Origin of the sequence: Solemya velum gill symbiont, from assembly GCF_002020255.1 — a bacterium.
GTDB lineage: Bacteria > Pseudomonadota > Gammaproteobacteria > Chromatiales > Chromatiaceae.
In genome coordinates this window covers 1-57,671 of sequence record NZ_MPQG01000006.1, presented here as the reverse complement: position 1 = coordinate 57,671, position 57,671 = coordinate 1, and the positions used below count along the sequence as shown (strand labels likewise).

49 protein-coding genes, 1 tRNA gene and 1 riboswitch (1 of these 51 running past the window's edge) are annotated in these 57,671 nt (G+C 51.4%); of the genes, 32 read left to right on the top strand and 18 right to left on the bottom strand.

Annotated elements, in window-relative coordinates:
- Positions 1-354 carry the beginning of a C25 family cysteine peptidase gene (locus BOW06_RS06050; protein WP_179115122.1) on the bottom strand. 2,091 nt of this gene lie to the left of the window's left edge, so only the first 354 of its 2,445 coding nucleotides appear in the window; the start codon lies at positions 352-354; its stop codon lies beyond the left edge, outside the window.
- 248 nt (positions 355-602) lie between these two features.
- On the opposite strand from BOW06_RS06050, the gene BOW06_RS13225 reads away from it, so the two are divergent.
- From BOW06_RS13225 to BOW06_RS06020, 7 genes are all read left to right on the top strand, one after another.
- On the top strand, positions 603-737 hold the full coding sequence (locus BOW06_RS13225; RefSeq protein ID WP_256857559.1) for a hypothetical protein: 135 nt from the start codon (positions 603-605) through the stop codon (positions 735-737).
- A tRNA-Arg gene (locus tag BOW06_RS06045) sits at positions 728-804 on the top strand. The genes BOW06_RS13225 and BOW06_RS06045 overlap by 10 nt, the downstream gene beginning before the upstream one ends.
- A 191-nt stretch (positions 805-995) precedes the next feature.
- Complete coding sequence (locus BOW06_RS06040) at positions 996-1,376, top strand: response regulator (protein WP_078454514.1); 381 nt, start codon at positions 996-998, stop codon at positions 1,374-1,376.
- 105 nt (positions 1,377-1,481) lie between these two features.
- Positions 1,482-2,777, top strand: coding sequence for a hypothetical protein (locus tag BOW06_RS06035; protein ID WP_043115222.1), 1,296 nt, complete (start codon positions 1,482-1,484; stop codon positions 2,775-2,777).
- Positions 2,778-2,840: 63 nt separating this feature from the next.
- Positions 2,841-2,927: riboswitch (S-adenosyl-L-homocysteine riboswitch) on the top strand.
- Between the two features lie 24 nt (positions 2,928-2,951).
- Positions 2,952-4,364, top strand: coding sequence for an adenosylhomocysteinase (ahcY, locus tag BOW06_RS06030; RefSeq protein WP_078452862.1), 1,413 nt, complete (start codon positions 2,952-2,954; stop codon positions 4,362-4,364).
- A gap of 14 nt (positions 4,365-4,378) precedes the next feature.
- Positions 4,379-5,233, top strand: coding sequence for a methylenetetrahydrofolate reductase [NAD(P)H] (gene metF, locus BOW06_RS06025; protein WP_043115219.1), 855 nt, complete (start codon positions 4,379-4,381; stop codon positions 5,231-5,233).
- A gap of 5 nt (positions 5,234-5,238) precedes the next feature.
- The gene (locus BOW06_RS06020; protein WP_043115217.1) at positions 5,239-5,973 is read left to right on the top strand and encodes a 16S rRNA (uracil(1498)-N(3))-methyltransferase; all 735 of its coding nucleotides are present in this window, start codon (positions 5,239-5,241) and stop codon (positions 5,971-5,973) included.
- Here BOW06_RS06020 and BOW06_RS06015 read toward each other — a convergent pair.
- The 5 genes from BOW06_RS06015 to BOW06_RS05995 are packed head-to-tail and all read right to left on the bottom strand — an operon-like array spanning position 5,970 to position 13,939.
- Positions 5,970-6,431 carry a chemotaxis protein CheW gene (locus tag BOW06_RS06015; protein WP_043115216.1) on the bottom strand — a complete coding sequence of 154 codons (462 nt, stop codon included), beginning with the start codon at positions 6,429-6,431 and terminating at the stop codon, positions 5,970-5,972. The genes BOW06_RS06020 and BOW06_RS06015 overlap by 4 nt on opposite strands.
- Positions 6,424-10,926 carry a hybrid sensor histidine kinase/response regulator gene (locus BOW06_RS06010; protein ID WP_179115403.1) on the bottom strand — a complete coding sequence of 1,501 codons (4,503 nt, stop codon included), beginning with the start codon at positions 10,924-10,926 and terminating at the stop codon, positions 6,424-6,426. The genes BOW06_RS06015 and BOW06_RS06010 overlap by 8 nt, the downstream gene beginning before the upstream one ends.
- 47 nt (positions 10,927-10,973) lie before the next feature.
- Positions 10,974-13,016 carry a methyl-accepting chemotaxis protein gene (locus tag BOW06_RS06005; RefSeq protein WP_078454512.1) on the bottom strand — a complete coding sequence of 681 codons (2,043 nt, stop codon included), beginning with the start codon at positions 13,014-13,016 and terminating at the stop codon, positions 10,974-10,976.
- Positions 13,017-13,048: 32 nt separating this feature from the next.
- Complete coding sequence (locus tag BOW06_RS06000) at positions 13,049-13,570, bottom strand: chemotaxis protein CheW (RefSeq protein ID WP_143556181.1); 522 nt, start codon at positions 13,568-13,570, stop codon at positions 13,049-13,051.
- 12 nt (positions 13,571-13,582) lie between these two features.
- Positions 13,583-13,939, bottom strand: coding sequence for a response regulator (locus tag BOW06_RS05995; RefSeq protein WP_043116498.1), 357 nt, complete (start codon positions 13,937-13,939; stop codon positions 13,583-13,585).
- Positions 13,940-14,196: 257 nt separating this feature from the next.
- Here BOW06_RS05995 and gshB point away from each other — a divergent pair, with 257 nt between their 5' ends.
- The 8 genes from gshB to BOW06_RS05955 are packed head-to-tail and all read left to right on the top strand — an operon-like array spanning position 14,197 to position 20,727.
- Entirely contained in the window at positions 14,197-15,156 is a 960-nt protein-coding gene (gene gshB, locus BOW06_RS05990) for a glutathione synthase (RefSeq protein ID WP_078455125.1), read from the top strand.
- Positions 15,157-15,168: 12 nt separating this feature from the next.
- On the top strand, positions 15,169-16,053 hold the full coding sequence (locus tag BOW06_RS05985; protein ID WP_052131918.1) for an energy transducer TonB family protein: 885 nt from the start codon (positions 15,169-15,171) through the stop codon (positions 16,051-16,053).
- The gene (locus BOW06_RS05980; protein WP_078452868.1) at positions 16,054-16,614 is read left to right on the top strand and encodes a YqgE/AlgH family protein; all 561 of its coding nucleotides are present in this window, start codon (positions 16,054-16,056) and stop codon (positions 16,612-16,614) included. It abuts the gene before it with no gap.
- Positions 16,611-17,024, top strand: a complete 414-nt coding sequence (ruvX, locus tag BOW06_RS05975; RefSeq protein ID WP_043115209.1) for a Holliday junction resolvase RuvX — start codon at positions 16,611-16,613, stop codon at positions 17,022-17,024. The genes BOW06_RS05980 and ruvX overlap by 4 nt, the downstream gene beginning before the upstream one ends.
- Before the next feature lie 20 nt (positions 17,025-17,044).
- The gene (gene pyrR / locus BOW06_RS05970; protein WP_043115207.1) at positions 17,045-17,566 is read left to right on the top strand and encodes a bifunctional pyr operon transcriptional regulator/uracil phosphoribosyltransferase PyrR; all 522 of its coding nucleotides are present in this window, start codon (positions 17,045-17,047) and stop codon (positions 17,564-17,566) included.
- A gap of 13 nt (positions 17,567-17,579) precedes the next feature.
- Complete coding sequence (locus BOW06_RS05965; RefSeq protein ID WP_078454510.1) at positions 17,580-18,560, top strand: aspartate carbamoyltransferase catalytic subunit; 981 nt, start codon at positions 17,580-17,582, stop codon at positions 18,558-18,560.
- A complete protein-coding gene (locus tag BOW06_RS05960) occupies positions 18,557-19,840 on the top strand; it encodes a dihydroorotase (protein ID WP_043115205.1) in 1,284 nt (427 codons plus the stop codon). The genes BOW06_RS05965 and BOW06_RS05960 overlap by 4 nt, the downstream gene beginning before the upstream one ends.
- 11 nt (positions 19,841-19,851) lie before the next feature.
- A complete protein-coding gene (locus BOW06_RS05955) occupies positions 19,852-20,727 on the top strand; it encodes a dihydroorotate dehydrogenase electron transfer subunit (protein WP_043115203.1) in 876 nt (291 codons plus the stop codon).
- Positions 20,728-20,801: 74 nt separating this feature from the next.
- Here BOW06_RS05955 and BOW06_RS05950 read toward each other — a convergent pair whose 3' ends face one another.
- A complete protein-coding gene (locus BOW06_RS05950) occupies positions 20,802-21,959 on the bottom strand; it encodes a PilT/PilU family type 4a pilus ATPase (RefSeq protein ID WP_078454509.1) in 1,158 nt (385 codons plus the stop codon).
- Between the two features lie 15 nt (positions 21,960-21,974).
- Positions 21,975-23,006 (bottom strand): type IV pilus twitching motility protein PilT, encoded by a 1,032-nt coding sequence (locus tag BOW06_RS05945; RefSeq protein ID WP_043116496.1) that lies wholly within the window; start codon positions 23,004-23,006, stop codon positions 21,975-21,977.
- Positions 23,007-23,163: 157 nt separating this feature from the next.
- Here BOW06_RS05945 and BOW06_RS05940 point away from each other — a divergent pair, with 157 nt between their 5' ends.
- The 7 genes from BOW06_RS05940 (at position 23,164) to purB (ending at position 28,800) form a co-directional block, all read left to right on the top strand.
- A complete protein-coding gene (locus tag BOW06_RS05940; RefSeq protein ID WP_043115200.1) occupies positions 23,164-23,847 on the top strand; it encodes a YggS family pyridoxal phosphate-dependent enzyme in 684 nt (227 codons plus the stop codon).
- Between the two features lie 49 nt (positions 23,848-23,896).
- Positions 23,897-24,730, top strand: coding sequence for a pyrroline-5-carboxylate reductase (gene proC / locus BOW06_RS05935; RefSeq protein WP_043115199.1), 834 nt, complete (start codon positions 23,897-23,899; stop codon positions 24,728-24,730).
- The gene (locus BOW06_RS05930; protein WP_043115198.1) at positions 24,730-25,320 is read left to right on the top strand and encodes a YggT family protein; all 591 of its coding nucleotides are present in this window, start codon (positions 24,730-24,732) and stop codon (positions 25,318-25,320) included. Before proC ends, BOW06_RS05930 begins: the two co-directional genes overlap by 1 nt.
- Positions 25,317-25,610: a DUF167 family protein gene (locus BOW06_RS05925; RefSeq protein ID WP_043115196.1), complete on the top strand. Its 294-nt coding sequence runs from the start codon at positions 25,317-25,319 to the stop codon at positions 25,608-25,610. Before BOW06_RS05930 ends, BOW06_RS05925 begins: the two co-directional genes overlap by 4 nt.
- Positions 25,611-25,629: 19 nt before the next feature.
- A complete protein-coding gene (locus BOW06_RS05920) occupies positions 25,630-26,952 on the top strand; it encodes a DEAD/DEAH box helicase (RefSeq protein WP_078452871.1) in 1,323 nt (440 codons plus the stop codon).
- A 62-nt stretch (positions 26,953-27,014) separates the two neighbouring features.
- Positions 27,015-27,383 carry a YkgJ family cysteine cluster protein gene (locus BOW06_RS05915; protein WP_043115192.1) on the top strand — a complete coding sequence of 123 codons (369 nt, stop codon included), beginning with the start codon at positions 27,015-27,017 and terminating at the stop codon, positions 27,381-27,383.
- Positions 27,384-27,435: 52 nt separating this feature from the next.
- Complete coding sequence (gene purB / locus BOW06_RS05910) at positions 27,436-28,800, top strand: adenylosuccinate lyase (RefSeq protein WP_043115191.1); 1,365 nt, start codon at positions 27,436-27,438, stop codon at positions 28,798-28,800.
- A gap of 200 nt (positions 28,801-29,000) precedes the next feature.
- On the opposite strand, the gene BOW06_RS05905 is transcribed toward purB, so the two are convergent.
- Entirely contained in the window at positions 29,001-29,498 is a 498-nt protein-coding gene (locus BOW06_RS05905) for an OmpA family protein (RefSeq protein ID WP_078454508.1), read from the bottom strand.
- Positions 29,499-29,860: 362 nt separating this feature from the next.
- On the opposite strand from BOW06_RS05905, the gene BOW06_RS05900 reads away from it, so the two are divergent.
- On the top strand, positions 29,861-30,886 hold the full coding sequence (locus BOW06_RS05900) for a JmjC domain-containing protein (RefSeq protein WP_306341547.1): 1,026 nt from the start codon (positions 29,861-29,863) through the stop codon (positions 30,884-30,886).
- On the opposite strand, the gene BOW06_RS05895 is transcribed toward BOW06_RS05900, so the two are convergent.
- Together BOW06_RS05895 and sat are read right to left on the bottom strand one after the other, a co-directional pair.
- Positions 30,867-31,523, bottom strand: a complete 657-nt coding sequence (locus BOW06_RS05895) for a thiopurine S-methyltransferase (protein WP_043115189.1) — start codon at positions 31,521-31,523, stop codon at positions 30,867-30,869. The genes BOW06_RS05900 and BOW06_RS05895 overlap by 20 nt on opposite strands.
- Before the next feature lie 452 nt (positions 31,524-31,975).
- Positions 31,976-33,160: a sulfate adenylyltransferase gene (gene sat, locus BOW06_RS05890; protein WP_043115188.1), complete on the bottom strand. Its 1,185-nt coding sequence runs from the start codon at positions 33,158-33,160 to the stop codon at positions 31,976-31,978.
- Between the two features lie 189 nt (positions 33,161-33,349).
- Here sat and BOW06_RS05885 point away from each other — a divergent pair, with 189 nt between their 5' ends.
- The 9 genes from BOW06_RS05885 (at position 33,350) to BOW06_RS05845 (ending at position 47,233) form a co-directional block, all read left to right on the top strand.
- Positions 33,350-35,995 (top strand): PD-(D/E)XK nuclease family protein, encoded by a 2,646-nt coding sequence (locus BOW06_RS05885; protein ID WP_143555767.1) that lies wholly within the window; start codon positions 33,350-33,352, stop codon positions 35,993-35,995.
- Positions 35,992-39,333 (top strand): UvrD-helicase domain-containing protein, encoded by a 3,342-nt coding sequence (locus tag BOW06_RS05880; protein WP_078452874.1) that lies wholly within the window; start codon positions 35,992-35,994, stop codon positions 39,331-39,333. The genes BOW06_RS05885 and BOW06_RS05880 overlap by 4 nt, the downstream gene beginning before the upstream one ends.
- A 109-nt stretch (positions 39,334-39,442) precedes the next feature.
- The gene (locus tag BOW06_RS05875; RefSeq protein ID WP_043115184.1) at positions 39,443-40,963 is read left to right on the top strand and encodes a fumarate hydratase; all 1,521 of its coding nucleotides are present in this window, start codon (positions 39,443-39,445) and stop codon (positions 40,961-40,963) included.
- Between the two features lie 332 nt (positions 40,964-41,295).
- On the top strand, positions 41,296-41,862 hold the full coding sequence (locus BOW06_RS05870) for a GspH/FimT family pseudopilin (RefSeq protein ID WP_043115183.1): 567 nt from the start codon (positions 41,296-41,298) through the stop codon (positions 41,860-41,862).
- A complete protein-coding gene (gene pilV / locus BOW06_RS05865; protein ID WP_078452877.1) occupies positions 41,849-42,421 on the top strand; it encodes a type IV pilus modification protein PilV in 573 nt (190 codons plus the stop codon). The genes BOW06_RS05870 and pilV overlap by 14 nt, the downstream gene beginning before the upstream one ends.
- A gap of 10 nt (positions 42,422-42,431) precedes the next feature.
- Positions 42,432-43,214, top strand: a complete 783-nt coding sequence (locus BOW06_RS05860; RefSeq protein WP_043115182.1) for a PilW family protein — start codon at positions 42,432-42,434, stop codon at positions 43,212-43,214.
- Between the two features lie 15 nt (positions 43,215-43,229).
- Positions 43,230-43,697: a pilus assembly PilX family protein gene (locus BOW06_RS05855; RefSeq protein WP_043115181.1), complete on the top strand. Its 468-nt coding sequence runs from the start codon at positions 43,230-43,232 to the stop codon at positions 43,695-43,697.
- Between the two features lie 10 nt (positions 43,698-43,707).
- Positions 43,708-46,788, top strand: a complete 3,081-nt coding sequence (locus tag BOW06_RS05850; protein WP_179115123.1) for a pilus assembly protein — start codon at positions 43,708-43,710, stop codon at positions 46,786-46,788.
- Positions 46,778-47,233 (top strand): type IV pilin protein, encoded by a 456-nt coding sequence (locus BOW06_RS05845; RefSeq protein ID WP_078454503.1) that lies wholly within the window; start codon positions 46,778-46,780, stop codon positions 47,231-47,233. The genes BOW06_RS05850 and BOW06_RS05845 overlap by 11 nt, the downstream gene beginning before the upstream one ends.
- Before the next feature lie 29 nt (positions 47,234-47,262).
- On the opposite strand, the gene BOW06_RS05840 is transcribed toward BOW06_RS05845, so the two are convergent.
- From BOW06_RS05840 to BOW06_RS05810, 7 genes are all read right to left on the bottom strand, one after another.
- Complete coding sequence (locus BOW06_RS05840) at positions 47,263-49,149, bottom strand: putative bifunctional diguanylate cyclase/phosphodiesterase (protein ID WP_179115124.1); 1,887 nt, start codon at positions 49,147-49,149, stop codon at positions 47,263-47,265.
- Positions 49,149-50,294, bottom strand: a complete 1,146-nt coding sequence (locus tag BOW06_RS05835) for an FIST signal transduction protein (RefSeq protein WP_043115177.1) — start codon at positions 50,292-50,294, stop codon at positions 49,149-49,151. Before BOW06_RS05835 ends, BOW06_RS05840 begins: the two co-directional genes overlap by 1 nt.
- A gap of 385 nt (positions 50,295-50,679) precedes the next feature.
- On the bottom strand, positions 50,680-51,858 hold the full coding sequence (gene prpF / locus BOW06_RS05830; RefSeq protein WP_043115176.1) for a 2-methylaconitate cis-trans isomerase PrpF: 1,179 nt from the start codon (positions 51,856-51,858) through the stop codon (positions 50,680-50,682).
- A 12-nt stretch (positions 51,859-51,870) separates the two neighbouring features.
- Complete coding sequence (acnD, locus tag BOW06_RS05825; RefSeq protein ID WP_043115174.1) at positions 51,871-54,465, bottom strand: Fe/S-dependent 2-methylisocitrate dehydratase AcnD; 2,595 nt, start codon at positions 54,463-54,465, stop codon at positions 51,871-51,873.
- Between the two features lie 123 nt (positions 54,466-54,588).
- Positions 54,589-55,734, bottom strand: coding sequence for a bifunctional 2-methylcitrate synthase/citrate synthase (gene prpC, locus BOW06_RS05820; protein WP_078452882.1), 1,146 nt, complete (start codon positions 55,732-55,734; stop codon positions 54,589-54,591).
- A 42-nt stretch (positions 55,735-55,776) separates the two neighbouring features.
- Positions 55,777-56,670, bottom strand: coding sequence for a methylisocitrate lyase (gene prpB, locus BOW06_RS05815; RefSeq protein WP_078454502.1), 894 nt, complete (start codon positions 56,668-56,670; stop codon positions 55,777-55,779).
- Complete coding sequence (locus BOW06_RS05810; RefSeq protein ID WP_052131908.1) at positions 56,663-57,367, bottom strand: GntR family transcriptional regulator; 705 nt, start codon at positions 57,365-57,367, stop codon at positions 56,663-56,665. Before BOW06_RS05810 ends, prpB begins: the two co-directional genes overlap by 8 nt.
- Between the last annotated feature and the right edge of the window lie 304 nt (positions 57,368-57,671).

The window sequence follows — 57,671 nt, the reverse complement described above, 5'->3', positions numbered from 1 at the left end:
CTTCTTGAGTTCATCACGCGAGGCATAACGCTTGAGTACCTGTTGGGTATCTGTCTCAGGCATCTTGCGCTTGCGTGCGACAAAACCGGCGGCCATAGAACGCCACTCGGACCATTCGTCCCTGTTTTCTTTCGGTCGGGCTTTCTTGTTATCAGACTCACGAGACCATCCGGGCAGACTGATCTGAACAGGAGTCGAAGGAGAGATAACCGGTTTTTCATCAACGGATGGAATTTCTTCTACAGAAGTTTGCTGTCCAGACTGTTCATTCGTGGTAGAAATCACTGCCTGACTGGACTGCTGAGCGGTTGAACTCTGAATACTATCGCCGCAGCCCGTAAGCTGAAGCAACATGATCAATGTAATTGGGGATGCAATAGTTGAAATCCGTCTCATCCTGAATACCTCGTGTAGGTACAAGTCCCTGTGTGGGCCAATATTAGCCTCTGCCGTTCCCTTTTACAAATCATATTTGTGTCTCTTAACTAGAACTTTCAAACGTTATTGTTTGATAATACACATAATTGTTCCCTATTGGAAATATCACAATGGTGTAAAAAAATCAGTTACAATTCATCACGATGCACCTGTAGCTCAGCTGGGTGAGCGACAACCGTCATGCCGGTGGCATGACGCAGTGGCGCGAACGACCGGCCAGGGATGGCCGGGGCGGAGCCAATCCACATGGACGTGTGACAGAACAGACAGTTATCATTACAACCCTTAAGCGCCTGTAGCTCAGCTGGATAGAGTGTCGCCCTCCGAAGGCGAAGGTCACAGGTTCGACTCCTGTCAGGCGCGCCATTCACTTCCGTTCATGACGCAAAAGCACCAGGAGTACCAGCCCCTTCGGGGCGTTCGGTCACTTCCTTGATCTACCGGACCAAGGGTTCACCTCACCTTGTCAGGCGCACCATTCACTGCTGTAGGATTATCAAAAGCATTCCAGTATGATTATCTTTGTACATTAATAATAATCCAGGTGTTATCTAGGCATGACCGCAAAGAACGCAAGAGTACTGATCGTAGAAGACAATCCCACCAGCCAGGATGTTCTGCTGCAGCAGGTGGAATTACTCGGATTAGCTGGCGATTGCGCAAAAGACGGCATCGAGGCACTGGAACTCTGGAAGATGCATTCATACTCCATTATTCTGACAGACATCAACATGCCGCTGATGGACGGTTGTGAACTGGCAAGGAAGATTCGTAAAGCGGAAGAGATAGAAGGCGGTCATATTCCGATTATCGGTGTTACAGATTATGCAATGCCCGATGACATTCAACTCTATCGTGACAGCGGTATGGACGGTCACCTGGCCAAGCCATCAAAACTGGATACCCTTGAAGACATTCTGACACAGTGGATGAAATAACAAAGAGCAAATAATCAGCAGGGAAAGTGACGCAGTAAACTATACTTACTTTTCCCCGAACCCCTGGTTCATGGACAGCAGCATACGGAAATAACCAGCCACTCCATGCAAGAAAACCTCCACCAACGCCTTGGCGGCATCCTGCTGCTGTTAATGATCATCCTGTCCGTGACCAACGGATTTACAGGCAATGGTTACCTGCTTGCCGGTACAACTGGCTGGCTTGCCGGACTTCTTCTATTCAGAAATGTTTCACTTCTGCAGCGCTGGCAATCCCTGGCAATGGTCTCTATCGGCGCAATCGGCATGCTGTGGGGCTGGCTCAAGTCCGGGCAATTTGATTTAAGCCAGGCAATCGCCAGTAACCAGGCTCTTTTGGCAATGCTTGCAGCTGTCGGCTTTCTGCGCCTCATCGCCCTGCCCGACAGTGATAAGACAGAACAAAGCACACCGACTGGAAAAAAAGCGATCTGGCGCACCCTGCTCGGTACACACCTGTTTGGTGCAGTCATCAACCTGTCGACCATCATGATCATTGCAGACCGCCAATCAATGAAACGCCCCCTGTCACTGCTGCAAGCAACCGTACTGTCACGCGGTTTTGCACTGGCAGCACTCTGGTCTCCTTTCTTTGCTGCAATGGGAGTCGCCCTGACCAATGCCGATGGTTCACAACTGTTAACCATGACCCTGGCAGGCATTCCAATAGCGACACTCATGCTCGGTATTGCAGCCTGGCAGTTGAATCAATCGTCACTATCTGAAGAATTCCGCGGCTACCCGATGCATTTCGAGGCACTACTGACACCTGCCATACTCGCTGTCGCCGTTCTTGTCCTGCACAACTACCTGCCTGACATACCGATTATCACGCTGATTGCGCTGCTTTCTGTCACGCTCACACTCATGGTTCTCTCACTACGCGAACCGCATCATGTAATGCACAAAAGCGCCAGCTTCGTTCTCAATGGCCTACACCGCATGTCGGGAGAACTGATCCTGTTCCTTGCCGCAGGCGTGTTGGCCACGGGAGTCACCTCGGTTGTGTTCGCCTACCAACTGGAACCCGGCCTGGATAGTTTCGGAGCAGCGCAAGCCAGCTTGTTCCTGGTTGCCATAACCATCCTTGCCGCTATTGGCGTGCATCCCATTATCGGCATAGCCACCTCAAGTCCTTTGCTGTTACCGATTGTCGATGACCCGAACCTGCTAGGTATGCTCTACCTAATGTGCTGGTCAACCGGTGTCATGGTCTCGCCCCTGTCTGGCATACACTTGGCAATGCAGGGAAGATACGGGGTAGTCGCACACAAAATCGCCCAGGCTAATATCGGCTTTCTTCTACCGATGTTGCTGATTGAAATTGCAGCCCTCTTCATTTTCGAATGGTTCACGGCATGATGTTTTGCGTTGCCGGCGCGACAAGGCTAAAATAGCCGGCTCAAATTGTCCAGACGGACACCGCAACCTGAGGAGCGTTGCGACAGATCACCAACGGTGCATCTGCCAGGCTCAGGTTGACGGCACAAATAGCAACGGCGCTCAGTGTGAATTCTAATTGAGGAGACTCTAGAGATGAACGCTGTTGCGGAATCAGATCAGAACTACATTGTTGCCGACATGTCACTTGCCGCCTGGGGCCGCAAGGAGATTGCTATTGCCGAAACCGAGATGCCCGGTCTCATGGCACTGCGTGAAAAATTCGGTGATGAACAACCCCTGAAAGGCGCTCGCATTGCAGGCAGCCTGCATATGACAATCCAGACCGCCGTGCTTATCGAGACACTGGTTGCACTGGGTGCCGAGGTGCGCTGGGCATCATGTAACATTTTTTCAACCCAGGATCATGCTGCTGCGGCCATCGCAGAAGACGGCATTCCTGTATTTGCCTTCAAGGGCGAAAACCTCGATGAATATTGGGACTATGCTCACCGCATCATGGAATGGCATGACGGCGGCACACCGAACATGATTCTCGATGATGGTGGTGATGCCACCCTGCTGGTCGCCCTCGGCGCCAAGGCAGAAAAGGATATTTCAATTCTCGACAACCCCGGCAGCGAGGAAGAGGTATCTCTCTACAATGCCATCAAGGAGAAGCTGAAAACATCACCGGGTTGGTACAGTCGCATCATGGAGAATATCCAGGGCGTTACTGAAGAGACAACCACCGGCGTACATCGTCTCTACCAGATGCAGAAAAGCGGTGAACTCTACTGCCCTGCCATCAACGTCAACGACTCGGTCACCAAGTCGAAATTCGACAACCTCTATGGCTGCCGTGAGTCACTCGTCGACGGCATCAAGCGCGCAACCGATGTCATGGTTGCCGGCAAGGTTGCCCTCGTATGTGGTTATGGCGATGTCGGCAAGGGTTCGGCACAGTCGCTGCGCGGTCTTGGCGCGACTGTATTGATTACCGAGATTGATCCCATCTGTGCCCTGCAGGCGGCAATGGAAGGCTATCGCGTCGTCACCATGGATGAGGCATGTGACAAGGTTGATATTTTCGTTACCGCAACCGGTAACTACCATGTCATCACCCACGACCACATGGCGAAGATGAAGGACCAGGCCATCGTCTGCAACATCGGTCACTTCGATAACGAAATCGATGTCGCAAGTCTTGAAAAGTATGAGTGGGAAGAGATCAAGCCACAGGTCGATCACATCATCTTCCCGGATGGCAAGCGCATCATCTTGCTTGCACAAGGTCGCCTTGTGAATCTCGGTTGCGCAACAGGCCACCCGAGTTTCGTCATGTCCAACTCCTTCACCAACCAGGTATTGGCACAGATCGAGCTGTGGACAAAAGCTGACGAATACCCAACCGCCGTCTATACGCTGCCGAAACACCTTGATGAAGAAGTTGCACGTCTTCACCTTGAGAAGATCGGCGCCGACATGACGACACTGACAGATTTCCAGGCCGACTATATCGGCGTGGCTGTCGATGGCCCCTACAAGCCGGATCACTACCGTTACTGATCACGGACCGAAAAATGACAGCACAAGATAATACAAAACAGTTCAGTTTCGAACTCTTTCCGCCGAAGACGGAAAAAGGCATCGAGAAAATGCGGCAGACAGTCACGCAGCTGAATCTTCTCAAACCAGCTTACTTCTCCGTCACCTACGGTGCGGGTGGCTCGACCCAGTCAACCACCTTTGCCGCGGTTGACTGGCTTCGCAGTGAAGAGATTGAGACGGCACCGCACATCTCCTGTATCGGCGCTTCAAAAGATGAAATTGATTCGCTGCTGCAACGCTATATCGGCCAGGGTATTACTCGCCTGGTCGCGCTGCGTGGTGACCTGCCGTCCGGTGCAGGTCTTGGTGAGATACATGATTTCAGCCATGCAGATGAACTGGTTGCCTACATTCGTGAAACCACGGGCGATCATTTCCATATCGAGGTAGCCGCCTATCCGGAATTTCATCCGCAGGCGACCGATCCATTCAAGGATATCGAGTATTTTGCAAACAAAGTCAGCGCCGGTGCAAACGCGGCGATAACGCAGTATTTCTACAATGCGGATGCCTATTTCCGTTTTGTCGATGCCTGCGAGGCGCTGAATGTCACGGTTCCCATCGTGCCCGGTATCATGCCCATTACCAACTACAGCTCGCTAGCCCGTTTCTCGGATTCATGTGGTGCCGAGATCCCGCGCTGGATCAGGCGTCGTCTTGAAGCTTTTGGTGATGATACCAACAGCATCCGCTCTTTTGGTGCAGATGTGGTTTCGGATATGTGTGAACGCCTTATTGCCAACGGTGCACCCGGATTGCATTTCTACACCATGAACCAGGCAGGGGCGACACAAATACTCTGCGACAGGCTCGGCATCACAGGCTGATTGCGATGACGGTTCCGCGCATCTTCATCGATTGCGAACTACAGGATGCCGGTCTGCTGGAACTTCCACGGGAAGCTGCTCACCACCTGTCTACTGTCCTCAGGCGCAAGCCCGGGGACAGACTGACTCTATTCAACGGCAATGGATACGAGTACAACGCAAGCATAGAGTCACTTGAAAAGCGCCATGTCAATGTGCGCCTCGATGGGCGGGCGAACAGCTGCCATCATCGTGAATCACCTCTGCATATTCATGTCGGACTTGCCCTGACAAAAGGTCAGAAAATGGACCTTGCCATCCAGAAACTGGTTGAACTGGGCGTTAACCGCATCACACCACTGGTAGGCTCACGCTCTGTCGTTAAACTTGATCAAAAGCGTGAAGCAAGCCGCCTGGCACACTGGCACGGCGTGATCATTTCTGCATGCGAACAATCTGGTCGCTGCATCATTCCGGAAATTAGCGATGTCTGCAGTATCGACGAGTGGCCCGGTCTGTGCATGGAGGATATGCGCCTGATACTTGATCCGAGGGCGTCAGTCAGCATGAGGGAGCTGACAGATTTTCACTCCGTTGCCCTTGCAGTAGGCCCCGAAGGAGGCTTCAGCAACGATGAGGTGATGAGTCTTGTTGGCCAGGGTGTGCAGTCTGTACGCCTGGGAAACCGGATACTGCGTGCTGAAACAGCACCGCTTGCAGCAGTTTCTGTCTTGCAGACGCTGCACGGGGATTTTTGTTAGTCGAGCGCCAGCTGCTGATTGACCGAGTGGCCAATCTTTTCCATATCCGGAATCCAAACCAGGTCTCCCTGGTGGCGTGACGACAGGGCGAACTCACTCTTTTCCTGGGCTGCAGGAAGCCGCCTGCCATCTTCGACAACAAGTACACGAGGAACACTCTCGAGCACAATGCCGATCGCCGGGTGCTGTTGACTGTTATCAAGTGCGTTACAAATAGCAACTTTCGCCTTTGCTCCGGGCTCTCCGAATGGTCTGCCGACAACTGATTCGAGTGCGATAACCGGCACACTGAACTGATGCCAGTCAATCAGGCCGAGAATTTCGATTTCACCCTGTGGTCTTTCAATCGCCTCGGTCTCACTGAAAGATACGATTTCGGCTATCCCTGCCTGCGGCAGGACTGCCGTGGCCCCCTGTAGTGGTAACACGAGAGTTCGTACAGGATCCTTGCTACTCATTCTCCTGCTCCTCGCTGTGCAGCAATTCATCGAGTTTTTCCATCAACTCCTTCTCCTTGTATGGTTTGACAAGAAAAGCATCGACGCCAAGTTCATTTGCCTGCTGCCGATGCTTGCCACCAGAACGGGATGTAATCATGATCACCGGCAGCTCTTCTGTTTCAGGCGAAGCACGCAAATGACGGGTAAATTCAAATCCGTCCATGCGTGGCATTTCGATGTCCACCAACACCAGGTCAGGACGAGTCCGTTTCAACTTTGTCAGCGCATCGAGACCGTCGTTCGCCGTGATGACCTGATACTCCTTGCGCTCAAGCATGGAAGTGACAAATTTGCGCATGGTAACCGAATCGTCTACCGCGAGGATCACTCCCCTGCCCCTCTCACTTTCAGAAACAATCGCATCAGGTGGAACGATGGCGTCAGGGTCAAAGGCATCAAGCAATACACCAGGATCGACAATCAGTGCCACCTCGGCACTGGCGAGAACTGTTCCACCGTTTATCCAGGGAACGGACTCCAGCTGTACTCCGACACTCCTGATGACAATCTGGCGGTTACCGTAAAGATCACCCGCAAACAGAGCTACAGGCGATTCGCCACGCAACAGTACCAGTGGCAGCCATTTTCTCTTTTCGTCGATGACATAGGAAGTTTCAGAAGCCAGAAGATGATCAAAGCGCCTTAAAGGATAAGTCTGCCCATTGTAGTCGATACCAGGCATACGGCCTTTCATGCATGCCTCAACCTCGCTACTGTCAACACGCACAACGGCTTCTATCATCGAATCAGGAATGGCATAGCAGGCATTATCCAGCTTGAGAATCAAGGCATCCATGATTGCGCGATTGCACGGTAAATGGATAACAAAACGTGCGCCACCATCTACTGATTCAGCAATACGCAGGCGGCCACCCAGTGCATCGATACCACTCGCTACCACATCAAGCCCCACACCACGTCCTGAAACCTGGTCTACCTCCTCGCTGGTGGAGAAACCCGGAGTGGTGATGATGCGTGTCATCTCCTCATCAGAGAGGCTGCTTTTCGATTCGACCAAACCGAGCTCATGTCCATGGACGGCAATCTTTTCACGGTCAAAACCACGCCCGTCATCGCTAAAGCCAAGTATGACTTCCATGCCATGGCGGTGGATGTCCAGCGTCAGCTTGCCGTTCTTGCGCTTGCCTGCCTCTTCACGCTGCCGTGGCATTTCAATACCATGGAAAAGCGCATTGCGCACCAGGTGCTCCAGCAACGGCATAATGCGTTCAAGCATATTTCTGTCAATCTGCAGCTGCTGGCCCGATACCGTCAGGCGTGCTTTTTTGTCGAGATCTGAAGAGACCTGCCTGACAAGGCGCTGCAGGCGCGGCACCTGGGTTTCAAATGCCAGTGTGCGACTATCGATCAACTGGTGATAGAGATTTGTCGAGAGATCCGTATGCCTTGACAACAAGTGCCCCGACTCCTGCTGAACAATATCGATACTCTTTTTGATCGACGAGAGATCATGCCTGGTTTCAGCAAGAGCGCGCGACACCTCGTGGATCGATGTAAATCTGTCCAGTTCAAGCGGGTCGAAATTTTCATCTGTTGTCGAGGGAACCGGTTCATTCTGGTTGAGAATGTGTGATTCGGTTTCATTCTCCATGCGACGTAACTGTTCACCCAGGCGCATGACAGTCCGTCCGAGTTCAGTCAAGTCAGACGAGACTCGATTTTTCTGCTCTTGCAGACGGGAGCCAAAAGCCATGAGTTCGGCAAATCCACTCGACATATCATCCAGCAGCTTGAGTGGAACCCTGATGCTTCTTTCTGCACTCTCGTCGACTGCTCGCGAGGTATGTGAGACTGCAGGCGGGTAAGAGGTGACTGCAGCCGGGATTCCGATAAATTCATCATCGAAACCCTCCTCTATTGCTATTCCCTCGACTTCTTCATCTACTTCATCTTCTTCCGGGATCTCTTCCCCGGTCACTTCATCTACTTCGTCTTCTTCCGTGATCTCTTCCCCGACTTCTTCCTCTACTTCGTCTTCTTCCGGGATCTCTTCCCAGGCATCTTCCTCTGCTTCATCTTCTTCCGTGACATCTTCCTCAATCTCTTCCTCGGCTTCACCTTCTTTCGCGACCTCTGCCTCAATCTCTTCTTCAGGCGCTTCAGACTCAACCGTCTCTTCGATACTCTCTTGATCGTCTGCAGCCTCTTCCTGTATCGAAGTTTCCTGTACAACTTGTTTGTCAGCTTCACCCTCATCCGGCGAGGATGAAAGATCGGTGATATCGAGTTCCTGAAGTGATGTGCTGAATTCAGCGGCAGAGGGAACAGCTTCACTCGTTAACGATTCAACTTGTGTCGTGAGTAGATCAACAGCTTCCCGGGCAAGTTTGTAAACCTGCTCCTGGCCAAGTGCTGATTGAGATTCTGCATTGATCAGCATGCTTTCAACTGCATGGCTAAGATGGCCAATCTGCTCCTGTTCGACCAGGCGTGAAGAGCCTTTCATAGTATGCAGATAGCGTCTGAACTGCTGAACCATTTCAGCATTCAGTCTCTCTTCAGGTAAATTCGCGAAGAGTGTCTCAATCTGTTCGAGCAACTCGCTTGCTTCAGCACGAAAAGTCTCCAGCAGTTCCGGATCAGGATCTCCTTTCTGATCCCAGGCCGCCTCACTCCCCTGCTCCTCTACAACAGGCAGCTCTTCCACGATGATAGCTACTGACTCTTTTGACTCTTCCTGTGATATCTCGGATTCTTCCAGCGCCTCTTCCAGCAGTGCATCCACTGATGCATCCGATGCAACAGACTCTTCAGGCAATTGCGAACTCACACGTAGAGACAGAACTTCAAGCTCCGGCTCCAGGCGATACATCGTCTCATCAATGAAGGCACTCACTTTCACAGAAGTATCACATGCATAAGGGAGCAGCTCGATGTAACTTGCTATCCCGCCAAGCACCTCGGCAAATGGTGTCAAAACACTTTCGGGCAAGCGACTGAATCCCGCATCGAGTCTATCGGCAAAACGTTCTAAACGAGTTGATAGCCACTCATCATTGACACTTGAAACCAGGCCAGCTGTTCGGCGAAGTCTACCGATAACCGCGTTGAGAAAATCTGATGCATCTGAACCCGGATGATACGCCTTGAGACTGCGTTCAATCTGCTCTACAAGCTCACCCGCTTCCTCTGCAGCTTGCCTGCGCTGCATCAGCTCATCGCCATGTAAGTCCTTGCCCAGAAGAGTCGCAAACAGACCAGAATTCTCACTCTCTTGTGACAGCTGAAGCAGGTCATCACCTGTTTGCAGTAAAAGCTGCTCACATGCCTGCAGGGGAGCATCAGCAATTCTGCGGGTAACGGAATCATCAAGCGGTTGTTGTACAGCGACCATACTCTCCTGTAATTCGCCAAAACCGAGTAATCCCGTAACATCCGCAACCGCATCAATGCGATGACGTATGGCATGCAGGCTCTCCTTGTCCCGGTTGACTGCACGCCGGTAATAACTGAGCCGCTTCATGGTCGATGCAATCTCTCTCGACATTGCATCACTAATCGCATCAAGTTCCGCTGAAATTGCCTGGGCATTGTCGGACTTATCCTGGTGCAGGGCGACAAGCCCCTCGTCCAGTCCATACTCTTGCTTGAGACTGCCAAGATGCATCAGTGATTCGTCATCGATCTGCGCAACATAGTAGAGCAGGTTCCTCAACAGCCCAATCGGGTAGTTGGCACGAACCTCATCCTCTCCGTGGCGCAGAATAGTGCGAATCAGGCCATCAATTTTTGCAACAACAAGGCGGCTGGCAAGTGCCGTTCCGGACGGCTGACCGGAGAGATGATTAGCAAGCACGCTTGCTGGAAGGAAGAGACGTTGTACGGGAGCGGAAGCCTTGTCAGCAGCCTGCAGGAAGAATTCTGCCAGTTCAGCAAAGCCGTGTGCTGCTTCCCCTCGGTAGCATTCGAGCAGGCAGCGATGGAACTCTCCTCGCTGCTGATTGAGATAATCGATCAGGGAGTCGTCACCGGGTACCGGTTCGCACAGATCAAGCAGCAGGATCTCATCCAGCCGGGGAATAAAAATCACTGTCTCCGAGGGCAGCGAGGCATCACGTGCAGCACGTAATTCATTTATCTGGGGCATCAGGTGGAGAGGGATATCCAGGCCACCACTGACGAGCATGTCAAGGTGCTTCTCCAAGGCCTTGAGCCCGGATGTCAACACGATCAGCGTGCCACGCTGATCAAGAATCTTTTTATCCTGCAAGCGTTGAACGACCTTGTCCAACTCATCAAGCAACATCTCTGCACCATGCAGACGGCTGAACTTTACGACATTACGTAGTTGTCGAACCGCCATTGACGCATCGTTCAACTCAGCAGGCTCACCACTTTCAGAAAAGTTTGAAAACGCCCTCGTGGCTGCTGTCAGTAGCTGATGGAGCCCCTCGATAACCCATACCACCTGCGGCTTACTGCAGGAGTTCATGACATTATCCGGTGAATCACTGTGTGGGGTTCCAGGCAGCATTATGATTAACCGTTCTTGTCAATATCGGGTAGTCGAAAACCGGAGATCGCTTCCTGCAATTCTGTTGTCAGCCTGTCGAACTCCTGCATGGCTGATTTTGCCAACCTGGTATCTTTTTGTGCGGACTCTGAGCTTTTGCTGATTGAATTGACTACCACGCCTAACTCAACAATTGCCTTTGAGCGATCATCTGCGCGACCCAGCAATTGCTGGGTAATCTGAACAGTCTTATCAGAAACAGTGTTGATTTGATCGAGCACTTTTCCGGTATCTTCAGCAAGTCGTGCACCTTCGACTATGCCGCCGGTACTCGTCTCCATTGACTCTACAGCGTCACGCGTATCGGTCTGAATACTGCTAACCAGCGCATCGATCTGATGCGTAGCCTCGGTTGAGCGTTCCGCAAGGCGCTGCACTTCATCGACAATAACAGCAAAACCACGCCCCGCCTTTCCTGCACTTGCGGCCTGCATTGCAGCGTTCATTGCCAGGATATTGGTCTGTTCTGCGATATCCTCGATCAGCTCCGTAATCTCGCCAATCTGCTGCGAGCTTTCACCGAGACGCTTGATGCGCCTTGCCGTATCCTGTATCTGCCCACGCACCCTGTTCATCGATTCGATGGTGTTGCCGGCAACACGACTTCCCTCACCCGCAAGCTTGCCTGACTCGGATGCAACGGTAACTGACTCCTTGGCTGCGGATGACACCTGTTGCATTTCAACTTCAAGTTTTCCTATTCTGTCATTTACATCGGCACCCATCTCAACCTGCTTTTTCATATGCTGCTCAAGAACCAGTGCAGCCTGGCGAGTCAGACGCGTGTTGCCACGCATTGAAGCTGTTGCGCCTTGAATAGCAGAGACCAGGTCACCGAGTTGCTGAATCGTGTAATTGATGGGTGTAGCCAGCATTCCCGTCACTTCAGACGACTCACTGGCCCTTACAGTCAGGTCACCGTCAGTGAGATCAGCCAGTTCATCAAGCAGAGCCATGTTTTCCTGACGGTATTGTTCATATTCGACCTGTCCTTCCGGATCCTTGCAATCTGCATCAGTCACCAGCCTGACCATGATCAGAATAATCAGTAATCCACTGATGACAGCAAGAATCCAGGCAACCCGGGGGCCAACTCTGATACCTGATATAGACATACGCCCGGGAACCTGGCTATAACTGTCTATCAGGCCTTTTAGCCCCGTATCCAGTCGACCAGAAACCCGTTCAACTTCCGATAGTGAGTCAAGAACAGGTCCCAGTAGTGCCATCTGAGAAATGAGGGCAACACTATTGTCATGACCCTGGCTGATGGTATCGGCGAGCTTATCCAGTTCCGCGCGAGCCTCGTCATCCTCGACCTTGTCAATTCCGAGAACCGTATTACCTTCCACCATGCCATCGAGCACCTGGGAGAGTGAAGCAGCATCCTGGCCAATACTTTCGAACGACTTTGGCGTTCTGTCGTTTGAATTGAATAGCCCTCCCAGATGTCGCAACAGACGCTCTGTGACGTGCAACTGGTGAATCGCAAGATAGACCTGGTTTTTGGGCGCCGCGATTTTCTCAAGTCTGAGGACAACACGCAGGATGCCTTCCTGTATCTGCTGGAACTGCTGCATGGTTGTTTCGATAAGAGATGATGTCTCTCTCACTTTTTCTTCACTGTTGAGCAAACCATCGATTTGGCCACGCATCTCGAGCCATGCTATTTCGACTTCATTTAACGTGCTTCTCACCACTGCAGGTGAAGGCGACAGACCTGTGACAGAATTTCCGTTCTTCAATTCCCCGAGAAGCAGCTCATACTCTTCGCGAGTGCTGCTGAGAAGCGGAAATGCATCCATATCTCCACTTGCTGCCGTATCCAGGTGACGCAAAGACTCCTCGACAACACGCTGTTGCTCGAGCGTATTCAAAAGGTAAGCCTCGTTATCTGATGCTGACGAGCCAATATGAACCAGGGTTGCTACCAGCAATGCAAGTGCAATGATTAATAGTACTGCCAGGTTCGGGACAACCATTCCCCGTGATTCTTCCTGATTTTTCATAGTCTGTTTCTTAGGTTTACTGTGATTGATTCTCAGGTGGCCGCCTGCCGGAAATCCTGGTTCGTGACCAGCCACTCCATGTCGAGCAGCTTCCAATCTCGTTCCTCTGCCCGAATTGACTCACCTTCACCGGTCAGTTGCTCCATGCTATCCAGATAGATCAGGCCGTGTGCCATTGGAACTATCAGGCCTGTGCGAAGATCAGCATGATCAATCACGAGTACACGAGCAGCGCTGGAAAGATGAACCGACTGTTGGCACAGGAACTGCTGAAAGTCGACCAGCGGTAATAGCGCCCCACGTACATTTGCCAATCCTGCCATCCACTTTTTCACACCGGGAACCGGAACGAAATTTTCCGGAATCCTGATGATTTCAGGAACTGAAGCGAGAGGTGCAAGGTAATCGGTACCACACAAGCTGAAACCCACAAAGGCTTCCCTGCGGCTCTCCACTTCAACCTGAAACAGCGGATTTTCCTGAGCTGCCAGTTGCATGTTCCTTAGAAGTGCAATAGGTGAGGAAACTGATTGTCCGCTTTTTTTATTCGACACAGGTCAACTCTCTCAGGATGCAGGCAATTGTGTACGAACTTCGCGCAGGAGTTCATCGCCGGAAAAAGGCTTGGTGAGGAAACTTGTCGCTCCTGCGAGGTTTCCTCTCGCCCTGTCAAAAGGGCTATTTGAGCCAGACAGCATGATGATGGGTATATCACAGGTTAATGCATTCTGCTTGAGCAGGAGACAAGCCCGGTAGCCATCAAGACGCGGCATATTGATATCCATGAGTATGATATCTGGCACATGGTCAGACACAGCCCCAAGCGCATCGAAGCCGTCGGCAACACTGATCACATCAAAACCGGCCTGGGTCAAAAGCAGTTCCGCACTGCGACGGATTGTGAGGCTGTCATCTACCAGCATCACTGTGCGATTCTGTTTCCCCTGTTCACTCACAGCAGGTGCTTCCCATTCGGTTCTTTTGAAGGCGCCGACCCACGCTGGGCGGCTGTTCTCAGGCAATTTGCGCCATTATACAGACTTTGCCCGGTGGTAAAACGTTTCCCTCCCTTATTTTGACGAGGTAAATTCTGCACATGCAGGGAGTGTTCACGAACAACAACCGTGTAGCTATCTATGGCACAATAAAAAGATATTAAAGACAATATACAGGTACGGTTTTGACCCAGTTGTCAGTCGGGATCCTGATGGATCCTATTGAGTCTATCAAGAGATACAAGGACAGCAGTTTTGCAATACTGCTCGAGGCGCAGAGGCGTGGCCACAAAATCTGGTACATGGAGGCGAGTGACCTCTCACTCGTCAATGGCCGGGCATGGGCCAGGCAGAGATCACTGAGCGTCACCGACAGCGATAACGAGTGGTTCAGTTTCGGCGAGGGACGGCATGTACCACTTTCGCAATGCGATACCATACTGATGCGCAAGGATCCGCCATTTGATATCGGTTATATCACCCTGACATGGTTTCTCGACCTGGCCGAAAGCGAGGGAACACTGGTCGTAAACCCTCCAGCAGCACTGCGCAACTTCAACGAAAAACTTGCGATCAGCCATTTCCCACAATTCTGTACGCCTGCACTGGTTTCAGGCAATTCTGATGAATTGAAATCCTTCCTCGAAACGCACGGTGAAATTGTCGTCAAACCGATCGATACCATGGGTGGGGAATCGATATTCAAGCTGCAACACGGCGATCTCAATACCAATGTCATACTGGAAACTGTGACCAACCGGGGCAGCCGTGTAATCATGGCACAGGGCTTCATCCCGGAAATCAGTGCTGGCGACAAGCGCATCCTGATCGTTGATGGTAAACCCGCCCCCTATGCTCTCGCCCGTATACCCAGCGAGGATGAATTCCGTGGCAATCTTGCTGCCGGTGGAACAGGCGCTGGTCAGCCACTCAGTGAACGCGACTTGGAAATTGCATCAACAGTCGGAGAGTTTCTGCGAGAACAGGGCATCCTGTTTGCCGGCATCGATGTCATTGGTGATTACCTGACTGAAATCAACATCACCAGCCCCACCTGCATCCGTGAACTTGATGCGCAATTTGACCTCAATATCAGTGCAGACCTGTTTGATGCCATCGAAGAGAGATACGCAGGCGCCAGCTAGCACTACAGAAGCATGCGTAATTTTTCAGAACTGACAATCGACTGGAACCGGATCAGCCTTGGGCATACGCTGCTTGCGGCAACTCTGCTGCATGCGGTCGGAATACTCGTTCTCAATTTCGATTTCAGTCCGGCAGACACCTCCATCGATACAAAACTGGAAATCACCGTGGTCAGGCCGAATCCAGACGCCGAGGAGCCTGAAATTGCAGACTTCCTCGCAACCGCGTCACAACTTGGCAGCGGCAACACCCAGGAACGTGAAAAACCGACCCAGAGCAATGCCATGGAAGCGCCTTTTGAAATACAGACTGACATTATCAACAAGGCGGAATACTCACCTCCACAGGTGGATGAGATGGCAAGGTCGGATGACACACCGATCATGACTGTTTCCAAACCACGCCCGGACCAGGTGAGTCAGCAGCCCGACAAAAACCAGCTCACGGAAAGACAGCAGACACCGGCACAGCTGCTTGCCAATACACAGAAACGCATCGAACGTCTTACCGCAGAACTCGATGAGAAGACACGTGCATATGCCAAGATTCCCAAGCGCGGGTTTATTTCAGCCTCCACCAAGGCACACATCTACGCTGAATACATGGAGCAGTGGCGCAGAAAAATTGAGCGCACCGGCAAGATCTACTACCCGGCCGGTGCTTCCGGCAAGGTGCTGGTTACTATCACCGTCACAGCGGATGGCACACTACGGGACGTGCAACTCCAGGAACCATCCAATTCTTCAGTTATCAATGATGCCGCACTTGAAATTGCCCGCCTGTCAGCCCCATTTCCTCCTTTTAATGAAGAACTCAGAAAAAAGCATGATGAACTGGTTATCAGTCGCACCTGGTATTTCCTTGATGATGGCTCTCTTGAAACGAGGATCAATTGAATGAACAAGCTCACGGATCACTTTCTGATTGCAATGCCGGGACTGATGGATCAGAACTTTTTCCAGTCGGTCACCTATATTGTCGAGCACAGTGAAGACGGTGCCATGGGTATTGTCATCAATCATCCACTCGAAATTACCCTTGAAGAGATGTTCGGGCAGTTAAAGATCGAAGCCTCGCCAGGCACAAAAGCCCTCGGAAATTCCCTCTATCTCGGAGGCCCGGTACAGGAAGACAGGGGCTTCGTCCTGCATGACGGGGATGCTGTTACCTGGGCATCATCACTGCAGATAGAAAAAGCGCTGTGCGTCACCACCTCGAAAGATATCCTCGAGGCTATTGCCCAAGGCAATGGTCCACGCAACAGCCTGGTGGCACTTGGCTATGCCGGCTGGGCAGCCGGTCAGCTGGAGAGGGAAATCTCTGAAAACAGCTGGCTCTCCGGGCGTGCCGACAAGGACATCATTTTCAATCTGCCAGTTGAGAAACGCTGGTCTGCAGCTGCGCAACTGATCGGCGTGGATATTTCCCTGTTAAGCTCGGAAGCCGGTCACGCATGAGCACAGACAAACCGGTATCAACACTTCTCGGTTTTGATTATGGCACCGTCAGGATCGGCGTGGCAGTCGGACAAACCCTGACTGGTACGGCAAATCCTCTTGAAACAGTCAAAACAATCAATAGCAAACCTGACTGGGTGCGAATTGCCGCAATTATTGATGAGTGGAAACCCGGCGCACTTGTTGTTGGTCTGCCGTACAATATGGACGATACTGAATCAGAGGTTGCCGAAAAAGCAAAACGCTTTGCCAGACAACTGAATGGCCGTTTTCATCTGCCGGTGCACATGATTGATGAACGCCTTACCTCTGTCGAGGCACAACGTCACCTTGGTGCAGATGCCGAAACGAGTGGTGAACTGGATGCAGCAGCTGCCAGCCTGATACTCGAAACCTGGCTGAACCAATAAAACAGACAAAGTAGACTATTATGGAATTACAATCATTTCTCTCGCACGAAGGCATCCTCAGCGTCATCGACGGCATGGCACAAAAAACCCGTGCCCTGGCTGAGCAGCGCAACCTTGAAAATTTCGCCATCATCGGAATACGAACAGGTGGTGTCCTTGTCGCAGAGGCACTGCACGAAAAGCTGGGTATAACAGAACCGCTGGGCACCCTGGATATCGCTTTCTACCGTGACGATTTCAGCCAGATCGGTCTCAACCCGGAAGTCAAACCATCACAGATTTCCTTTGATATCGATGGCCGCCATATCCTGCTGGTAGATGACGTTATCCATACAGGCCGCACCATTCGTGCCGCACTCAACGAGATATTTGATTACGGGCGCCCTGCGTCGGTTACGCTCGCCGCACTGGTTGACCGTGACGGCAGAGAACTGCCGGTACAGGCCGATATCATTGGCCTGGAAGTCACCCTCACATCCAACGAACAGATCAAGCTGACCGGCGAGGATGATATGGAACTGGTCATCGGGTCACGACAATGAGATAATCCGCGCCATGAATTCAGCCAATCTGCAACTCGATGACAACGGAAGCCTGAAACACTTCCTTACTATCGACGGCCTGAAACGGGAACACCTCGTCTCAATTCTCGATGTTGCAGAATCATTTCTCAATGTCAGTGACCGCAGTGTAAAAAAGGTGCCGGCTCTGCGCGGCAAGGTTGTTGCCAACCTCTTTTTTGAAAACAGCACACGCACAAGAACAACTTTCGAACTGGCTGCAAAGCGTCTCTCTGCCGACGTACTCAACCTGAATATCAGCGTCTCTGCCACAGCCAAGGGCGAAACCCTGCTGGACACATTGCGCAATCTTGAAGCGATGCATGTCGACATGTTCGTGATTCGACACGCCGACAGTGGTGCTGCGCATTTTATTGCACAACATGCACGCCCCGGAGTCAGCGTAATCAACGCCGGTGACGGCAGACATGCCCACCCGACACAGGCGATGCTCGACGTCTTTACCATTCGCCAGATGAAAGGAGATTTCACACCGCTGAAGGTCGCCATTATCGGTGACATACTTCACTCACGGGTCGCACGCTCACAAATTCTTGCTCTCAACACTCTCGGTGTTTCCGAGGTACGCGTTATCGCACCGAAAACACTGCTACCGCACGATGCACGTGAGTCACTTGGCGTACATGTCTTTCACGATCTCGAGGAAGGCATTACAGATGCCGATGTCGTCATCATGCTGAGACTGCAGAAAGAGCGTATGAACGGCGCCCTGCTCGCTTCTGAACAGGAGTATTTTCAGCGCTTCGGTGTCACCCAGGCACGTATGAAACTGGCCAGTCCCGATGCCATAGTGATGCATCCGGGCCCGCTTAACCGCGGAGTTGAAATCGAGTCGGAAGTTGCAGATGGCCCGCAGTCCGTCATCCTTGAGCAGGTCAGCAATGGTATTGCGATTCGAATGGCCGTCATGGCAATGGCAATGAACCCACGCGCACTGGGTGGAGAAAGCGCATGAAAAGCGAACGCATCAGCATCACAGCGGCACGCCTTCTTGATCCGCAAACCGGTCTTGACCAGACAGGTGATCTACACATCGCCGATGGAAGCATCTACGCGATAGGTGAAGCACCGGATGACTTCACTCCCGACAGACAAATTGACGCTTCAGGGCTAACCCTGGTTCCCGGTTTTATCGATCTCAACGCAAGACTGCGCGAGCCAGGCGATGAGAAGAAAGGCACTATTGTTTCCGAAACCCGGGCTGCTGCACGTGGCGGGGTTACAACCGTGATCTGCCCACCTGATACGTCACCCGTTATCGATACTCCTGCAGTTGCCGAACTCATCCGGCGCCGGGCAAAAATGAGCGCCAACAGTCGCGTCCTCTCGACCGGTGCCATGACAGTCGGACTCGAGGGCAACCGCCTGACAGAGATGGCGGCACTGGTCACCGGTGGCTGTATCGCGATCAGCAATGCACGCTTTCCTCTTGCCAACAGCCTGGTGCTGCGGCGAGCGATGGAGTATGCATCAACCTGGGATATCCCGCTGTTTCTGCAGCCGCTCGATCACGAACTCGCCAATCACGGCATTGCTCACGAGGGCAAGGTGTCAGCTCGACTTGGACTCCCTGGCATCCCGTCAAGTGCTGAATGTATAGCCGTTTCAGGCATGATTGAACTGGCTCGCTTTACGGGTGCACAACTCCACCTGCAGCAAATTTCGACAGCAGCTGCTGTTGATATGATTGCTACAGCACAATCGGAAGGATTGCCAATCACGGCCGATGTCGCAGCTCACCAGCTTCACCTGACTGAACTGGATGTTGACGAATTCAATTCCAACTGCCACCTGCTGCCACCTCTTCGCACTCAGGAAGATCGTGATGCCCTGCGCCGGGGAATTGCCGATGGAACCATCTCGGCAATCTGCTCGGCACATGAACCACACGAACCGGATGCCAAAATGGCGCCCTTCCCCTCGACAGAACCAGGGCTTTCCGGACTGGAAACGCTGTTTCCACTGACGCTGAAACTGGTCGATGAGAATATTATTACCCTGCAACGTGCACTTGAACTGCTGATCGCCGGGCCGGCCAGGATTGCACGCCTGCCGATGGGAAAGCTTGCTGTTGGCCAGGAGGCTGACCTATGTCTCTACGATGCAGAATGCAATTGGCAATTCAAGGCTGATGAAATGCTCAGCGAAGGACAGAATACGCCTTTTGATGACTGGCGCTTCCTCGGTAAAATCAAACATACATTTTTTGAAGGTCGAATGACCTACACCAGTTAACACGATTCCCTATGCAAATGAAAAATCATCGCGATACCATCTTCGTTGAAGATGCACTCATCCTGTCGCACGAAGAGTATGAAGGTGAGCAGTTCGTTATGCGTGTACACGCACCAAAGTGTGCAGCTGAAGCCAAGCCCGGGCAGTTTTCCCACCTGCAGGTCGATCCACTGCAGCCGCTGAGACGCCCCATCTCCATCATGCGTGTCTCGGTTAAAGAGGGGTGGGTAGATTTCCTTTATAAACGCGTCGGCCAGGGCACGTCACTGCTTTCGCAGCGACAGGCAGGTGAAAACATCAGCATCATGGGGCCCATCGGTAACCGTTTTGAAATCGAATCGGGGCGTTCACTCCTGATTGGCGGAGGCGTCGGCATGCCACCGATGATTTTTCTTGCTGATGAACTGCGTCATCTTGATGGCCATAGTTGTTTTGCAGTACTTGGATCCGAGGTTCCATTCCCTTTCACTCCCAAACCCTCACAACATATCGTTGACGGCATGGACGAGGGAGTCATCGCGGCAATGCCGCTATTGGACGACTGGGGCATTGCATCGAGACTCGCCAGCCTGCAAGGTTATGCCGGGTGCCAGCAAGGCTATGTGACCGATGTGGCTCGCAACTATCTCGCACAACGGACAAGAGAGGAACTGGACGATACGACTATCTACAGCTGCGGACCCCATCCAATGCTGCAGGCCGTGGTCGACCTGGCGCGTGAATTCGATGTCAATGTTCAGACATCACTGGAAGAGTTCATGGCGTGTGCAGTAGGCGGCTGCGCCGGGTGTGTTGTACCTGTCGAAAGCGACAGTGGCGTACAAATGAAACGTGTCTGTGTCGACGGCCCGGTGTTTGACGGACGCCTGGTATTCTCTGAATCCTGAAAAAAAAGACCGGAGCAACTCTGCTCCGGTCTTGCTTTATTCAATCTCAATACTGGATGAGATCACTCTCCTGCTTACTTTAAAAAGCCCTCATCTTCCTCATCGTCATCTGATTTTTCAAGCTGGAACTGTTCATCAGCACCCGATTCAAGGGGGTTGCCACTCGCTTCAGCTGAAAGTTTGATCATCAGCCTCACCTCGTTGGATGAGTCAGCAAAACGTAAGGCATCCTCGTAACTGATTGTGCCTTTCTGGTAGAGGTTTACCAGCGATTTGTCGAATGTGACCATGCCCTGCTCTTCCGAGCGCTTCATCAGGTCCTTAACGTCATGGATTTCACCATTACGAATAAGATCCATCATGTAGGGTGTTCTCAACAGCAGTTCAACACAAACGGCCATGCGTTCACCACCGTCGATTCTTGGAATCAGTTGCTGACCGATAATCGCGTGCAAGTTGAAAGAGAGGTCCAGCAACAACTGGTTGCGGCGCTCTTCGGGGAAGAAGTTAATAATACGGTCAAGTGCCTGGTTGGCATTATTTGCGTGAAGTGTAGCGATACACAGATGTCCCGTCTCTGCAAAGGTGATGGCATGCTGCATAACTTCTCGCGAACGAATCTCACCGATCAGGATGACATCAGGTGCCTGTCGCAGGCTGTTTTTCAGGCCAATTTCGAATGACTCGGTATCAACGCCAACCTCGCGCTGGTTGACGATACAGCCATCGTGCGTATGGATATACTCAACCGGATCCTCAACTGTCAGTATATGTCCATGGGTGTTGTGATTGCGATACCCGACCATCGCCGCAAGGGTGGTGGATTTACCAGTATCGGTAGCACCTACACACAGCACCAGCCCACGCTGGATCATGGAGATTTCCTTGAGGGTATCCGGCAGTTCCAGCTCCTCAAACCTCGGAATATCAGCCTGGATATAACGAAATACAATGGACACCATGTCCATCTGGAAAAAAGCACTGACACGAAAACGTCCGACACCTTCAACGAAATGGGCAAAGTTTGCCTCACGTTCGGTAAAAAAACGGTCTTTCAGATAATCAGGCAGGATATTACTGACAATCGCCTCCGACTGACTAATCGTAATCTCTTTCTGACCAACTGGCTCAATGTTGTCATTGATTTTCAGTGACGGTGGACGGCCAACAGCAATGAAAACGTCCGACGCCTGTCGTTTCACTGCAAGTTCTAATAGTGGTGTAATATCCATCAGTGTGCCTCTCGGTTAGTCTTCAGCGTGCATCATTCGGGTACTGGCCACATCGCTGCTGATGACCCCGCTCTCAACCAGTTTTTTCAGATGCTGATCCATTGTCTGCATTCCCAGCGCCTGCCCTGTCTGAATTGCCGAATACATCTGTGGGACCTTGTTTTCTCGAATCAGGTTACGAATCGCAGAGGTTGCAATCATAATTTCCCAGGCAGCAGTACGGCCACCCTCTTTTTTCTTCAGCAAGGTTTGTGAAATGACTGAACGCAACGATTCTGACAGCATTGAGCGTACCATCTCTTTTTCTGCTGCCGGAAAAACGTCAATAACACGGTCAATCGTCTTGGCAGCCGAACTGGTATGCAGCGTGCCGAATACCAGGTGACCGGTTTCGGCTGCAGTCAGTGCCAGGCGGATCGTCTCGAGATCACGCAATTCGCCGACGAGTATCACGTCGGGATCCTCACGCAGTGCCGCGCGCAGAGCATCGGCAAAACTGGAAACGTGTGAGTGCACCTCTCGCTGGTTGATCAGGCACTTCTTGCTCTCGTGAACAAATTCAATCGGATCTTCGACAGTCAGTATGTGCTCGTATCTTTCCTTGTTGATATAGTCAACCAATGCTGCAAGTGTTGTGGATTTTCCCGAACCGGTTACCCCGGTCACTAGCACAAGGCCGCTTGGCACATTAACGATATCCTTGAAAGTATCAGGGCAGTTGAGGTCTTCAAGTGTCAGTATCTCGGATGGAATCAGACGAAAAACTGCACTGCTTCCACGATCCTGGGTAAATGCGTTGACACGGAATCGTGAGACCTTGGGAAGGTCGAAAGAGAAGTCTATCTGAAGATGCTCTTCATACTCACGACGCTGCCGGTCGTTCATGATATCCATGATCATTTCCTGCGCCTCTTCCTGCTCAAGCGCAGGGAGGTTGATGCGTCGGATATCTCCGTCGACACGGATCATCGGTGGAAGCCCGGCAGCGATATGCACATCGGATGCACCCTGCTTGACTGAAAAAGTGAGAAGATCTGTGATATCCATGTTCGCCATTTTTTCCTTTATAGTCAAAATAATTCAGGTTACCCTGAAACCGGTAAATACATCCTGCTCAATCATTGCATCACTAGGTATGTAAGCAATACTCTTGAGTAGTAAAATGCCAGATGAAGAGTTTTAATTCAAATGTTTATTACAGATAATGACACGAATTTCTGACAACCTTTCGACAATCAACGAGAGAATACACACAACTGCTCTCAGGTGTGGTCGCTCACCTGATGAAATCACGCTACTGGCAGTGAGTAAAAAGAAGCCTGTCGGAACGATCCGCGAGGCCTGGGACGCCGGTCAGCGTCGATTCGGTGAAAACTATGTGCAGGAGGCCATTGAGAAGATCACCGCACTGCATGATCTTCCTATCGAATGGCACTACATCGGCTCGATCCAGAGCAACAAGACTCGCCTGATTGCAGAAAATTTTGACTGGGTGCATGGAGTTGATTCACTCAGGCAGGCGCACAGGCTCAGCAGTCAGCGACCTGCTGATTTAAATCCACTGAATATCTGCCTGCAGATCAATATCAGCAACGAGGAATCCAAAGGTGGCATTGACATTCAGGAGACCGAATCAATCGCTACAGAGATCAGCAGGCTGCCAAATGTACAGCTGAGGGGCCTAATGGCACTACCGGCTCCAACGAATAACCTGCAGCAGCAGGCCGGTATATTCTCGCAGATGCAGCAGCTTTTTGAGCAACTCAACAGTAAAGGATTGAATCTCGACACTCTCTCGATGGGCATGTCGAATGACATGGAAGAGGCAATCCGCCACGGCGCAACCATCGTGCGTGTTGGAACAGCAATTTTCGGTCAACGTGACTGATAGAATTATTACAGCAAGAAACGAACGTTTAATCTGAGAGGTAAACCCTATGACAAACCGGACAATCGCTTTTATCGGCGCCGGCAACATGGCAGCAGCCCTGATCAAGGGACTGGTCGAAGATGGCTATCCTGCTGACAACATCATTGCATCAGATCCGGATCATAAACGTACTGATTTCATCAAGGAGTGCTGCGCAATCAGAACATTGGACGAAAACCGGACAGCCGTACTCGAGGCTGACGTCGTTGTTCTCGCAGTTAAACCACAGGCGTTGCCACAAATTGCGCGAGACATCGCTGGAGCTGTCGGCAACAGCAAACCCCTGATCATCTCCATTGCTGCAGGCATCCAGACCAAACACCTCGCAGAATGGCTCGGTGAAGACGTTGCCATCATCCGTACCATGCCAAACACACCAGCCATGCTGCAGACAGGAACGACAGGCCTGTATGCAAACCCGAATACAAATGAAGATCAGCGCAACCTGGCTGAATCCATCATGCGTGCGGTTGGTCTGACCTTGTGGGTTGACAGTGAAACCATGATGGACAGCGTTACTGCTGTATCCGGCAGTGGCCCCGCCTATTTTTTTCTGGTCATGGAACACATGATCAGTGCAGCCGAAAAAATGGGCATGGATCACAACTCGGCGAAGCTGCTGACACTGCATACGGCACTTGGTGCATCTCGTATGGCACTGGAGAATCCAGAGGACCCCTCGGTACTGCGCGAAAAAGTCACCTCTCCCGGAGGAACCACGGCCGCAGCGCTTGCAGTCTTCAATGAGAGCGGCCTGGAACAGATCATCGAGGATGCACTGACTGCCGCACGTGACCGCTCTATCGAGCTGTCAAGCCAGGTCAATGGAGAGCAGGCATAATGGAAGGCGGATATCTCTCTACACCGCTGCTATTCCTGATCCAGATCGGATTTGGTTTCTACACCATGCTGCTTCTGCTGCGTTTCCTGCTGCAGGCAACAAGGGCAGATTTCTACAATCCGATTTCACAGATGATTGTCAATTTCACTGCACCGGTGCTCAGGCAGTTTCGTCGCTTCATACCCGGCTACCGTGGACTTGATATCGCCTCGCTGGTCGCCGCATGGGTAGTAACTACAATTGAAAGCGTACTAATTCTTGCGATTGTCGGTTTTCAAGGATCACTGCTATCCGCACTCCCATGGGCGCTGCCACAACTGGTTTCCCTGCTCTTCACGATTTTTATTTTCTCCATCGTCATACAGGCGATCATGAGCTGGTTTCCCGCTACGCATGGACACCCGCTGCAGCAGCTTGTTTCTCAAATCGCAGCAACTGTCACAAACCCGGTCAGAAGACTCTTTCCCGTAGGTACTTCTGGTATCGATTTCACACCCATGCTGGCCATCATCGGACTGATAGTGCTGAAAATGCTTATCCTGCCGCCCCTGTTTGCTCTATTTGGTATACCGCCAATACTGCAAAGATGAGCGAGGCGTGGTATCGTTGGAAAGATAACAAGCTGTTCCTTAGACTGAAAATCCTGCCCAGGTCGAAAGGAAATGAATATGCAGGTCCCCATGGTGACCAGTTCAAGGTAAAAATTCTGGCACCCCCCGTTGATGGCAAGGCCAACAGCCACCTGATCAAGATGCTTGCGAAAGATTTTGGCGTGACGAGAAATGCCGTCACCCTGGTGAAGGGCGAAAGCAGCCGCGACAAGCTGGTCTGCATCGACTCTCCGACCAGAATGCCAATCGACCTTGAAATGCAGGAATAACAATGATGAGCACCCTATAATGAGTGACAGCCACCTGACAGATACACGTTTCGACTCCTTTGAATTTGATTCCCGCGTTGCAGCAGGCATCAAGGATACCGGTTTCGACTACTGCACACCCATCCAGGCAGAAACCCTGCCGCTGGCTCTCGCAGGCCAGGACATTGCCGGACAAGCGCAGACAGGTACAGGTAAAACTGCCGCCTTCCTACTTGCCACCTTTCAGCACCTGCTGACGCATCCAGCGAAAGAGAATCGCAGAAAAAACCAGCCCCGCGCCCTGATGCTTGCACCAACACGCGAGCTCGCAGTACAGATTCACAAGGACGCCCTGCAGCTGGGAGCACATACCAATTTCAAGATTCGTGCTGTATTTGGTGGCACTGCATATGAAAAACAGCGCAAGGACCTGGAAGATGGCGTTGATATATTGATCGGTACTCCAGGACGCCTGATCGATTACTTCAAGCAGAAAGTATTTGATCTAAAAGCCACGCAAGTCGTCGTACTGGACGAGGCTGACCGCATGTTCGACCTGGGTTTCATTAAGGACATCCGTTACCTCATCAGGCGCACACCACCACCGGCAGAGCGCCTCGGCCTGATGTTCTCTGCGACGCTCAGTTACCGTGTCACAGAACTTGCCTACGAACATATGAACAATCCGACCCAGATCAAGGTCGAATCCGACACACTCACAGCAGATCGCATCCGTCAGAAAGGCTACATGGTCGCCAATGACGAGAAGATTCCGCTGTTGATCGGTCTGTTACGATCATTTAAGGAACATCGGGCGATCGTTTTCGTCAACACCAAGCGCGCTGCGGATATCATCTGGGGATTTCTTGAAGGCAATGGTTTTCCGGCAAGCATTCTCTCGGGAGACGTACCTCAAAAGAAACGCCTGGCCCTACTGAAACGCTTTCAGGATGGCGAGCTCTCCGTACTTGTAGCTACTGACGTTGCAGCACGCGGACTGCATATTGAAGATGTTTCGCACGTTATCAATTACGACCTGCCGGATGATCCCGAGGACTATGTCCACCGTATCGGACGTACAGCACGTGCCGGCAGCGATGGTGATGCCATCAGTTTCGTATGTGAGTCCTATGCCATGGCACTTCCGGATATCGAAACCTACATCGAGCAGAAACTCGATGTCACCATGCCTCCTGCAGAACTGCTTGCTGAAGTCGATCCTGGCAGTCGCGTCAGAACTGAACGCAGGAAACCGATGCATGGCTCTAACCGTGGCGGCAATCGCGGCGGAGGCAGAGGCAGAAACTCAAGTGGTGGCGGTCGAGGCAGAGGTGGTCAGGGGCGCAGACGCAACAACAGTTGAGGTTCAAGGTGAAACGTACAAGTCATTAGCAGACAGTTAACCTTTTCCACTACTCACGACCAATGAGCCAGACAAACGACAACAAGTGCTTTCTCTGCAAAGGCAAGTGCTGCTCCTATACCACAGAGGCACTTGGCACCATGCGCTCCAAGAGTGATTTCGAGCACCTCTTGTGGCAAGTGGCCCATGAAGGCGTTGAAGCCTACAAGGATGACAGCGGCTGGTACCTGCTCTACACAGGTACATGCCAGTTTCTGCAGCCTGATGGCCTCTGTGGCATCTACGAAACACGTCCGCAGATTTGCCGAGACTATGAAAATGACTGGTGTGAATATGATGAACCCGCCAGCAAACACTTCATCTACCACTTTCGCGATTACAACGAACTCCTCGACTATTGCAGGAAACGCTTCAAACGCTGGGATAAGTAGAGCCTGCCCTGTATAATTATCTGCTTGTCTCACTCTCGAATGCACAAGCCGTATGGAACTCTCATCCCTGACCGCAATTTCACCCGTTGATGGACGCTATGGCAGCAAAACTGCGCCGTTAAGACAGGTATTCAGTGAATTTGGATTAATACGCTACCGCGTAATTGTTGAAATCCGCTGGCTGCAGGCTCTCTCTAACGATGCCGAAATCAGTGAAGTACCTGCATTCAGCAGTGAAACCAACCAACTGCTTGAAAGCATCATCGACAATTTTTCCGAGTCAGATGCTGCACGCGTCAAGGAGATCGAGCGCACTACCAACCACGACGTCAAGGCGGTTGAGTATTTCCTCAAAGAGAGAATTGCCGATTCAGCAGAACTGATGGCGGTCAATGAATTCATCCACTTTGCCTGTACATCGGAAGATATCAACAACCTGTGTCACGCCATGATGCTGCGTGACGGACGTGAACAACTGCTGGCAACAGCCGACAGGGTCATCGATGAGATCAGGGCGCTGGCGCACGAACACGCTGCCGTTCCGATGCTCTGCAGGACGCATGGCCAGCCTGCCTCCCCTTCTACTCTCGGCAAGGAGATGGCCAACGTGGTCGCCCGCCTGCAGCTGCAGAGAGACCAGATTGCAGCCATTGCCCTGCGTGGCAAGATCAATGGTGCTGTGGGCAACTACAATGCACACCTGTCAGCCTATCCGGAGAAAAACTGGACGGCCTTTGCACAGGCTTTTGTTGAATCCAACGGACTTGACTGGAATCCCTACACAACCCAAATTGAACCGCACGATTACATCGCCGAAATGTTCAATGCCATACAGAGATACAACACCATCGTTATCGACTACTGCCGCGATATCTGGTCCTACATTTCTATCGGTTATTTCAAGCAGAAAACAAAAGCCGGTGAAGTCGGTTCCTCAACCATGCCGCACAAGGTCAACCCGATCGATTTCGAAAACGGCGAAGGCAATCTCGGCATCGCTAACGCGATTCTGCATCACCTCGCCGAAAAACTGCCCGTATCTCGCTGGCAGCGAGACCTGACTGATTCGACTGTGCTACGTAATCTCGGAGTCGGTATCGGTCACACCGTGATTGCCCTGGAATCAGTTCTGCGCGGCATCTCCAAGCTGGAAGCAGATGCAGCACGCATGGCCGATGACCTGGATGCCAACTGGGAAGTACTGGCTGAGCCAATACAGACAGTCATGCGCCGCTATGGCATCGAAAAACCCTATGAGAAGCTCAAGGAACTGACTCGCGGCCATCGTCTCACCCAGGCTGATATGCAGGCCTTTATCGAGAAGTTGGATATTCCCGCTGATGCAAAACAGACGTTACTGCAAATGACGCCAGCCAGCTATATCGGCAATGCTGAAGAGCAGGCGCGCGCGATTTAAACTGGATTGCGGCGCCTCGCCGCGATCGAAAACCGGGGACAGACCAGGAGAAAATAGGGGACAGACCACGTTTTTCTAGCGAAAAATCATGGTCTGTCCCCTATTTCGTGTGTGGCACACTTTTCCCCAGGCACAAAAAAGCCGCGCAATGCGCGGCTTTTTCGTTGGCAGAAAATTCTGCCTCATGTCATCTCGCTATCTTACTTGATAGTGATCTCAACACGACGGTTCTGGTAACGATTCTCTTCAGTATCGTTAGGCTTGACCGGGCTAGACTCACCCATGCCAACGGAAGTCATGCTACCGCGATCCAGACCTTGACCAGCCAGGTAGATTGCTACAGAGTCAGCGCGACGCTGTGACAGGCCCTGGTTGTAAGAGTCAGAACCGACGCTATCAGTGTGACCTTCGATAACCATGCTACCGAAACCACCTGAAAGGCTACCAGCCAGATCGTTCAGCTGTGCAGCGAACTCAGGCTTGATGTTGGTCTTGTTGAAATCGAACAGTACACCCTGGAAGGTGATTTTCTGTCCACAAGTGGGCAGACCGTAAGATACTTCCCAACACTCATCGTATGCGTTCTTAACAACTTCACCCTGTGAATCTGACAGGTACTCTGCAGCACTTGCTGGCATAGCAGCGAGACCAGCAGTCAAAACTGCGATTGCTGCAAATTTATTTTTAAACTGAGACATAATACTCCCCTTGATTTCGGTATTAGACGCTCATAATTTTCTTCATGGCGATTAGGATCATACAACAAGTTCCAACATACGCCAACAATTTTTCCATGACAAATATGATGACATGACAAGAGTTACAGTGCACAAGCGCTCTGAAATACAGATTTGCTCCCGCCACTCCTGTACTCTATCTGGTAAGTATATGGTAATTTCATACAAACTCAATAGCTGATTAAGCGAGAATCAGAATGCTCAGACTCCCGGCAAGCATTTCCGAAGACTATTTTCTCGGGAAGATCTGGCAACAATCTCCCCTGTTAATCAGAAATGCTCTCGATACTGATAAAATCCCTTGTAAATCAGAGCTATACAGTTTGGCCGAAAATGATGCTGTCGAATCACGCATTGTACGGGAACTGGCATCAGCTCCATTCTGGCAACTCGAAGAAGGACCTTTTGAGAGCGGTTTTGACAAGGATTTCGGGGAATCCCGCTGGACATTGCTGCTTCAGGATATGGACAAACACCTCCCGCAGCTGACTTCAATACTGCATTTGTTCCATTTTATTCCTCGCTGGCGCATCGATGACATCATGATCAGCTATGCCGCCGACCAGGGTTCTGTGGGGCCTCATGTCGATGAATATGATGTTTTTCTGATCCAGGCACACGGGCAAAGACGCTGGAAAATCGATACAAATGCGATCGAAAACGACAACCTGCTGCCTGATATTGACCTGCGCATCCTCAGGCAGTTTGAAACCGAACAGGAGTGGCTGCTGGAACCAGGCGATATTCTCTATCTTCCACCCGGTGTCGCACACTGGGGAGTAGCCGAGGGAGAGTGCATAACCGCATCAGTCGGCTTCCGCGCCCCGACATCCCACGATTTGCTCGAAGGCTGGGTCGGGCACCTACTGGAAACCGGGCAGGCTGAGCGTTTCAGTGATCCGCAACGCCCGATTATCAATCCACAGAATGCAGCGGAAATCAGCCCTGACGATATCGACAGCCTCATCGAGTGCCTGAACAGTGCAATACCGCAGGGCAAAGAGGCAATGGCCGAATGGCTGGGCTGCTACTTATCAGAACCAAAACCGCACCTCTACCCGGATCTGCCGGAGAGTGATTGCGATCTAGCTGTGATTGCTGAAAGAGGAATACAGCGACATGGTGTCAGCCATCTGCTCTACCGCAGAGCTGATAACGGCATCACCCTCTATGCTGATGGTGAATCATTCCAGCTTCCCCTCGAACTGGCAGAGTTTGCCAGCATGCTGTGCAACAGTGAGTCACTGACAGGCAATGATCTTGCACCATGGCTGCAGCAGGAAACTGTTATTGAACTACTGGAAGCGCTATACGAACTGGGTTCAATAGTCAGCGAACCGAGAGAGTAAACACCTTCTCTTGCAGGCTGGTCAGCCCCTTCTTCATGAAGCCGGGCTCTTCTGCCAGGGCATCGATACTGGCAATCTCCTCGAGATCACACCAACCTTTATAGAGCTGTCCTACCTCTTCAGCACTCACAGAGAATGGCGGACCCTGCATTTCGTCCTGGTCGTACACAAGCGTGATCAGAAGCATCCCGGTCGTTGGTTTGAGCAACTTTTTCAGGCCATCGACATAATCACAGCGCATCCAGTCAGGCAGGGCGATGAGTGAAGCACGGTCAAAAACCGCGCTGACACCGAAGAGCTGCTCTTTCGTAAGAGAAAAGAAATCACCCTCATAGATGGAAATCTGCTCTCCCTTCCACAGGCGCAGCCCATTCTCCTCAGTCACCTCGACATCGAGACTATTCTCTTTGAAAAAACTCTCGACAGCCGCGTGGCTGAGCTCAACACCCAGGACACGGTAACCCTGATCGACAAGCCACAGCATGTCGAGGCTCTTGCCACACAGGGGGACAAATACAGTCGATCCCTTGGGAACATCGAGATGACGCCAGTACTCCTCAAGATGCCGGTTGATGGTCTCTTGGTGAAACCCGATTTGGTTATTCTTCCAACGCTCAACCCAGAAATCCGCTTCCAATTGAATATCCTCAGTAACAGTCAGCGGCAAAGGATAATCGACTCGCTCGTTTCACGCAAAAAAACAGTTATCAGTTGTCAGTCGTTGATCAACATCGTCACCCCGGGCTTGATCCGGGGTCTGTTCGTTTGTGACGCTTCGCGTCGGATTTAATGTTGAAAGCGCGCGGTGGCGCGCACCCACCCTACTTTCTTGTACTGACAAGAAGGTAGGCAAAGAAACAGCTCCTCATTGGCACCTGATCGCGTGTAACTTGATCATCACAGCGTGAAAAGAACTCGCGATCTTCGATCACTCAAACAGCTTTTCACTTCTCCTGTGATGCTCTGCGCTACGCACTGACGCCACTGACGGAGAATCCAGCTTTTTTTCGGGTACAGGAGTAGTGTCGTCCATAAACACAAAAAAAGCCCGGCGAAAGCCGGGCTTGATCAAGCTACAACTGCTTGAGATCAGTTGATTGACTGATAGTAGTCGATCAGGATCTTGGCAACTTCCGGACGTGAGAACTCTTTTGGTGGAGCAATGCCCTGTCCGAGCATTTCACGTACCTTGGTACCAGACAGCAGTACGAAGTCATCCTTCTCGTGATCCGGCGCTTCGCTCATCATCACAACCTTGTTGAGCTTCTTGGACCATGCAGTGTGGTCAGCCTTGAAGATTTCAATCTCCAGTGCGCCCTCTGGCAGCTCATCGAAGATGGTTTGCGCATCGAAAGCACCATAGTAGTCACCAACACCAGCGTGGTCACGACCGATAATGAAATGCGTCGCACCCATGTTCTGGCGGAAGTAAGCGTGCAGCACGCCTTCACGTGGACCAGCATAGAGCATGTCGAAACCGTAACCTGTGACCATTGCACTATTCGGTGGGAAGTAGAGCTCAACCATCTTGCGGATAGCAGCATCACGAACCGGTGCAGGAATATCACCCGGCTTTAGCTGACCCAGCAGCATGTGGATGACGAGGCCATCACAACCGAGACGATCCATCGCCATGTGGCACAGCTCTTCGTGAGCGAGGTGCATCGGGTTACGGGTCTGGAAAGCAACAATTTTCTTCCAGCCACGCTCTGCAATCTCGTTACGAATCTCGACAGCGGTACGGAAAGTATCCGGGAAGTCGGTTATGAAGTAAGAGAAATTCAGCACCTGGATCGGACCCGAAAGTGCGACACGGCCCTGCGAATTGAAAGCAGCAACGCCTGGGTGCTCAGGATCATCTGTACCGTAAACACTCGCGGTCATGCTCTGCATTTGCTCATCGCTGACAGTCTCGACAGCTTCGATATCCATCACTGCGAGAACCGGGTTGCCTTCAACGTTAGGGTCACGCAGCGCAATACGCTTTGCATCACCGATAGCATCTGTGTTCTCAACCAAACACATAACAGGAACCGGGAAGAAAGCACCGGAAGTCATCTGCATGGTCTCTGCACAGCTGACAGAGTCAGCGACATTCATATAGCCCTGCAGAGGGTTGAAATAACCAGAACCCATCATCACGGCATTCGCAGCTGCCTGTGAACTGACTACGATTGACGGCAGAGACTCTGCCTCGTGAGTGAGCGCGTGATGCGTATCCGGGTCATAGACATAACGTGGTTGTAATTCGTCTGAACCGACCGGTTTAATCATGGCGGTGCCTCCTGAAATTAATTTGATATTATCGAAAACCTGACAAAAACTAACACAATCACTTCGCTGCAACCCATACCAAAATCCTTTTATGCATATAAAATTCACTGGGGCTCATGATTTGAGCTGCCAATAATGTATGGTTATATAAAGTCTTAAGCCAACAACCGGATAGATCAAGGAAACCTGTTGAAACCTCTCCACTCGCCAGAATTGTTCGAAATGCTGCGCCGCGGCACGAGCGTTATCACAGTCAACAAACGCCTGGCACGCCAACTTGAGCAAGATTTTGCTGCGCAGCAAGAAGCAAGCGCATGGGCGAGTATTGAACTGCTCCCATGGCAAGCCTGGCTGATGCAGCAATACCAGCAATTGATTGCAAATGGCAAAACAGCCGCAATGCCACTCTCTGCGCTGCAGGAAAAACTGCTGTGGGAAGAGATCGCTGCTGACTGGAATCAAAAACAGTCATCTGATCATATCCTGCTTCGGCCGACTGTTGCTGCAGCCAATGCTGCAAATGCCTGGCAAACACTGAACGACTGGCAACTGGACGGATCCTCGCTGGAAGAGTTCATGTGGCAAGCGGAGACCCGCCTGCTGCTCGAGTGGATGGAGTCATTTAAACGCCGCTGTGATGACAACGGCGTCATCAGCCACAGCCGTATTCCCGCACTACTCCTCGATGCATACATTCATGATGACATTGCCGTTCCTGAACAACTGGTCCTTGCCGGTTTTGATGACTACACGCCCCTGCAACACACCTTCCTGACACAACTGGAAACCCGGGGTTGCGAACTGTATGAACTGAAACAGATCGGCAAGGAGGGCAAAGCCTGTATCACTGCCTGTGCCACCCCTGAACAGGAAGTCGAGGCAGCTGCTGCGTGGGCCAGTCGCGAGCTGCAGAACAATCCTGATGCACGCATTGGTGTTGTCATTCTTGACCTGCAGCAGCGCAGTAAACAGGCCGCTCGTATTTTCCGTTACCACCTGCACCCCGAACGAATTGTGCAGGATGATTCCGATCAACAGCGGCTCTTCAATATCACCCTCGGCCAGCCCCTTGCGGATCAGGCTATCATCAGGGACGCCCTGCTGATGCTGCAACTCTGTTACGGGCGCCTTAACAGCAGTGACATCACCCGCCTGCTGCATTCGCGATTCCTTGGTGAATACAACAGCGAGTCTATGCACCTTGCAACTCTTGATCTGCAACTGCGGGAACGCGGCATACTCGATTGTTCACTGGAACAACTCTCAAACTGGACAGCAAAAGAGTTGCAGACCCATCGGCTTGCAGAACGACTGCAACAACTGAAATTGCTGCCGGGTGATCCTAAACAGCTTTCCCACGCCGCTCTCGCGAAACGCTTTGTCGACATTCTGGGAATCGCAGGATGGCCTGGTGAACAGACTCTCAACCAGCGTGAATACCTGGCACGCGAAAGTTTCAGTCAATTACTCGACAGCTTCAGTCGCCTTGACCGGATTAGCCCACCCGCCAGTGGCCAGCATGCCCTGCAACGACTCACTCAAATGGCACGCGAAACTCCCTTCCATCACCAGGCAGGTGATGCGCCAATCCAGGTCATGGGACTGCTGGAAGCAGGTGGCCAGAATTTTGATGCCTTGTGGGTGACGGGCATGACGCTTGACCAGTGGCCTCCCGCGCCAAAACCGAATCCGATGCTGCCACTGCAATTACAGCGCGAACAGATGATGCCTCGCAGCAGCGCTGCACGTGAACTGCACATCGCTGAGAAAGTAACAGAACGCCTGCGCTGCGCTGCTCCGCATGTCATTTTCAGCCATGCAAAGATCGATGGTGAAAGTGAACTGCTACCAAGCAATCTTGTGGCTGACCTGCCTCTGGCTGCAGATGTGAAATATCAGCACCCGCTGTTTCAGAACACTGAAAGCATAAAGCTGGAGTCTCTGGCTGATAACAAGGCACCAAAAATCGATACCGCTGGAGAGCATGTTATCCATGGCGGTGTTGCAGTGATTCGCGACCAGTCGCAATGCCCGTTTCAGGCCTTTGCACGTCACCGCTTGCATGCAAGAAAACCACAGGAAACAGCACCGGGGATTGATCCTGGTACGAAAGGCACGCTGCTGCACGATGCGCTTGAGATCCTCTGGAAACAGCTGCAAAACAGCAAGCGCCTGCATAAGTGCGATGATGAGACATGCCGACACATGGTCACTGCCAGCGTTGCCCACGCCGCTGGAAAACACAATCTTGATCTGCATGCCGGAAAGCGCATGGCACAGCTTGAACAAAAGCGTCTTGAACGGCTGCTAATACAATGGCTCGAACTGGAAAAGCAGCGCCCTCCTTTCAGTGTGATTGAGTGTGAAGCCAGGCACCAGGCGCAACTGGCCGGGCTCTCATTCAACATCCGCATTGACCGTATCGATAAACTCGAGAATGGCTGCAATGCCGTAATTGATTACAAGAGCAGTCAGCACGCCAACCCGGGCTGGGAAAATGAACGCCCGGGAGAACCCCAGCTACCGATCTATGCTACCCAGTCGAAACACGAAATCTGTGCAGCTGTGCTTGCCTACGTACGTAGCGGCAAATGCGAAATGCGAGGCCTTGCCGAAGACAAGTCCATGCTCGGCTCAAAAACTGCAGAGGTCGAAGAATGGCAAGCGCTACTCGATACCTGGAAATTCTCCCTGCATGATATCGCCAGTGAAATCGTACACGGCAGGGCCGATCCAACACCTTCACCCCAGGCCTGCCGATATTGTGAACTCGACTCACTGTGCCGCAAAGCGGATACAGAGAGATTCTCTCTTGAAGAAGAGGACGCGTCATGAGCAAGCGGATTGCAGATCATGAGCAACGCCGGGATGCTCTGGATACAAGTCGCTCTTTTATCGTGCAGGCACCGGCTGGTTCCGGAAAAACCACGCTATTGATCCAGCGTTACCTCAAACTTCTGGCAATTGCACAACAGCCGGAAGAGATTATCGCCATCACCTTCACGCGCAAGGCTGCAGCCGAGATGCGCAATCGCATCATGGATGCGTTCAAGCTTGCAACTGGCGAGATGCCTGAGCAGGATCACGAACAGCAGCTGTGGAAGATCGCGCGCGAGGCATCAAAACGTGATGAGCAGGAGGGCTGGCAGCTGAGAAACAATCCCGGGCGCCTGCGCATTCAGACGATCGACTCGCTGACATCCCAGCTGGTACGCATGATGCCAATGCTGTCACAAAGCGGTGGCGCACTCTCCCCGACTGACAGGGCAATGCCACTCTACAGAGAAGCAGCGCGTAACACACTGCTCGAAATCGAGAGCAGGAACGAGTGGTCTGAAACTGTTGCTGAACTGTTGATTCACCTCGACAACAATTTCAATAAAGTAGAGGAACTGCTGGCAGGAATGCTTGGCAAGCGTGACCAGTGGCTGCGCCTTATCGCAGCGGGTACGGATCAACAACAGAGACAACTGCTTGAATCGACCCTTGAGAAACTGGTGCTTGATGCACTTGAACAACTTGTCAAAGCTGATACGAACAACATCATTCCCCAGCTGGTCGAACAGGCTCACTTCTCGGCACAACAACTGCAGGCCAACAACAAACCGCAACAAGATTGGAGCTGCTACCTGGAGCAGACAGACACCCCCCTGCCGGTTGCTGACGAAATCTCCCGTTGGCAGGCACTTGCCGAACTCGTCCTGGTTAAAAGTGGCGACACCCTGAGAAAGCAGGCAACTATCACCATTGGCTTCCCGCCAGATTACAAAGAAGAGAAAAAAACCTTCATGGCACTGCTTGATCAGATCAGACAGCAACCTGAACTCTTGCATGCCATCACTCAGCTCAGAAAACTGCCGGCAGCATCCTACAGTGATGACGACTGGCACCTGCTCAGTGCCCTGGCAGAGCTGCTGAAAATTGCAACCGCACACTTGAAAGTCATCTTCGGTGAACGTGGTGAAGTTGATCATATTGAAGTTGCACTTCGCGCCCACGATGCGCTTGGCAATAGCGACGACCCAACCGATCTCGCACTGATGCTGGACCAACGCATCCAGCATCTGCTGGTCGATGAATTCCAGGACACTTCCCACGGCCAGTACCAGCTTCTTGAAAAACTTACAGCAGGTTGGCAGCCTGACGATGGCAGAACACTCTTCTGTGTTGGCGACCCGATGCAGTCAATCTACCGTTTCCGTGAAGCCGATGTCGGCCTCTATCTCGATGCCTGTGTCAACGGCATTGGTGATATTCAGCTGCAGCAACTGTCCCTGAAGGTTAATTTTCGTTCACATCACAATATCGTCGAATGGGTCAACCAGGCCTTTCCTGCCTGCTTTCCTGCCCAGCCCGACAGCAACCTCGGTGCGGTTCCCTACAGCAGTTCAGTCAGTTTTGTCGAAGAGGGACTTGCCGGAGAAGTCTCTGTTCATCCGGCCAGCAGCGCATCAAAGCAGGAAGAAGCACAGAAGGTCGTGGACATCATCAAGTCAACACCGGATGAATTGAAAATCGCCATCCTGGTGCGCTCACGCTCACATCTCGAGGCCATCATCCCTGCCCTGCGTGCTGCATCGATCGACTTTCGGGTGACGGAGACAGAACGCCTTAACACCCTGCCGGTAATCGGTGATCTCTGTTCACTGGTACGCGCGCTTCACCATTTCGGCGACCGGGTTGCCTGGATGAGCCTGCTGCGTTCTCCCTGGTGTGGGCTACTCCTCAGCGATCTCTACCAGCTGGCCAATACAATCGAGAGCGGTCCCTTGTGGCCATGCCTGGAGAGCATTGATACCAGCCTGCTATCTGATGACGGAACACAGCGACTCACACGTTTCAACGCGATCATCTCAGCCTCTCTGCAACATGCAGGCAGGCTCACATTGCGCGAATCAACAGAGGCTGTATGGCTGGCATTGGGTGGGCGCGACAGCCTGCAGAGTGGTCGTGATCTGCTCGCGGTTGAGGTCTTCTTTTCCACCCTGGAGTCACTCGAATCAGCTGGACGTATTGAAGATCCGCAGCAGTTTGACGAAGCACTCAACGAACTCTATGCACCCGCAGATCCTGATGCAGGCGATCATGTCGAAATCCTGACAATGCACAAATCCAAGGGGCTTGAGTATGACTGCATCATTCTTCCCGGTCTTGGCCGTGGCCCAAGACATGCCAGCAAGGAGTTGTTGCAATACCTGCAGACCAGAGATGAGCATGGTGTCGAATCACTGCTGATGACAAACATTGAAGCGACAGGTGATGCAACAAGCCCGACCAGCAGTTATATCCGCTCAATCAATGCACAACGTGATGCGTTTGAGCAGCAGCGCCTGCTCTATGTCGCAACCACGCGTGCGAAACGGCGTTTGCACCTGCTCGGCCATGCAACAATAAATACCAAAACAGGTATCCCGAATCCGACCAGGGGATCACTGCTTGCATCCTTGTGGCCAGCCGTGAAACAGCATTTCGGAGAGCTCACAGCAGATGATGATGACAATAGTATCGATGCCTGGCAAACGCCGGATATCAAGCGATTGCCAGCTGACTGGAAAGCACGCTTGCCTGATGCGATTTCGCAGCTGCCCTCCCCAGCAAGCACGACTCTCATTGCGCAGATGCCAGAATTCACCTGGGCTGGTGAACTTGCACGCCATGTCGGTACAGTTGTGCATGGCATGCTTGAAGTGATTGCCAACGAGGGTGTAGAGCAGTGGAACAAGGAGCGCATCAAGGCATCCGATTCACTGATTACAAACTGGCTACTCAGCCTCGGCTGCGTACCACATGACACGGCACCTGCTGTCAAACGGGTGCAAAAAGCACTGCTGAATACCCTGGATGATCAGAGAGGACAATGGATTCTGCAAGATCACACCGATGCTGCATGCGAATTCGGCATCAGTGTCAGGCACGAGAACGGTATCAGGCACCTGATCATCGACAGGCTGTTCACGGATGAGAATGGCGAACGCTGGATCATCGACTACAAGAGTGGCTCTCACCATGAGGCAGACACAGTGGACGCCTTCCTTGAGAGTGAAATTGAACGTTACCGCGATCAACTGTACGGCTACTGGCATGCGCTCAAGAAGCTGGACGGCATGCCATCCCGACTTGCGCTCTATTTCCCGATGCTGAATGCGTGGCGAGAAATCCCCGCTCCTGAATAACAGATCTATACTCTGTCAGTAGCAGATTCGATAAAATTCGGGGCTTTTGTTGCAATGCAATAATTGCGATAATCGGAATTCAAAAATAACAGAATGACGGATAACCAGCATGACAACCATCAATAAGCACGATTTTATCGAGAGCATTGCAGATGCCCTGCAGTTCATCTCCTACTACCACCCTGAAGATTACATCCGTTCGCTGACGGAGGCATGGGAACGCGAGGAGTCCCCGGCCGCAAAAGATGCCATGACACAGATTCTCGTTAACTCGCGTATGTGCGCCGAGGGACACCGGCCAATCTGCCAGGACACTGGTGGAGTCGTGGTGTTTCTCAAGATCGGAATGGATGTCAGCTGGGAGACAGACCAGACAGTCGATGAGATGGTCAATACCGCTGTCAGCAAAGCCTATTCCCACCCGGATAACGTGCTGCGCGCTTCCATGGTTGCCGACCCGCTCGGCGCGCGCAAGAATACCGGCGACAATACGCCTGCCGTGGTCCATACCGAGCTCGTTGCAGGCGACAAGGTTGAAATCAAACTCGCCGCCAAGGGTGGTGGCTCTGAAAACAAGGCACGCTTCACTGTTCTCAACCCGAGCAGTTCGCTGGTCGACTGGGTTCTGGATATTGTCCCGACCCTGGGTGCCGGCTGGTGTCCACCTGGCATGCTCGGTATTGGTGTTGGCGGTACAGCTGAAAAAGCGATGATTCTGGCCAAAGAGTCGCTCATGGAGCATATCGATATTCACGAGTTGCAGGCACGCGGACCTACCAATCGCAAGGAAGAACTGCGCCTTGAACTGTTCGAAAAGGTGAATGCGCTCGGCATCGGCGCACAGGGTCTCGGTGGCCTGACAACAGTGCTGGATGTCAAGATCAACGACTTCCCTACCCATGCCGCCTCTCTGCCGGTTGCACTGATCCCAAACTGTGCGGCGACACGTCATGTGGAATTTACCCTTGATGGAAGCGGCCCTGCCGTACTCACACCACCTTCAATGGATGTATGGCCTGATATTACTTACGAAGCAGACGATGCATCCATTCCGGTCAATATCGATACGGTCACACGTGAAGAGATTGCCAACTGGAAACCGGGTGACCGCCTGCTGCTCTCCGGTAACCTGCTGACCGGCCGCGATGCTGCACACAAGCGCATCCAGGAACTGCTCGACAAAGGGGAACCACTCCCTGATGGAGTCGATTTCGAAAACCGCTTTATCTACTATGTCGGCCCGGTTGATCCGGTTGGTGATGAAGTCGTCGGTCCCGCAGGACCAACCACCTCGACGCGCATGGATAAATACACCGACATGATGCTCGGTAAAACAGGCCTTGTCGGCATGGTGGGTAAAGCCGAACGTGGACCTGCAGCGCGAGAGGCAATCAAAAAACATGGTGCCACCTACCTGATGGCTGTCGGTGGAGCTGCATACCTTGTGGCGAAGGCAATCAAGGCATCCCGCATGGTCGCATTTGAAGATCTCGGCATGGAAGCAATTCGTGAATTCGAGGTCAAGGATATGCCTGTCACCGTCGCAGTCGACAGCCATGGTGAATCAGTCCACGAAAGCGGACCAAAAGAGTGGCGTATCAAGATTGGCAAGCTGCCAATCGCTGAATAAATTCAGGGCAAAAAAAACGGCGGCTGACACCAGGTGTTAGCCGCCAATACTCTGCTGAGTGGTTGGAGTAGAAACGTTGAATTAGCTTCTGAAATGAATAATAGCAGAAATTTGCTGCTGTGCAACATTTTTATTCGGAAAATAAGAAATATTATCAGACAACGGATTCTGACTTCCCATTCCCGCTCATCAACAGACCATAAATAACACCTAACTCTTTAGTATTATCAATACTTTACAGTCCTATTGTAATGTTAGCATTTTCATAATTTCCCACATATACTTGCCTCTGAATGATACGACAAGTTTGGAAAAGGAGTCCCGACGACGTCATGAGAAAGATGCTTGGCTTCACGCTAATTGAGCTCTTGATCGCGCTTGTTCTGCTCGTGATATTGGCAACATTTGCTGTTCCCAATTTCGCAAAAATGATCGAGCGGAATCGCATCACCTCATCACTTGAAAATCTCTACCACGACCTGATGATTGCACGCAGTGAAGCGATCAAGCGCAACAGCAGGGTGACCATGTGCAAGTCGACAACGACAGATGACGGTAAAACCACATGTACAGCGAGCGGAGATTGGGGCCAGGGGTGGATTGTCTTTACAGACAATGCAACCGACAGCAGCAACGCCAATGCCCAAATAGACAATGGCGAAGAGTTAATTGCCAACACGCGTATCACGGGAGGTATTTCCATCAGTGGAAACAGTCTGCTACAAAACTACGTCTCCTATGTTGCCACGGGCAGAACAAAATCAACCAGTGGCGCGAGGCAGCTGGGAACCTTCACAGCCTCGTCCGGCAAGACAGAAAAAGAGTATAAACAGCAGCTGGTTCTTTCAAGTTCAGGCAGGCCCAGAATTGAAGCGCTTGCAGCGTATGAAGATGAATAGCCAGGAGAACAGATCACATCAATCCGGAGTCGGACTGATCGAAGTACTGATTGCAGTACTACTGCTCTCATTCGCCGTTCTTGGCGCTTCCAGCATGATTATTCGTGCAGAAAACAACTCCAATAGCGCCTACTACAGGGCAATTGCTACAGATATCGCGATGGAGTTGTCTGAAAGAATGTATTCCAATCTCCCTGCCCTTGAAGACAATGACGGCAACGATACAACCATTGGTGGCAGCTATGTAACTACAACCGAGTCCAACTGTGTTGTACCACCAACCGCCTATTGCAGCATCTCGACCACTACCGTGTCAGCGAACGTCGCAGACTGTACACCTGCGCAGATGGCAATTTTTGACATGTGGCAGTTACGCTGTGCCAATGGCATTAACCATCTGCCCGGTGGAACGCTCAGTGTCCAGTGCATTTATGACACAACAGATACAGGCCTGACCAATAACTGCGCCATGCGTCGTATTTATGTGCAATGGCAAGCCAGCGGCGATGCATTACCTTCCCGGGTCGTCATGCCTTTCAAACCAGCACCTATTGGATAAAGGCAGGTTGATGAGAAACCTGTTCCCGCATTCTCCCCTGCCCGACCGGCAACAAGGCGTATCAATTATCAGCCTGTTGATCAGCCTGCTGATTGGACTGCTGGTTTCCATTTTTGCTATTCATGCCTATCTTGACAGTAAATCTGCTGCACACTTCCACCTTGCACTCTCTGTTGCTAATGAGAATGCCCGTTTTGCATCCAGCGACCTGAGACGCTTCCTGGTTATGACAGGCAGAAATGTGGGTAAAGGCGATGATGTCTTTATATCTACAGGTGCCGACGATGGCTCTCCATACATTATTGATGGCACAGCAACAAGCTCCAGTCGAGTCACTGTAGCTTACCGTAGTGGCTACACCTGCAGCGGCAGCCCCGTAGATAACTCAACAGCCAGGCTCCGACTTGACGTACAGACCAGCGTTAACAATCAGAGTGAACTTTACTGCACCACCCTGGATACAGATGGCAGCGGTACCAGGCAGAGCCTGGCTGAGGGCATCGAACACCTCGAGTTTATCTATGGTGTTGATACAGATTCAGATGGCTACGCCAACAGTTATACCACTGCAGCTGCTGTTACTGCCGCCAATAAATGGAACAGCGTGGTCACGATTCGTGCAGAAATACTGGCAAGCTCGGGTAGTGTCAGGCCGGGCATCTCATCCATGCCCCAACAGCCAACTTATTATCAGGTCGGTGCGAATACAGTCACGCCTGCAGACAGGAACAAGTTCTACAGACGCGCCGGTACCACTATCGCCCTGCGCAACCTGAATGCAATTGCAAAGTAGATCAGGAGAGTTGATATGAATAAAATCATCCATAGAAAGGAAACAGGGGTAGCACTCTATGTTGTCCTGATTATGATCCTGATCACCAGCATGCTAGGTATTTCAGCCATGCAGGCAAGCATCTTCGAGACACGTGTCGCAGCCAATCACCAACACAAAAACCTTGCCTTCCAGGCTGCTGAAAATGCTCTGATGAGAGCTCTGGGTACAGAAAATCCCAATGATGTCATTCCGGCCTCAACCACACCGGGAGCAGCAAAGGCCAGCAGTAACTTCTTCTCTGCATCGCATGTAACCGGTCAGCCTGCGACTTCTGCCAACCTGACTGCTACATATATTGAAAAAGCAACGCAGGATATCTCCGGTTACCAGGTCGACTCTGACATCCTGGTATATGAACTTGAAGCAGAAGGACGTGTTGACGGTACATCATCCCGTGCAATCAACAAGATGGGGATCGGTTATATCATTCCGAATCAATAGTAACCAGCTGATGAAAAAGTTATTCGCCACAAGTTTCACAACCATCCTGATTCTGTTCAGCCATGCAGCGTTAACAGATGACCTGGACATCTATATCACCAGCCCGGTGAGTGCCAAGGCACGGGTTCTTTTCATCATAGACGAGTCAGGCAGCATGGCATTTGGCCCCAACACCGACAGGTGTCTTGTAACGAACACACCTAAAGATTGTTTCCTGAATGACGACCAGCCTAGTCAGCGCACATTCCAGGTCAAGAAGGCCATGAGGACAGTTATCGATGAATCAGACGATGATCTGTACATGGCGATTATGGGTTTCAGAGGCAAGAAAGTCTCCAGAAGCGATCCACTCTCGTGCCAAATAAAAGATGAAGGTGGAAATTGCCTAAAGGCCGATATCAGGGTTCTTACCAAGTTTCTTAACCTGGAAGAAAGTAATAGTCGAGGCTCGCTAAAATGGGCAGTTACCAGACTAGGACATGATATGTCGACCCCCACATCGTCAGCCCTGCATGATGCCGTACAGTGGTACAAAGAAGGCATTGACGCGACCAGGCATAATGGTTCCCAGGAGAACATTCCCAGCCCGATACTCAACCACTGCCAGCCGAATCATATCGTCCTGTTAAGTGATGGTGCGCCGAACAGTAATTCAATTGAAAAGAATGGCTGGGGTTACACCAACAATGATCTGGACGACCGGGAGCCCGACAACTACAGCCCTGAATGCGAATGGAGTGATAAAACAACCGGACACGCATTCGAAGCAACTGAAACACCCCAGGATGGTCGTTGCAGTCCCGATTTTGTCGAATATGCACATAATGCAGACTTGAATCCATCAATGGATGGTACACAGTTTGTCACAACACATACGATCGGCTTCCACACAACACCACTGGCGAATACTTTTCTCGCTTATATTGCAGAAAAGGGGGGAGGAGATTTCTTCACGGCTGACAATGCAGATGAGTTGACAGAGGTACTGCAAAGCCTTGTTCACGATGCTAAAGCAGTCGTTGATACAAGCATTAACACGCCGACCATTCCGTTTGATCCATCGAATATCGCAGTCAGCCAGAACAGTCTTTACCTGCCAGTATTCAAACCTGCGGTTAACCCTTTCTGGTTCGGCAACCTGAAAAAATATGAATTCAAAATCACAACTACGGGTGATTTTCAGCTGGTTGACGCCAATGATGCATCTGCCCTGAACGTTGATAATAGCTTTGTCGACGATGCCAGGAGTTTCTGGAGTGATACCCCCGATGGTAACAACCCACTGGCTGGTGGAAGCGCATCCAAACGAACAGGCAGTCGCAATCTCTACACCTATATAAACAAGAACGGTTCGACACCAGACACATTAATCGACCACAGGTTATATGACTTCGTAGCAAGAGAGGCTCATCCTGATATTCTCAATGGGATGCTGGGCGTAACCAAATCATCTGAGGTGACTGCGTTGCTCAAATGGATCAGTACTGGCCACGGATTTATGGGCGCCCCACTGCATACTGCACCTGCCCTCCTCAATTACCAGGACAGACTGGGCACTTCTCAATCGATACTATTGATCACCACATCCGAGGGAGTATTATCTGCAATCGATCCTGCATCTGGTGAAGAGCTCTGGGCATACATGCCGAAAGAGTTGCTGGAAAACATCAAAACAATCAAGTACCAGGTCGATAATCCGGATGATACTAAATTAACCGCTGAGCGTATCTATGGCCTTGATGGTCATCTCGAGATTCTTCACGATGACACGAATGGTGACAACCTGATCAATGGCAGTGAATCGGTCACGGCAATATTCGGCATGCGCAGAGGGGGTAGAAATTATTATGCTCTCGATATCACTGATCCTGAAAGCCCGGAATTCAAGTGGGAAATTATCGGTGGTGAGGGAAATTTCAGGCAGCTAGGCCAGACCTGGGCAAAACCTGATTCAGGGAAAATCATCATCAGTGGCGTGGAGCGTGAGGTGATTCTTTTCAGTGGTGGTTATGATCCGGATCAGGACGTCGTCAATGGTGCAAGAGTTGCTGACGACATAGGTAATGCACTTTATATTGTCGATGCAGAGAGTGGTGAGCGACTCTGGTGGGCCTCATCAAAAGCCGGAGCCTCTCTAAGATTGACCAATATGACAAACTCTATCGCAGCAGATGCACGCCCGGTAGATGTGGATGATGATGGTATCTGGGACCGGATTTACCTTGCTGATACAGGTGGTCGTATTATCCGCATTGACTTCTACACTGATTCCGATGATGCGCATCAAATCAATGGGTACATCCTGGCCGATCTCAATGGCGGCACTGCTAACAGCAACAGGCGCTTTTTCACCAGCCCGGAAGTTGGCTACTATGCGTCCGGCAATGAACGCTTCTACGCCCTGCTGGCAGGAAGTGGCGATCGTCCTGACCCTATGGATCACTCAGTGCAGAATCGTTTCTATATGATCAAGGATTACTACCCATGGTCGCCACAACGTACAGGAGATGTATACACTCCACCACAGCCTATTGTTGAAAATACATCCCTGTGTGGGGACATAAATAATTGCCATACACTTTATGATGCCACCACTAACTTGACTCAGTCAGGCACAACCGAGGAACAGCAAGGCGCACATAATCTCTTGTCTAACACAAGCGGCTGGTATATTGATCTTGCCGAAAGAGAGATGAGTGCGAGTCGTGCTCTTCTCTACAATCACAATCTCTATTTCACCACTTTTTCAGGACGTATCACCCCGGCAGCAGGGGTTTGCGATCCGTCCGACCTCACGTTCACAAGCCGCTTGTTCGCCCTGAATCTCCGCACTGCAGGAGCTGTTATCAGGCACTTCGATAACGACACATCCGACCTCTCAACAGCTGATCGGTCAGTTGAACTAAATGTCGCTGGACTCCCACCAGCACCTTCAATCTTTTTTGTCGGCGAAACTGAAACAGAAGAGAATGGGGAAACTGTAACCACCCCTGTGAACAAGCTATTTGTAGGTGCTGGACTCGATATACCTGTCTCCTCCACATACAGGCCCGTCCCCCTGTGGTGGGAGGAAGTCATCAATGTCGACTAAAGCCGGACACCAGGATGGAAACAGTGGCTTCTCACTGATCGAGCTTCTGATCACCATCGTCGTGATTGCCATTCTCGCAAGCGTTGCCTATCCGGACTATAGCCAGTTCGTACTGAAATCACGTCGTCTCGATGCCCAGAGTGAATTGATGGACCTGGCGCATCGCCAGGAAATATATTATGCAGCCAATGCAACTTATACGGTCAACATGACCAACCTGGGATATGCCAATAGCGTGTCGGCAACAACCGCAGAGGGTTATTACAGGCTGAATGTTGAAGCGGCAACTGCAGCATGCCCCCTAAGCCGCTGTTTCCTTCTTAAGGCTATTCCACTAGGTAACCAGGCAAATGACCGTTTTAATATTATTCGCCTTCATTCAAGCGGCAGCAAAGAAATGAAAAAGAAAAATAGTGGAAGTTACCAAACTGGATGGGATGACTGAAAAGCAGATCGGGAACCTGCACAGCCGGATTAGCGGGATATCTTGCCGAATGCAGGGTGATTCTGAATCAACAACTCTTCTACTTCGTCACTTAGCATAGGTTTTGCGTAGAGGTATCCCTGTACAAAATCACATTTGTGTTGGCGAAGAAACTCAGCCTGCTTTTCAGTCTCCACTCCTTCAGCCACCACCTTGTAACCCAGTTGTTTTGCAAGTGCGATACTGGCACCTGTGATTGCCTCATCGTTCGGGTCTTCACCTAAACCATCAACGAACGAGCGGTCAATTTTGAGTCGATTAAGGGGTAACCGTTTCAGGTTAACCAGGGAGGAATGACCTGTACCGAAATCGTCAATTGAGAGGTCTATACCCATACTGGAGAAAGTATCAAGGTTACTGTAAATAGCGCCGCCTTCGTGTAAAACCATGCTTTCGGTAATCTCGAACTCCAGGAGACTGCCGGGCAGCTCGTAGCGAGCGAGAATATCTTTTACCTCATTCACCAGTGATGCATTGTTTAGCTGACGACTGGATAGATTAATTGCGATACGGCCAAAATGAAGATTTCTCTTCAGCCAAGTTGTTGCCTGCCTGCATGCCTCCTCTATCACCCAGATTCCCATGGCTTCTATGAGCCCTGTTATCTCGGCCATCGGAATAAAGCTATTCGGATTGCGGAACTCGGGCGCAGCCGTCGGCCAGCGAACCAGCGCCTCAAGCCCTATCAGAGCATCATCCTCCAGACTGTATTGGGGCTGGTAACGAAGAACCAGTTCATGCTCTGAAATGGCTTTGCGCAGACTGGCTTCCAGTGCCAGGTAGTTCGCAGAGTTGTCTGCAAGTTCCGGGGTGAAAAAACTGTACTGGTTGCGTCCGGCTTCCTTGGCCATATACATGGCACTATCAGCGTATCGCAGTAAGATATCTGCTTCCTCGCCGTCATCTGGCACAACAGCAATACCAATACTCACGCTTATCTGAAGTTCCATTTCGGTGAGCCTTAAAGGGTCATTAAAAGCATCGAGAAAATGCTTGGCTGCCTGTCCTGCGTGATGAGCACTCTCCAGATCCTCAAGAATAATCACGAACTCGTCACCACCAAAGCGGAATACTGTATCCTCGGCACGGCAGCTGATTTTCAGACGATGAGAGACTTCCTTGAGAAGTTCATCTCCGACGGTATGCCCAAGGCTGTCATTAACATGCTTGAAGCGGTCAAGGTCCATAAGTATGACAGCAACTTTTTTCCCGGTTCTCTTTGTTCTCGACACCGCCTGGCACAGCCGGTTTTCCAGCAATACCCTGTTAGGCAACCCGGTCAAAGTGTCATGGGTGGCCAGGTGTTCGAGTTTGTTACGCGCCTTGGTCAACTCGGTCACATCTCTTGCAAGAAATAAAACCGCCTTTCGATCATTCACTTTCAGACCAGTCGATATAACACGACCTTCGAAGATTCGCTTTCCTGCTTGCACAGCTAGCTCATATTCCACCACTTGGAGTGTATTGGTTTCCAGGGCACGGTGGATGACATCCATGAAAAATGAAGCCTGTTCAGATGACATGACATCTGCCAGCAATTTCCCCTTGAGTTCCATGGATGGCTGTACCAGTTCATGCTCATCCCCGGAAATAATATCGACATAACGACCATCCTCATCCAGCAAAAACACCAAATCAGGCAATGTATTAATCAGTGCACGAAGTCGACCATCGGCAGTCGCCTTCTGCGCCTGAAACATCTCCTGTAGTTCATCTGAAGAAGTTTGCAGGGAACGTTCAAGCAGATAGCGATCATCATCGGCCTGCTGATAGGTATCCGAAATAGACTGCAAAAGCGCTTCCCACCGCACATCACCCGGCAGGCTACTGCCAGTTAAATCCAGCTTGCGTAGTTGACGTGAGAGTAGTCGGTGCATCAGGCCTTTTCCCATATCAGGGTAAGAGTCATGGTCTGGTTGTGCAAATCACAACGGCCACTGGCCAACGGCGAAATTTCTCCGTAGGAGTAGTAACCAATGACCCCTGCCCCGGCAGGCAATACCTCTTTCACCGCCTCAAGTTCTTCTTCAACACGGGGACCCAGAACAAGGCGCCTGCCGACACAACTGATGGCAAGGCATATCGCCGGGCCATTTTCATAACCAGTCATGTCCAGTTGTTCGGCTGCTTCAGCGGCACCATCAACAAGGCGATCGAAATTGGCCCGCATCAATTTGACGTGACTACCTTCAGGAATATCGCCAGCAAAAATTATAGACTGCTTCTGCTCATCAACCGCCAGAATAGTACGAACCGTATCATGATCGTCATCATTTTCATTGCGAATGGCAAGGGGAAACAGAAGGCCTGTTGCGGGCAAGTCTTCAGCTCTCTCTCCAAGGTACTTCTTGTAAACTTCCAGGGCGGGCTGATTATCCATTGTATAGAGCACATTACCCACCGAGTAAGTCACCTCGCGGTCAGGTCCAAGCAGATCCCAGCCGCCGCGAGAACCGTGAGCAACTCTGACTGCATCACCATAAAGCCCCACTGCCACTACTCTGCCGGTTTTACACTTCCCGTCGTATAAAAGCCACGTTCGCTCAAATCGATCACAGTCACCTGCCAATCCTCCAGTTATGATCACATCGTCAGGTAATATGTGATTCAAGCCCTCCACATATGCAGAACCATTCACCTTCAGACCATCAGTCAGGGTAAAAACAGCTGCTAAATCAGGCGCCAGCAGTTGTTCGGCCACGCTCGTCCCTACATCGAAAGAGTGTTCGGCGTCAGTTATTTCAGAATGAACCAACTTGAGGCGGGTATCGGCAAAGTGAATGACTGCAGCGATAATACTATCGTCTGATAACACCTCACCATATATCTCACCAGATGAGGAGCAGCCGACGACAACAGAATTGGGAAAGCTGACATGAATCCCGGCAAGTTCAGAGCATAACTCTTCCTCAGGGCGGGCAGTTACAAATACGACAATGAGTGTCTGGGGGGAATCCATCGCACTATCTAATGGGTGATCCCACTTCTCTTCGACAGTGTATCTATGCAGGCTAAATTCCATGAGTCAACTCTCCGATTGCATTCATACGAGATGAGAATTTGCCCGATTCTGACTGATACCCCTGAAAGAGTCTCAACATTGATTGGTGGCTCTCATCCTTCAAACAGGCAGCGGTATTATCCTGTTTTTTATTGTCGATCTCTCTCCTTAATCACGTCTACCGCCACAAGTTTCAAGTCCGGATTAAAACTTATAGATATATATATCACTTTCTGCCACGATTCTCAGCATATTTGAAACGTTTTTTCTGATCTAATCGATAATTTTTCTGACATAAAAAAAGCGGGGAGTCTTCCCACCGCTCTTGTTACTATCCTTTATCGCTTGTCCCAACGAGACACTCTCATCTCGATTTACGCGATAGAGTCATGTCACCTGCATATCATTAAAACGCATCACCGGGTATGCGAACCCACCCTTCCATGAGCACACGGGCACTTCTGCTCATCACCACTTTATCGACAGTCCAGTCACCCTCATTCTGGCTCGCTTGTGCACCGACTTTCAGAGTGCCGGAGGGGTGACCGAATGTGACACTGCTACGTTCTCCACCACCGGCTGCCTGGTTTACAAGAGTACCCGGGATCGCCGCAGCAGTGCCAATCGCTACGGCAGCTGTACCCATCATGGCATGGTGCAATTTGCCCATTGAAAGTGCGCGGACATTCAGATCGATATCTGTCGTATTGACCTGCTTGCCACTGGAAGAGACGTAGTCTTGCGGATTTGCGACGAATGCAACTTTCGGCGTGTGTTGACGAGCAGCTGCTTCTTCAATGTTTTCGATCAGGCCCATATGTACCGCACCGTATGCACGAATCGTTTCAAAGCGTTCGAGTACCGCCGGATCGCCATTGATCACTTCCTGCAGTTCCGTACCTGTATAACCGATGTCACCGGCATTAAGGAATACGGTCGGGATACCTGCATTAATCATGGTCGCTTTAAAGGTTCCGATGCCCGGCACCTCGAGGTCATCGACCAGGTTACCGGTAGGAAACATCGCTTCAGATGGATCTACGGGACTAATGAACTCCACCTCTACTTCAGCTGCCGGAAAAGTCACACCGTCGAGTTCAAAGTCACCGGTCTCCTGCACCATGCCGTTAGTGATCGGCACATGTGCAACAATCGTCTTCTCGATATTCTTCTGCCATATGCGTACAACTGCAGTGCCATTGTCAGGAACACGTTCCGCATCAACAAGGCCACTGGAAATCGCAAATGAACCAACCGCCGCAGTCAGGTTGCCACAGTTGCCACTCCAGTCGACAAATGGCTTGTCGATAGAGACCTGGCCAAACAGGTAATCGACATCATGATCTGCCTTTTCGCTTTTGGCCAGAATGACTGTTTTGCTGGTACTGGATGTTGCACCACCCATACCATCAGTTTGCTTACCATAAGGATCGGGGCTGCCAATTACACGCAGTAACAGTTTGTCACGTGCCTCACCTGGCACTTGTGCTGCTTCAGGCAGATCTCCAAGATTAAAAAAAACACCCTTGCTGGTTCCACCACGCATATAGGTGGCCGGGATCTTTATCTGCGCTACATGAGCCATGCTCTCTTCTCCCTAGTTTGCACTTGAGGCAAGAAAATCCTGTGCAAAACGCTGCAGCACACCACCCGCCTCGTACACGGAAACCTCTTCAGCGGTATCAAGACGACAGGTGACCGGAATCTCGACTGTCTCACTGTTGCTACGATGCATCTTCACGAGTAACTCTGCACGCGGACTTGGTTCGCCGACTACGTCGAAGGTTTCAGTGCCATCGATTTTGTAGGTCTCACGCGTCTCACCATCTTTAAACTCCAGCGGCAGTACACCCATGCCAACCAGGTTAGTACGGTGTATGCGTTCAAAGCCCTCGGCAACTATCGCTTCAACACCGGCCAGGCGCACACCCTTGGCTGCCCAGTCGCGTGAAGAACCCTGGCCATAGTCAGCGCCGGCAACAATACAGAGAGGCTGCTTGCGCTGCATGTAGGTTTCGATTGCTTCCCACATCCGCACCTGCTCGCCTTCCGGCTCGATACGTGCGAGAGAACCCTGGATAATTTCACCACTGTCATCACAGCACATTTCATTGAGCAGTTTAGGATTGGCAAAGGTTGCACGCTGTGCAGTCAGGTGATCACCACGGTGCGTTGCGTAGGAGTTAAAGTCCTCTTCCGGCAAACCCATCTTTGCGAGGTATTCACCTGCAGCACTGCTCGCCATGATGGCGTTGGAGGGCGACAGGTGATCGGTTGTAATGTTGTCTCCGAGCACAGCCAGTGGACGCATACCCTTGAGGGTACGTTTACCGGCTAGCGCACCTTCCCAGTATGGCGGACGGCGGATATAGGTACTTTGTGGACGCCAGTCGTAAAGCGGGCTTTCAGCCTGTTCACGTGCACCGAGGTCAAACATCGGATCGTAAACCTGGTGGAATTGTTCCGGCTTGACGTATGCATTGACTATTGCATCGATCTCTTCATCGCTTGGCCAGATATCCTTCAGGGTCACCGGGTTGCCATTGCTGTCGGTACCCAGTACATCCTTCTCGATATCAAAACGTACTGTACCTGCAATCGCATAGGCAACTACCAACGGTGGTGAAGCGAGGAAAGCCTGCTTGGCATACGGGTGGATACGACCATCAAAGTTTCGGTTACCCGAGAGTACAGCAGTGGCATACAGATCGCGATCGATAATCTCCTGCTGAATTTTCGGATCGAGTGCACCACTCATACCGTTACAGGTAGTACAAGCATATGCGACGATACCGAAGCCCAGTTTTTCGAGTTCAGGTAACAAACCAGCCTCTTCCAGGTACAACCTGGCGACTTTCGATCCGGGTGCAAAAGAGGATTTCACCCAGGGCTTGCGTACCAGGCCCAGTTCATTTGCCTTACGTGCAAGCAGCGCTGCCGCAACCACGTTACGAGGATTGGAAGTATTGGTACAGGAGGTAATTGCCGCAATAATGACTGCACCGTCCGGCATCTCACCTGTTTTCTCTTCCCACTCAGATGCAATACCACGCTCGGCAAGATCCGTGGTCGGCAGACGACGATGCGGATTGGATGGACCCGCCATGTTGCGTCCGACAGTGGAGAGATCGAATTCCAGCACACGCTCATATTCAGCTTCTGAAAGATCATCACCCCACAGACCTGTGGTCTTTGCATAATTCTCTACCAACGCCACCTGCTCGGCATCGCGCCCGGTCAGCTTGAGATAATCGATCGTCTGCTTATCAATGTAGAACATGCCGGCTGAGGCACCAAACTCGGGAGTCATGTTGGAAATTGTTGCACGGTCACCAATGGTCAGGTCCGCAGTACCCTCGCCAAAGAACTCAAGGTAGGCAGAAACAACCTTCTGCTGACGCAGAAACTCGGTCAGGGCCAGTACTATATCGGTAGCAGTGATACCGGGCTGGCGCTTACCTGTCAATTTCACTCCGACAATCTCCGGCAGTCGCATCATCGATGGTCGACCAAGCATGACTGTCTCGGCTTCAAGGCCGCCAACACCGATTGCGATTACACCCAGGCAGTCGATGTGCGGAGTGTGGCTGTCTGTACCAACACAGGTATCAGGAAAGGCTACACCCTCACGTGACTGAACAACCGGTGACATCTTCTCGAGATTGATCTGGTGCATGATGCCGTTTCCGGCAGGGATGACATCGACATTCTCGAACGCAGTTTTGGTCCACTCGATAAAGTGGAAGCGGTCTTCGTTGCGGCGATCTTCAATGGCACGGTTCTTCTCGAACGCATCCGGATCAAAACCACCGTGTTCCACTGCCAGGGAGTGGTCGACAATCAACTGGGTAGGAACAACCGGGTTGACCTTTGCCGGGTCACCTCCCTGGTCGGCAATTGCATCTCGCAGTCCAGCCAGGTCAACCAGCGCAGTTTGACCGAGAATGTCATGACAAACCACGCGCGCCGGATACCATGGAAAATCCAGATCACGTTTACGCTCGATAAGTTGCTTGAGAGAATCTTCAAGCATGGTGGGATCGCAACGACGCACGAGCTGTTCTGCCAGTATCCGCGAGGTATATGGCAGGCTCTCATAGGAACCGGGTTTAATCGAATCAACAGCAGAACGTGTATCGAAATAATCCAGCGTGGTACCCGGCAGGGTTTTACGATAATTCGTGTTAGTCATGAATGCAGTTCTCTAATTCCTGAATAAGTCAGCCGCCTGCAGTCAGCGCATATCCATCAATGGGTCGGATCAATCGACCATGCACTGCCAGCAAGCAACCTGAACGCTTTTTGAACCTGTAACTCAGCGCGCTTCGAGCGGTACCCAGTCACGGCTCTCGGGGCCAACATAATTGGCGCTTGGGCGAATGATCTTGCCATCCTCGCGCTGCTCGATCACATGCGCGCCCCAGCCAGTAACACGTGAAATAACGAACAGTGGTGTGAACATGTCGGTCGGTACACCCATCTGGTTGTAAGAGACAGCTGAGAACCAGTCCAGGTTGGGGAACATTTTCTTGATCTCCAGCATGACACTCTCGAGACGATCTGCAACCGAGAACATGGTGGTATCGCCGTTGCTCTCGGAGAGCTCTTTTGCAACGCGCTTGATCACCTCGTTACGCGGATCAGCAATGGTGTATACAGGATGACCAAAACCGATAACGATCTCCTTGTTTGCAACACGCTCACGGATATCCGCCTCGGCCTGGTCAGCATTGGAGTAACGGCTCTGGATACGGAATGCTGCCTCGTTGGCACCACCGTGCTTGGGTCCACGCAATGCACCGATCGCACCTGTGATCGCGGAGTACATATCTGAATTGGTACCGGCAACAACGCGCGCAGTAAATGTTGATGCATTGAATTCATGTTCAGCATAGAGATTAAGCGAGGTGTGCATGGCACGAACCCACTCTGCCGACGGCTTTTCACCATGCAACAGGTGCAGGAAGTGGCCGCCGATTGAATCGTCATCAGTCTCTACATCGATACGCTTGCCATTAACGGCAAAGTGATACCAATAAAGCAGCATGGATCCAAAGCTGGCCATCATGCGATCGATAATGTCGCGTGCTTCAGCCGCAGGCATCTCTTCTTTCTCAGGCACACAACTGCCTAGCACCGAGCAGGCAGTACGCAAAACATCCATCGGGTGTGACGATGCCGGCAGCGCCTCAAGCGCCTGCTTGACCGCTTGCGGGATACCACGCAGTGATTTCAGCTTCGCCTTGTAGGTCGCCAGCTGTGCCTTGTTCGGCAATTCACCGTGAACCAGCAGATATGCGATCTCCTCGAATTCAGCCTTGTCAGCAAAATCGAGAATGTCATAGCCGCGATAATGCAGGTCGTTACCAGTACGGCCGACAGTACAGACAGCCGTGTTACCTGCCGCAGTACCTGACAGCGCAACTGACTTTTTTGCTTTTGGAAGTACCTGTTCAGTCATCAATATTCTCCTTAGATTCTGTTATCCGCGAGTGACTCTGAGTCACTCCTCTTTCTGTTCCGCGAAAAGCTGATCAAGCTTGTGCTCGTAACTGTGATAGTCGAGAAAATCATAAAGCTCCATGCGAGTCTGCATGGTATCGACAACACCTTGCTGTGTTCCGGTACTGAGCAGCTCTTGGTAAACCTTCAGTGCAGCCAGGCTCATGGCGCGGAAAGCACTGAGTGGATAAAGCGCCAGCTTGACGCCGGCTGAAGCCAGTTCCTCTGTAGTAAACAAGGGGGTTGCACCAAATTCGGTGATATTTGCCAGCACCGGAACATTCACAGCACTGGTGAATTCCTTGTACTGTTCAAGCGTATTAATCGCTTCAGGAAAAATCATGTCGGCACCGGCTTCAACGCAGGCAATCGCGCGTTCAACAGCTGACTCCATGCCTTCAACAGCAAGGGCATCTGTACGTGCCATGACAACAAAACTCTCATCACTCTTCGCATCGACAGCCGCCTTGACGCGATCGACCATCTCTTCCTGTGTGACGATTGCCTTGTTGGGACGATGACCACAACGCTTCTGCATGACCTGGTCCTCGATGTGCATACCAGCTGTACCTGATCGGATCATCTCGCGTGTACAGCGTGCGATATTGAAAGCTCCGCCCCAACCGGCATCAACGTCAACCAGCAGTGGCAACGAGGAAGCATCCGTAATGCGATTAACGTCTTCAAGGACATCTTTCATGGTTGTAATACCAAGATCAGGAATGCCCATTGAGCAAGCTGCAACACCGCCGCCTGAAAGGTAGATTGCCTTGTGGCCAACTTTTTCGGCCATGATGGCACTGTAAGCGTTCACCGCGCCAACAACCTGCAGCGGATTGTCCTCTTCAACGGCACGACGCAGTTTCGCACCAGGGGTTAAATTTGTATCAGTCATGATAGTCCTTGAGTAGCAATTCTCTGGCGATCTGCCAGGCACCACTAATGTGCCGGCGCATAAGGATTTCCGCCAATTCACCATCTCGCCTGGAGATGGCGTCAACAATCTGGCGATGTTCACCAAGTGCCTTGGTAGGACGTGATGGAGCTTTTGCAGTACGGTAGCGACACATACGAATCAGCTGGTACAACTCACTACTGAGAGATTTAACCAACAGTTGATTCTGACTCGCCTGTGCAATGCGGATATGAAAATCCACATCGCCCTCACGCTGAAAATAGACCGTGCCTTCAGTTTCATCAATGTTCTTTTCGTGCTGCTCAAGCAACAACCAGAGTTCATCGACTTCCTTCGGCTTGATGAATTCAGCTGCAAGACGTGTCGACATGCCTTCCAGTGCTTCACGCACCGAGTAGACATCTGACATCATTTTCTCGCTGAGGGTAACAACACGCGCCCCGGCATGAGGAATACGCTGTACCAGGTGCATCGCTTCAAGACGACGAATCGCTTCACGTAACGGCCCACGGCTTACGCCATGCTCACGCGCCAGATCCTCTTCCACAATTTTGGATCCCTGAGAAAGCCGTCCTGTGATGATGTCGTCCTTCAGCTGATGGCATACCCGGTCTGCCAGCGTACGACTACTGCCGGTATCCAACGTGCTGATGGTCTCTTTTTTCGCCTGTTCCATTTCGCCTTTTGTTGACAATTCTATGTGTATTGGCTGGAAATCGAGTTAATTAAAGCCCATTCACGCCTGATTGTCAACAATATGGCCCTAGGCTGTATATTATTTATACATTTCACTGCCAGTTTTCATGCGGCACGAAAACAATCGAAACAAAAACACAGTAAATCAATAAGTTATCAATATTAATCTTTCAGCAATTGCTAATTATCTTTTTTGTGAAAAATAGCATACGCGGATTCAACTCACTAGTGCAACGGATGGGTTAATCCCGAAAAATACTTGATTGGGCGTTTTAATGCCAAGA

Bases quoted from the DNA above. Each gene is read 5' to 3' on its own strand.
- BOW06_RS06040 (WP_078454514.1), top strand. From the start codon at position 996: ATGACCGCAAAGAACGCAAGAGTACTGATCGTAGAAGACAATCCCACC.
- BOW06_RS06035 (WP_043115222.1), top strand. From the start codon at position 1,482: ATGCAAGAAAACCTCCACCAACGCCTTGGCGGCATCCTGCTGCTGTTA.
- ahcY (WP_078452862.1), top strand. From the start codon at position 2,952: ATGAACGCTGTTGCGGAATCAGATCAGAACTACATTGTTGCCGACATG.
- metF (WP_043115219.1), top strand. From the start codon at position 4,379: ATGACAGCACAAGATAATACAAAACAGTTCAGTTTCGAACTCTTTCCG.
- BOW06_RS06020 (WP_043115217.1), top strand. From the start codon at position 5,239: ATGACGGTTCCGCGCATCTTCATCGATTGCGAACTACAGGATGCCGGT.
- BOW06_RS06015 (WP_043115216.1), bottom strand. From the start codon at position 6,431: ATGAGTAGCAAGGATCCTGTACGAACTCTCGTGTTACCACTACAGGGG.
- BOW06_RS06010 (WP_179115403.1), bottom strand. From the start codon at position 10,926: ATGAACTCCTGCAGTAAGCCGCAGGTGGTATGGGTTATCGAGGGGCTC.
- BOW06_RS06005 (WP_078454512.1), bottom strand. From the start codon at position 13,016: ATGAAAAATCAGGAAGAATCACGGGGAATGGTTGTCCCGAACCTGGCA.
- BOW06_RS05995 (WP_043116498.1), bottom strand. From the start codon at position 13,939: ATGCTGGTAGATGACAGCCTCACAATCCGTCGCAGTGCGGAACTGCTT.
- BOW06_RS05985 (WP_052131918.1), top strand. From the start codon at position 15,169: ATGCGTAATTTTTCAGAACTGACAATCGACTGGAACCGGATCAGCCTT.
- BOW06_RS05980 (WP_078452868.1), top strand. From the start codon at position 16,054: ATGAACAAGCTCACGGATCACTTTCTGATTGCAATGCCGGGACTGATG.
- ruvX (WP_043115209.1), top strand. From the start codon at position 16,611: ATGAGCACAGACAAACCGGTATCAACACTTCTCGGTTTTGATTATGGC.
- pyrR (WP_043115207.1), top strand. From the start codon at position 17,045: ATGGAATTACAATCATTTCTCTCGCACGAAGGCATCCTCAGCGTCATC.
- BOW06_RS05965 (WP_078454510.1), top strand. From the start codon at position 17,580: ATGAATTCAGCCAATCTGCAACTCGATGACAACGGAAGCCTGAAACAC.
- BOW06_RS05960 (WP_043115205.1), top strand. From the start codon at position 18,557: ATGAAAAGCGAACGCATCAGCATCACAGCGGCACGCCTTCTTGATCCG.
- BOW06_RS05955 (WP_043115203.1), top strand. From the start codon at position 19,852: ATGCAAATGAAAAATCATCGCGATACCATCTTCGTTGAAGATGCACTC.
- BOW06_RS05950 (WP_078454509.1), bottom strand. From the start codon at position 21,959: ATGGATATTACACCACTATTAGAACTTGCAGTGAAACGACAGGCGTCG.
- BOW06_RS05945 (WP_043116496.1), bottom strand. From the start codon at position 23,006: ATGGATATCACAGATCTTCTCACTTTTTCAGTCAAGCAGGGTGCATCC.
- BOW06_RS05940 (WP_043115200.1), top strand. From the start codon at position 23,164: ATGACACGAATTTCTGACAACCTTTCGACAATCAACGAGAGAATACAC.
- proC (WP_043115199.1), top strand. From the start codon at position 23,897: ATGACAAACCGGACAATCGCTTTTATCGGCGCCGGCAACATGGCAGCA.
- BOW06_RS05930 (WP_043115198.1), top strand. From the start codon at position 24,730: ATGGAAGGCGGATATCTCTCTACACCGCTGCTATTCCTGATCCAGATC.
- BOW06_RS05925 (WP_043115196.1), top strand. From the start codon at position 25,317: ATGAGCGAGGCGTGGTATCGTTGGAAAGATAACAAGCTGTTCCTTAGA.
- BOW06_RS05920 (WP_078452871.1), top strand. From the start codon at position 25,630: ATGAGTGACAGCCACCTGACAGATACACGTTTCGACTCCTTTGAATTT.
- BOW06_RS05915 (WP_043115192.1), top strand. From the start codon at position 27,015: ATGAGCCAGACAAACGACAACAAGTGCTTTCTCTGCAAAGGCAAGTGC.
- purB (WP_043115191.1), top strand. From the start codon at position 27,436: ATGGAACTCTCATCCCTGACCGCAATTTCACCCGTTGATGGACGCTAT.
- BOW06_RS05905 (WP_078454508.1), bottom strand. From the start codon at position 29,498: ATGTCTCAGTTTAAAAATAAATTTGCAGCAATCGCAGTTTTGACTGCT.
- sat (WP_043115188.1), bottom strand. From the start codon at position 33,160: ATGATTAAACCGGTCGGTTCAGACGAATTACAACCACGTTATGTCTAT.
- BOW06_RS05880 (WP_078452874.1), top strand. From the start codon at position 35,992: ATGAGCAAGCGGATTGCAGATCATGAGCAACGCCGGGATGCTCTGGAT.
- BOW06_RS05875 (WP_043115184.1), top strand. From the start codon at position 39,443: ATGACAACCATCAATAAGCACGATTTTATCGAGAGCATTGCAGATGCC.
- BOW06_RS05870 (WP_043115183.1), top strand. From the start codon at position 41,296: ATGAGAAAGATGCTTGGCTTCACGCTAATTGAGCTCTTGATCGCGCTT.
- pilV (WP_078452877.1), top strand. From the start codon at position 41,849: ATGAAGATGAATAGCCAGGAGAACAGATCACATCAATCCGGAGTCGGA.
- BOW06_RS05860 (WP_043115182.1), top strand. From the start codon at position 42,432: ATGAGAAACCTGTTCCCGCATTCTCCCCTGCCCGACCGGCAACAAGGC.
- BOW06_RS05855 (WP_043115181.1), top strand. From the start codon at position 43,230: ATGAATAAAATCATCCATAGAAAGGAAACAGGGGTAGCACTCTATGTT.
- BOW06_RS05850 (WP_179115123.1), top strand. From the start codon at position 43,708: ATGAAAAAGTTATTCGCCACAAGTTTCACAACCATCCTGATTCTGTTC.
- BOW06_RS05845 (WP_078454503.1), top strand. From the start codon at position 46,778: ATGTCGACTAAAGCCGGACACCAGGATGGAAACAGTGGCTTCTCACTG.
- BOW06_RS05840 (WP_179115124.1), bottom strand. From the start codon at position 49,149: ATGCACCGACTACTCTCACGTCAACTACGCAAGCTGGATTTAACTGGC.
- BOW06_RS05835 (WP_043115177.1), bottom strand. From the start codon at position 50,294: ATGGAATTTAGCCTGCATAGATACACTGTCGAAGAGAAGTGGGATCAC.
- prpF (WP_043115176.1), bottom strand. From the start codon at position 51,858: ATGGCTCATGTAGCGCAGATAAAGATCCCGGCCACCTATATGCGTGGT.
- acnD (WP_043115174.1), bottom strand. From the start codon at position 54,465: ATGACTAACACGAATTATCGTAAAACCCTGCCGGGTACCACGCTGGAT.
- prpC (WP_078452882.1), bottom strand. From the start codon at position 55,734: ATGACTGAACAGGTACTTCCAAAAGCAAAAAAGTCAGTTGCGCTGTCA.
- prpB (WP_078454502.1), bottom strand. From the start codon at position 56,670: ATGACTGATACAAATTTAACCCCTGGTGCGAAACTGCGTCGTGCCGTT.
- BOW06_RS05810 (WP_052131908.1), bottom strand. From the start codon at position 57,367: ATGGAACAGGCGAAAAAAGAGACCATCAGCACGTTGGATACCGGCAGT.